Source organism: Paenibacillus sp. cl123 (assembly GCF_900101595.1).
Classification (GTDB): domain Bacteria; phylum Bacillota; class Bacilli; order Paenibacillales; family NBRC-103111; genus Paenibacillus_G.
On record NZ_FMYY01000008.1, the window covers coordinates 117,210 to 174,880 of the forward strand.

General features: G+C 55.6%; 43 protein-coding genes and 1 riboswitch (2 of these 44 cut by a window edge). Of the genes, 36 read left to right on the forward strand and 7 right to left on the reverse strand.

The annotated features are described in order from the left end of the window. From BLR08_RS15435 to BLR08_RS15450, 4 genes are all read left to right on the forward strand, one after another. Positions 1–76: the final stretch of a response regulator gene (locus tag BLR08_RS15435; protein WP_072332235.1), read on the forward strand. Its footprint begins 1,538 nt before the window's first position; 76 of the gene's 1,614 nt are visible here — the last part of the coding sequence; the start codon falls outside the window, past its left edge; the stop codon is at positions 74–76. Between the two features lie 256 nt (positions 77–332). Then, positions 333–1,313: an ABC transporter permease gene (locus tag BLR08_RS15440; protein ID WP_072332232.1), complete on the forward strand. Its 981-nt coding sequence runs from the start codon at positions 333–335 to the stop codon at positions 1,311–1,313. A 20-nt stretch (positions 1,314–1,333) separates the two neighbouring features. Further along, on the forward strand, positions 1,334–2,254 hold the full coding sequence (locus BLR08_RS15445; RefSeq protein WP_072332229.1) for a carbohydrate ABC transporter permease: 921 nt from the start codon (positions 1,334–1,336) through the stop codon (positions 2,252–2,254). Between the two features lie 73 nt (positions 2,255–2,327). Continuing rightward, entirely contained in the window at positions 2,328–3,872 is a 1,545-nt protein-coding gene (locus BLR08_RS15450) for an ABC transporter substrate-binding protein (RefSeq protein ID WP_072332226.1), read from the forward strand. A gap of 734 nt (positions 3,873–4,606) precedes the next feature. On the opposite strand, the gene BLR08_RS15455 is transcribed toward BLR08_RS15450, so the two are convergent. From BLR08_RS15455 to BLR08_RS15465, 3 genes are all read right to left on the reverse strand, one after another. Beyond that, positions 4,607–5,338 (reverse strand): alpha/beta hydrolase, encoded by a 732-nt coding sequence (locus BLR08_RS15455; protein ID WP_256257677.1) that lies wholly within the window; start codon positions 5,336–5,338, stop codon positions 4,607–4,609. A 95-nt stretch (positions 5,339–5,433) separates the two neighbouring features. Beyond that, positions 5,434–5,688, reverse strand: a complete 255-nt coding sequence (locus BLR08_RS15460; protein ID WP_072332223.1) for a DUF1450 domain-containing protein — start codon at positions 5,686–5,688, stop codon at positions 5,434–5,436. A 133-nt stretch (positions 5,689–5,821) separates the two neighbouring features. Continuing rightward, positions 5,822–6,799, reverse strand: a complete 978-nt coding sequence (locus BLR08_RS15465) for a Gfo/Idh/MocA family protein (RefSeq protein WP_072332219.1) — start codon at positions 6,797–6,799, stop codon at positions 5,822–5,824. A gap of 229 nt (positions 6,800–7,028) precedes the next feature. Between BLR08_RS15465 and BLR08_RS15470 the strand changes: the two genes are divergently transcribed. Both BLR08_RS15470 and BLR08_RS31165 read left to right on the forward strand, forming a co-directional pair. Next, positions 7,029–7,682, forward strand: coding sequence for a sensor domain-containing protein (locus tag BLR08_RS15470; RefSeq protein ID WP_072332216.1), 654 nt, complete (start codon positions 7,029–7,031; stop codon positions 7,680–7,682). Positions 7,683–7,734: 52 nt separating this feature from the next. Further along, positions 7,735–7,817: riboswitch (cyclic di-GMP riboswitch) on the forward strand. A gap of 112 nt (positions 7,818–7,929) precedes the next feature. Further along, positions 7,930–8,097, forward strand: a complete 168-nt coding sequence (locus BLR08_RS31165) for a hypothetical protein (RefSeq protein WP_176835530.1) — start codon at positions 7,930–7,932, stop codon at positions 8,095–8,097. A 128-nt stretch (positions 8,098–8,225) separates the two neighbouring features. On the opposite strand, the gene BLR08_RS15475 is transcribed toward BLR08_RS31165, so the two are convergent. Further along, positions 8,226–9,233: an acrylyl-CoA reductase family protein gene (locus tag BLR08_RS15475; protein WP_072332213.1), complete on the reverse strand. Its 1,008-nt coding sequence runs from the start codon at positions 9,231–9,233 to the stop codon at positions 8,226–8,228. A gap of 231 nt (positions 9,234–9,464) precedes the next feature. Between BLR08_RS15475 and BLR08_RS15480 the strand changes: the two genes are divergently transcribed. From BLR08_RS15480 to BLR08_RS15515, 8 genes are all read left to right on the forward strand, one after another. Then, positions 9,465–10,481, forward strand: a complete 1,017-nt coding sequence (locus BLR08_RS15480; RefSeq protein ID WP_072332210.1) for a response regulator transcription factor — start codon at positions 9,465–9,467, stop codon at positions 10,479–10,481. Beyond that, on the forward strand, positions 10,478–12,340 hold the full coding sequence (locus BLR08_RS15485; protein ID WP_072332206.1) for a sensor histidine kinase: 1,863 nt from the start codon (positions 10,478–10,480) through the stop codon (positions 12,338–12,340). The genes BLR08_RS15480 and BLR08_RS15485 overlap by 4 nt, the downstream gene beginning before the upstream one ends. An 89-nt stretch (positions 12,341–12,429) precedes the next feature. Beyond that, positions 12,430–13,971, forward strand: a complete 1,542-nt coding sequence (locus BLR08_RS15490; protein ID WP_072332203.1) for a type 2 periplasmic-binding domain-containing protein — start codon at positions 12,430–12,432, stop codon at positions 13,969–13,971. A gap of 58 nt (positions 13,972–14,029) precedes the next feature. After that, positions 14,030–14,959, forward strand: coding sequence for an ABC transporter permease (locus tag BLR08_RS15495; RefSeq protein ID WP_072332200.1), 930 nt, complete (start codon positions 14,030–14,032; stop codon positions 14,957–14,959). After that, positions 14,956–15,825, forward strand: a complete 870-nt coding sequence (locus tag BLR08_RS15500; protein ID WP_072332197.1) for a carbohydrate ABC transporter permease — start codon at positions 14,956–14,958, stop codon at positions 15,823–15,825. Before BLR08_RS15495 ends, BLR08_RS15500 begins: the two co-directional genes overlap by 4 nt. Positions 15,826–15,845: 20 nt before the next feature. Then, positions 15,846–16,568 carry a glycerophosphodiester phosphodiesterase gene (locus BLR08_RS15505; protein ID WP_072332193.1) on the forward strand — a complete coding sequence of 241 codons (723 nt, stop codon included), beginning with the start codon at positions 15,846–15,848 and terminating at the stop codon, positions 16,566–16,568. A gap of 481 nt (positions 16,569–17,049) precedes the next feature. After that, positions 17,050–17,340, forward strand: coding sequence for a hypothetical protein (locus tag BLR08_RS15510; protein ID WP_072332189.1), 291 nt, complete (start codon positions 17,050–17,052; stop codon positions 17,338–17,340). Further along, positions 17,316–17,663, forward strand: coding sequence for a GGDEF domain-containing protein (locus tag BLR08_RS15515; protein ID WP_256257683.1), 348 nt, complete (start codon positions 17,316–17,318; stop codon positions 17,661–17,663). Before BLR08_RS15510 ends, BLR08_RS15515 begins: the two co-directional genes overlap by 25 nt. 66 nt (positions 17,664–17,729) lie before the next feature. Here the strand turns inward: BLR08_RS15515 and BLR08_RS15520 are convergent, their stop codons facing one another. Continuing rightward, positions 17,730–19,070, reverse strand: a complete 1,341-nt coding sequence (locus BLR08_RS15520) for an MFS transporter (RefSeq protein WP_072332183.1) — start codon at positions 19,068–19,070, stop codon at positions 17,730–17,732. 266 nt (positions 19,071–19,336) lie between these two features. Between BLR08_RS15520 and BLR08_RS15525 the strand changes: the two genes are divergently transcribed. The 5 genes from BLR08_RS15525 to BLR08_RS15545 all read left to right on the forward strand — a co-directional run bounded on the left by BLR08_RS15525 (position 19,337) and on the right by BLR08_RS15545 (position 25,182). Continuing rightward, on the forward strand, positions 19,337–19,699 hold the full coding sequence (locus BLR08_RS15525; protein ID WP_072332180.1) for a response regulator: 363 nt from the start codon (positions 19,337–19,339) through the stop codon (positions 19,697–19,699). 148 nt (positions 19,700–19,847) lie between these two features. Next, a complete protein-coding gene (locus BLR08_RS15530) occupies positions 19,848–20,303 on the forward strand; it encodes a GNAT family N-acetyltransferase (protein WP_072332177.1) in 456 nt (151 codons plus the stop codon). Between the two features lie 146 nt (positions 20,304–20,449). Next, on the forward strand, positions 20,450–21,505 hold the full coding sequence (locus BLR08_RS15535; protein ID WP_083537284.1) for a nitric oxide synthase oxygenase: 1,056 nt from the start codon (positions 20,450–20,452) through the stop codon (positions 21,503–21,505). A 117-nt stretch (positions 21,506–21,622) separates the two neighbouring features. Next, a complete protein-coding gene (locus tag BLR08_RS15540; protein ID WP_072332171.1) occupies positions 21,623–23,389 on the forward strand; it encodes an ABC transporter ATP-binding protein in 1,767 nt (588 codons plus the stop codon). After that, positions 23,386–25,182 carry an ABC transporter ATP-binding protein gene (locus BLR08_RS15545; RefSeq protein WP_072332168.1) on the forward strand — a complete coding sequence of 599 codons (1,797 nt, stop codon included), beginning with the start codon at positions 23,386–23,388 and terminating at the stop codon, positions 25,180–25,182. The genes BLR08_RS15540 and BLR08_RS15545 overlap by 4 nt, the downstream gene beginning before the upstream one ends. Positions 25,183–25,475: 293 nt before the next feature. On the opposite strand, the gene BLR08_RS15550 is transcribed toward BLR08_RS15545, so the two are convergent. Then, on the reverse strand, positions 25,476–27,056 hold the full coding sequence (locus BLR08_RS15550; RefSeq protein WP_072332165.1) for an LTA synthase family protein: 1,581 nt from the start codon (positions 27,054–27,056) through the stop codon (positions 25,476–25,478). 267 nt (positions 27,057–27,323) lie between these two features. Between BLR08_RS15550 and BLR08_RS15555 the strand changes: the two genes are divergently transcribed. The 11 genes from BLR08_RS15555 (at position 27,324) to hepB (ending at position 47,773) form a co-directional block, all read left to right on the forward strand. Further along, a complete protein-coding gene (locus BLR08_RS15555) occupies positions 27,324–28,043 on the forward strand; it encodes an FHA domain-containing protein (RefSeq protein ID WP_256257676.1) in 720 nt (239 codons plus the stop codon). 51 nt (positions 28,044–28,094) lie between these two features. After that, positions 28,095–29,378, forward strand: a complete 1,284-nt coding sequence (murA, locus tag BLR08_RS15560; RefSeq protein WP_072332162.1) for a UDP-N-acetylglucosamine 1-carboxyvinyltransferase — start codon at positions 28,095–28,097, stop codon at positions 29,376–29,378. A gap of 65 nt (positions 29,379–29,443) precedes the next feature. Then, entirely contained in the window at positions 29,444–29,719 is a 276-nt protein-coding gene (locus BLR08_RS15565) for a DUF1294 domain-containing protein (protein WP_090586215.1), read from the forward strand. A gap of 899 nt (positions 29,720–30,618) precedes the next feature. Next, a complete protein-coding gene (locus tag BLR08_RS15570) occupies positions 30,619–32,841 on the forward strand; it encodes a helix-turn-helix domain-containing protein (RefSeq protein ID WP_256257675.1) in 2,223 nt (740 codons plus the stop codon). Between the two features lie 232 nt (positions 32,842–33,073). Continuing rightward, positions 33,074–34,060, forward strand: a complete 987-nt coding sequence (locus BLR08_RS15575; RefSeq protein ID WP_083537280.1) for an ABC transporter permease — start codon at positions 33,074–33,076, stop codon at positions 34,058–34,060. Between the two features lie 11 nt (positions 34,061–34,071). Beyond that, a complete protein-coding gene (locus BLR08_RS15580; RefSeq protein ID WP_072332156.1) occupies positions 34,072–34,971 on the forward strand; it encodes a carbohydrate ABC transporter permease in 900 nt (299 codons plus the stop codon). Between the two features lie 51 nt (positions 34,972–35,022). Further along, positions 35,023–36,717 (forward strand): ABC transporter substrate-binding protein, encoded by a 1,695-nt coding sequence (locus tag BLR08_RS15585; protein ID WP_072332154.1) that lies wholly within the window; start codon positions 35,023–35,025, stop codon positions 36,715–36,717. A gap of 33 nt (positions 36,718–36,750) precedes the next feature. After that, positions 36,751–38,004, forward strand: coding sequence for an alpha-L-fucosidase (locus tag BLR08_RS15590; protein ID WP_072332151.1), 1,254 nt, complete (start codon positions 36,751–36,753; stop codon positions 38,002–38,004). A 90-nt stretch (positions 38,005–38,094) separates the two neighbouring features. After that, positions 38,095–38,433 (forward strand): L,D-transpeptidase, encoded by a 339-nt coding sequence (locus tag BLR08_RS15595; protein ID WP_072332481.1) that lies wholly within the window; start codon positions 38,095–38,097, stop codon positions 38,431–38,433. 227 nt (positions 38,434–38,660) lie between these two features. After that, entirely contained in the window at positions 38,661–39,116 is a 456-nt protein-coding gene (gene ndk / locus BLR08_RS15600) for a nucleoside-diphosphate kinase (RefSeq protein WP_072332148.1), read from the forward strand. A gap of 317 nt (positions 39,117–39,433) precedes the next feature. Next, the gene (hepB, locus tag BLR08_RS15605) at positions 39,434–47,773 is read left to right on the forward strand and encodes a heparin/heparin-sulfate lyase HepB (protein WP_072332145.1); all 8,340 of its coding nucleotides are present in this window, start codon (positions 39,434–39,436) and stop codon (positions 47,771–47,773) included. Positions 47,774–48,124: 351 nt separating this feature from the next. On the opposite strand, the gene BLR08_RS15610 is transcribed toward hepB, so the two are convergent. Continuing rightward, positions 48,125–50,407 carry a helix-turn-helix domain-containing protein gene (locus BLR08_RS15610; RefSeq protein WP_072332142.1) on the reverse strand — a complete coding sequence of 761 codons (2,283 nt, stop codon included), beginning with the start codon at positions 50,405–50,407 and terminating at the stop codon, positions 48,125–48,127. 309 nt (positions 50,408–50,716) lie between these two features. Between BLR08_RS15610 and BLR08_RS15615 the strand changes: the two genes are divergently transcribed. From BLR08_RS15615 to BLR08_RS15640, 6 genes are all read left to right on the forward strand, one after another. Then, a complete protein-coding gene (locus tag BLR08_RS15615) occupies positions 50,717–51,694 on the forward strand; it encodes an ABC transporter permease (RefSeq protein ID WP_083537243.1) in 978 nt (325 codons plus the stop codon). Between the two features lie 19 nt (positions 51,695–51,713). Then, entirely contained in the window at positions 51,714–52,595 is an 882-nt protein-coding gene (locus tag BLR08_RS15620; protein WP_072332139.1) for a carbohydrate ABC transporter permease, read from the forward strand. A gap of 77 nt (positions 52,596–52,672) precedes the next feature. Then, the gene (locus BLR08_RS15625) at positions 52,673–54,265 is read left to right on the forward strand and encodes an extracellular solute-binding protein (protein WP_072332136.1); all 1,593 of its coding nucleotides are present in this window, start codon (positions 52,673–52,675) and stop codon (positions 54,263–54,265) included. Positions 54,266–54,367: 102 nt separating this feature from the next. Continuing rightward, on the forward strand, positions 54,368–55,558 hold the full coding sequence (gene nagA, locus BLR08_RS15630) for an N-acetylglucosamine-6-phosphate deacetylase (RefSeq protein WP_072332133.1): 1,191 nt from the start codon (positions 54,368–54,370) through the stop codon (positions 55,556–55,558). Further along, complete coding sequence (locus tag BLR08_RS15635) at positions 55,555–56,559, forward strand: ROK family protein (RefSeq protein ID WP_072332130.1); 1,005 nt, start codon at positions 55,555–55,557, stop codon at positions 56,557–56,559. The genes nagA and BLR08_RS15635 overlap by 4 nt, the downstream gene beginning before the upstream one ends. A gap of 149 nt (positions 56,560–56,708) precedes the next feature. After that, positions 56,709–57,671, forward strand: partial view of a spore germination protein gene (locus BLR08_RS15640; protein ID WP_083537241.1) — the 5' portion only. The gene runs 534 nt beyond the window's last position; 963 of the gene's 1,497 nt are visible here — the first part of the coding sequence; its start codon is at positions 56,709–56,711; the stop codon falls past the right edge of the window.

Here is a 57,671-nt window from a genome sequence, read left to right on the forward strand (position 1 = left end):
CTTCACCAAGATGTTCAAGAAGGTGACTGGGCATACGCCTCAGGAGTACAGAAAGCATGCCAGAATCGAAGATTGAGCGCGGCGTATCGCGGATGGGTTTAGGGCAGCGCGGCGGTTATCGGCGTCTTCGCGCTTGGAAAGGATAAGCTGTTCGGCCATCCCTCCAAGCGCGCAAGACGTTTTTTGCATGCCACGTTTGCCGGTGGTATTAGTAAAATTCACTCATCGGGCAGGTCACCAAAACGTTAGTCAGGAAGTCACTGACGGTATAGAGAGTTTTTCCAAGTCTTTCTATAATAAGGTCATAAGCGCGAGAGAGGAGAGAAAGCAAGATGGACACCGTAGAGGTACGCGGGCCCGACCGGGCCAGCCGGCCGCTCAAGAAAGCCAGTCATCGCTTCACGGCCTGGACGAACCTGAAGAAGTTCAAGATCCTGTATCTGATGTTTTTGCCGGGCGCGTTGTTTTTGCTGATCAACAATTATTTGCCGATGGCCGGCGTCGTGATGGCTTTCAAGAATGTCAATTTTACCGACGGGCCCTTCCGCAGCCCATGGAGCGGACTTCAGAACTTCAAGTATTTATTCGCTACTGACGCGGCATGGAGCACCACCTATAACACCTTGATGTACAACAGCATTTTTATAGCGCTTAATCTGGTGATAGGCGTCGGCATGGCGGTAATGCTGTATGAGGTCAAAAGCAGGAGATTGTCCAAGCTGTATCAATCGGCGATGTTTTTCCCTTATTTCCTCTCCATGGTCGTCATCAGCTATCTGGTGCTCGCCTTCCTCGGCGTGGAGACCGGCTATATCAATACGTCGGTGCTGAAAGCGCTCGGGCTGGAGCCGATCGACTGGTATATGACGCCCGAATATTGGACCTATATCTTACCGTTTGTCAACGTCTGGAAAAACATCGGTTATTATGTGGTCATCTACTACGCCGCCATTATCGGCATCGACGAGGAATATTTCGAGGCGGCGGTGCTTGACGGAGCGGGTAAATGGAAGCAAATTATGAACATCACGATTCCGTTTTTGTCTCCGCTGATCATCACGATGACGCTGCTGCAGATCGGCCGTATTTTCTACGCGGACTTCGGCTTATTCTTTAACGTTCCGCTTGACGCGGGGCCGCTGTATCCGTCCACTCAGGTCATCGACACGTATGTGTACCGGACCTTTATCCAGAACGGCGATGCGGGCATGGCGTCCGCAGCGGGTTTGTATCAGGCTTTCGTAGGCTTCGTGCTCGTGCTGCTCGCTAATTTCGCCGTCAGGAAATTTGACAAAAACTCAGCGCTTTTCTAAAGCCTTCGGGAGGAATTTGTATGAGCGGGCAGCAAAGCGGCGGCAAGGCGCTTAAAGCCTCAACAGGCTCCGGCCTGGCGATCAACGCGTTTTTTATCCTATGGACACTTCTGTGCATAGTTCCTTTTATTCTGGTCATCGCGGTTTCCTTCTCGGACGAGAACACGATTTTGGCCAACGGGTACAAGTTTATTCCCGATAAGTTCAGCCTGAGCGCTTACGAGTACATCATCAAGGATAAAATGCAGGTGCTGAACGCTTATCGCGTTTCCATCACGGTCACGATCACAGGCACGCTGCTCAGCCTGCTGATCACGGCGCTGTACGCCTATCCGCTGTCCAGAACCGATCTGCCATACCGCGGTTTCTTCTCCTTCTATGTATTTTTCACGCTGCTGTTCAATGGCGGGCTGGTCCCGTTCTACTTCCTGTACGTAATGGTGCTGGGGCTCAAAAACTCCATGCTGGCGCTGATCCTGCCGCTGCTGCTTCAGCCGTTTTTCGTCATCATCATGAGAACGTTTTTTCAAACCTCGATCCCGCCGGCAGTCATCGAAGCGGCCAAGATCGACGGAGCGGGAGAGATAGGCATCTTCTGGCGAATCATCATCCCGTTGTCCATGCCGGTCATCGCCAGCGTAGGCTTGTTCACGACGCTGAACTATTGGAATGACTGGTTTCTCAGCCTGCTGTTCATCGAACCGGGCAATAACAATGTCGGGCTGCAATATTTGCTGCAGCGGGCTGTGCTCAACATTCAATACATCACGCAAAATTCGAATGTTTCGCAGTATTTGTCCGGTCAGGATCTGGCCAATCTTCCGAACCGCACCCTGCAGATGGCGATGGCCGTCGTAGGCATCGGGCCTATCATTTTCGCTTATCCTTTTTTTCAGAAGTATTTTGTCAAAGGTCTTACGGTTGGCGCAGTCAAAGGCTAACTCCGGTCAGCTGCGATGCTGCCCGGTTAGCATATAGAAGGGAATTATTCCAATAGCCTGTGGGAGGGTTTGTATGAAATCGAGCAGAAAGAGAAGCATGCTGATGGTGCTGCCGCTTGCGCTGGCCTTTACATTAAGCGCTTGCAGCGGAGGGAGCGCGCCGGCAGGGGGTGACGCCGGGAAGCCGGCCGAGGAGCCCAAGGGTGCGTCGGAAGCGGCGGGAACGGCGGAGACCGCCCTGTATGAAGTCAGCCTCCAGTACCCGGGGGTGCCGCAGAAGGGTGTTCCCGCCGTGGAGGCGGAGGCCAATAAATATTTGGCTGCCCAGAAGATCGGAGCTACGCTGAAGATCAATGCCATCGACTGGGGGCAATGGGATCAGAAGCTGAATCTGATGATTGCTTCCGGGGAGAAGTCGGACATTATCTTTACGGCGGCTTGGCAAAACTACACCGTTAATGTAGCGAAAGGCGCATTCCTGGATATCGGCGAGCTGCTGAAGTCGGATGGCAAGGATATCGTGGCGAATCTGGACCCGAGGTTCCTGGAGGGCTCGAAGATCGGCGAAAAAAACTACGGCGTACCGACCAACAAGGAGCTGGCGGCGACACGCGGCGTCATTGTGCGCAAGGATCTGGCCGACAAGTACAACATGGATCTGACCGCGGTCAAGACTTGGGAGGATCTGGAGCCTTTATTCAAGATTATCAAGGAAAAAGAGCCGGCGGTTACGCCGTTCTATAACTCCAATGCAAATAACGGCAACGGGCTACTCGACAATTTGGACTGGGATTACCTGGGAGATGCCTCGGTGCCTGGCGTCATCCGCAAGATCGGCAAGGAAACCAAGGTGATGAATGCGCTGGAAACGCCGGAATATATAGAGAAAGCGAAGCTGGCGCGCAAATGGTATTTGGCCGGATATATCAACAAGGATGCGGCAACCTCTACCGTATTCCCCAGAGACCAGGCCAAGGCAGGCAAAGCATTCGCCTTCACGGACGGCCTGAAGCCCGGCAAAGCGGCGGAGGAGCAGGGCTATATCGGCTTCCCGCTCGCCCAGATCGATCTGACTCAGCCGACGATAACGACCGGAGACGCTTCCGGTGCGATGCTGGCGATCTCGAAAACGTCGAAAAATCCGAAGCTGGCGATGCAGGTGATCAATCTGCTGCATAAGGACCCGGTCTTCAACAATCTGATCAATTTCGGCATCGAAGGCAAGCATTATGTGAAGGTTAGCGACAAGATTATCAAGAACGGCCCTGAAGCCGAGCTGTACAACCCGGGCGCCCAATGGCAGCTCGGCAACCAGTTCCTCAACTATCTGAAGGAGAACGAGGACCCGAAGAAATGGGAGCTGTACAAAGCGTTTAACGACAAGGGAGTAGCATCCCCGTCCTTCGGCTTCGCGTTTAACTCCCAGCCGGTGAAGACGGAGATTGCGGCTTATACGACGATCAACGAGCAGTACCACGTCCCGCTGACCACAGGCTCGGTTGATCCGGATAAAATGATTCCGGAGTTTCTGGAGAAGCAGAAAAAAGCAGGCGTCGACAAAATTATCGCCGAGAAGCAGAAGCAGCTGGACGATTTCCTGGCGGCGCAAAAGAAATAAACAAAGGAAGCGCGAAACGCCCCTATGCCGACTGCGGTCAGCGGGGGCGTTTTGCCGTTGGCGCGCTTGCCTGTTGATTCTGCGGATCGGGAGCTTAGCCGGGTGCGGCTATAAATAGGATTATATATCGGCTTGGCTTGCTTCCCATCCGCATCGGAACGCCCTTTGCAGCGGGCAGCCTCGTTTAATGCGGGACAATATTATTGTTATTGTTTAAATTTTTCGCAAGCGGGAGGGGAGGAGTGGGAGCGTTTATACGAAAATCCGCACACCTCCCGCATTTTGGGCCCTGATCGGGTGGGTTTATACGAAAATCCGCACAGTTCCTGCATTTTGGGCGCTGATCGGGTGGGTTTATACGAAATTCCGTACACCTCCAGCATTTTGGGCGCTGATCGGGTGGGTTTATACGAAATTCCGTACACCTCCAGCATTTTGGGCGCTGATCGGGAGCGTTTTATACGAAAATCCGCACACCTCTCGCACTGTAGGCGCTAATCGGAACTGTTTTATACGAAAATCCGCACACCTCCCGCACTGTAGGCGCTAATCGGAACTGTTTTATACGAAAATCCGCACAATTCCCGGCATTTACCGCCCGTCAGTCGCATTTTATAGGAACGGAAGGGCCGTTTGCCCTGGTTTGCGGCGTCCTTCCTCACAGAGGCTGCTCCTTCCATCAAGTGGCTTCTTGTGGAAATAGAACAGCCTGTCCTTTCTACAGATAAGCAGCGTCAGGAGAACAGCCAGCTGATCGCTTCGGGCATATGCTTGGCAAAAAATACGCCGTCATGCGTACCGCCTTCTTCCTCCACAAATATCAGCCGGTCGCTCGGACAGCCTTTGTTTACCAGTGCCTTGTAGGCTTCATGCGTGTAGGGAACCATGTTAGCCTGAATATTTTGCTTATGCACGCCTTCCTTGCTCCCCACGTACATAAACAGCTTCTGATTCGCGGAGGGTGGAGGGCTCTCCCGGACAAATTCCAGGAAGCCTTCGTACCAGAAGGAAGCGGATAAAGCCCCGATCCGACCGAACACATCCGGATGCCGATAGGCGGCATACAGCGAGATCAGACCTCCTAACGAAGCGCCGATCATGGCGGTATGCTCGGCGTCGGGGAGCGTCCTGTAGCTGGCGTCTATCTGCGGCTTCAAAATCCCGGTCACATACCCCAGGTAAGCGTCGCCTTGTCCCCCGAAGTCCGGGTACGTGCTGAGCAGCGCTTTGGCCGGCCAGGGCGTGTATTCGTTGTTGCGGTTGATCGGTTCGATCCCGACCAGGATAACCTCGGGCAGCGCCTTGGTCATAAACAGATGCTGCAGCCAGTTCAGCATATAGTCGATCAGCTCGCTGCCGTCCTGTAGATAAGCAACCGGGTATCTACCTCCGTCCTTGTACGAGGGAGGCAGGAAAACCGTAACCTGATGCTCCCCGATCATTTCTTTTTTGATGCTGTTTCTCACTCAACCATCTCCCGTTCGCGTTTATAGGCATTAAATAGCCCCACCAAAGTGGGGCTTAGCGACGTTATATCACCAACTGCCGTCGGTTCGGCGGCCTAGGCTAAGACTTTTTCTTCTGCCGCAGCCATACCGCTCAGCAGCTGCTTCAACTGCATATACAACAAATCCGGAGATTCGGCGCAGATCACGCCGGACTTGCCTACTTTAGCGACGCATTGCTTGGAGCACTGCTTGCAGCAGCCCAGACAATCCTTTTTCTTATGTTCGATATCCGGAAATTCATCCTTCATCGATTTGAATACGGATTTGGAGCCGTTTTTGAAGTTCTTGCAGCAATATTTGACTTTCATCAAACCGTCTCCTTCAGCAAGCTTGTGCGCAAATGATAATCATTATCGTCAATTATAGGCGTGGGACAAGCTTGCTGTCAATGAAGTTTTAACGGTTTGATTTATAGGTAAAAGCTGTGCTAACCCATGAGGCTTAAACTTCTTCTTCGCGTCCGGAGGCATGCGAGCGGTAGAGAGCTTCGATAACCGCGACGATATGGCGGGAGTCCTCCAAGGTGCATGCGGTCTCGCTGCCTGTCTCGATATGGCTGATCAAATCCAGCAGCTGGAGGATGAACGGCAGCTGCTCCTTCTGCACCTCGATCGGCTCGTAATCGCTGCCCGTGCTAATATCCAGGGAAGTGCTCGTTCTGAGCCTGAGCTTGCCGCCCGTGAACAGCAGCTCGGTTTCATTGCGGGCTGCTCCTTTGAAACCGGACTGCACGATGGTTGTCGCAGTCCCGTTCTCATGATGGAGGAATACGGCGCCGCCGCCCTCGATATCTCCTTTGCCGCCATGCGGGCTGACGATTGCTTTGACGCGGATGACGCGCGAGCCGCTGAGCCAGACGGCCTTGTCGATCGAATGCGACCCCAGATTCGCCAGAATGCCGCCGCCTGCAAGCCTTCTCTCGAAAAACCAGCCGGGACGCTTGTCATGGAAGTAATCGACATGCCGGGCGTCATTGATCATGACCAGACGACCGAGCTCTCCCAGATCGATTCGCCGCTTTGCCTCCAGATTCTCGGCAATATAGCGCTGCGTATGGCCGACCAGGACCCGGATGCCGCTGCGGTTCACGGCCTCCAGAATCTCATCGCATTCCTTCACATCAAGCGCCATCGGCTTCTCCAGCAGCAGATGGGCGCCGGCCTCCGCACACGCGAGCGCCGCTTCCTTGTGCAGAAAATGGGGGAGCGTAACGATCGCAATATCCGGCTTCTCCACTTGCAGCATCTCGCGGTAGTCCTTGTAGCTGTTGACTCCCTCATAGGCTTGCGCCCGCTCTCTGGCTCTGTCTTCCTGTATATCCGCTATGGCGACCGGTGTCGTCCGCTCCAACTGGTGGAGCGCAGCCAGGTGCGGCCCTGCAATGCCCCCCGCGCCGATAACAGCTACCCGATAGTTCATGTCGTTCCCTCCGTGACGGTTGAAATAGATTTACTCGCACTCCGATACATGCCCCATTATAACAGCGCCGTCCCGTGATCGGAAGCCGGTTGGCTGTCTATAATCCAGCGATAAATGCGGACATAACCCGACCTAGGTCCAGTTCTATCCTGTTCGCAGGTTGGTGGGAAGCCAGGGGAGCTCACTTTATAATGGGACTATACAAAACAGGATAAGGCAGGTTATACAAATGATGAATGCAGGAACACAGACACAAGCTCAGGCAGTGGGCTGGAATCAGTCTTTTCTGATCAAAATGCAGTACCTCCTGGTCACGACGCTGCCATTGGGAATAGCGGGCTTCGCATTTGCCGTTACTTTCTTTGTACTGGGAGTGGCTTTGACGCCGATCGGCATAGGGATTCCGATTCTATACTTCGCGCTGGTCGGCAGCAAACGTCTGCAGGAGCTGGATGCCCGGGCCCTCGGGCGCAAGGAACAGCAAAGCGCCGCTTGGGGAGAGGGAGAGTCGGACGGGAGCCTGGCGGAAGGCAAGCGGGGAATGAAAGCCGTGTTGCTGTCGCTGGAGTCCTATTTGCCCATTTTATATTGGATATTGAAGTTTCCGATCAGCCTCGTGCAATTCGTATTGGCCGTTGCTTTTCCGGTCGTCGGCTTTATTTTACTGTTCACCCCACTAATCTATATGGCTGCTGTGCAATGGTATGGCTTTAACATGTTCGCCGACGATATGGTGATGGACATGCTGCTCCCGATGGCGTCTCCGCAGACGCGCTCCTATATCGTCGGAGGTCTGGGCGTTGTCTGGTTCGCTATCGGCATCTATCTGGTCAACCGAATGTTCCGGGCTTCCATCTGGTTCGCGAAAGCCTGGACAAAATAGCTCGATTTGGGACTATATTCGTGTTATACTAGTTCCATCGGGTAATAATCCGACACGATAATAGCAAATCTGACGAAAGTCAGGGACGCAAAGCTACAGGGACTAACGTGTAAACTATGTCAGCCAGCTGCCGAAGGTACGAGGACTTAGGTCACTACGCTTCCCTTTTGGCTGTGCAGGGGAAGCTTTTTTGTATGCTCCCTTGCGCTGCAGTCTTTAAGCAAAAAACTAGTGGAGGTTGGGTGCAATGAACGAGAACAACACAATGGAATTGAATGAGCTGCTGGGCGAGAAAATCGCCGGAATTCTGCTGCAGGACATGCGGCAAGCGTCCAAGGAAGATTTGCTCGCGATGAGGGAGGCCTTCGAGACGCTGCTGAAGTATGAACAATCGATGAAGCTGGCCGTAAGCTGACGGCTGTCTGATCCCATACATGTGAGTCACCGCGTCTACCCGCCAGGAATTGCGCGACTGACCACCGAAAAAAATCCGGCCTGCTCAGGCCGGATTTTTTTCGCATGGCGGCAGGTAGCCGCAGCGGCCTATATATCGTCCCACAGCTTGACGATCACTCGTCCGCGCAGCTGACCCTTTTGGATGCGCTCCAGCGCTTCAGGCAGCGCGGGCAAGCCGATCATGCGCCAGCCCGCATTGAGATAGGAGATGGGCTTCCAGACGGAAGCAAGCTTGCTCCACACCTCTTGCCTGACCGCCATGGGGCAGCCTACGGAATCGATCCCGAGCAGGCTTACTCCGCGCAGAATAAACGGGTATACGGTTGCCGCAAATGCCGCCCCGCCCGTCAGCCCGCTGACAGCAGCTGCGCCGCCGTACCGGATCGTGCCGAGCGTATAGGCGAGCGCCTCGCCGCCTACCGGGTCGATGGCGCCCGCCCACAGCTCCCGGCGAAGCGGCTTGCCGTCCGCAGGCCGCAGCTCGTCGCGTCCGATGATGGAGTCAGCGCCCAGCTGCCGCAAATAATCATGCTCGGACGCCTTGCCCGTACTGGCGGTAACGCGGTATCCGCTCGCGGCCAGCAGCGAGACGGCTACGCTTCCGACCCCGCCCGTCGCGCCGGTAACGAGCACAGGAGCCGTACGGTCGCCGGGCTGCAGGCCGTTTCTCTCGAGCGCCGCCAGGGACAGGGCGGCCGTGAACCCGGCCGTCCCCAGCGCCATGGCCTCAAGCATCGTGAGACCTTCCGGCAGGGGGACCACCCAGCTTGCAGGGACTCTCGCATATTGGCTGAAGCCGCCGTAATGGGTCACTCCGAGCTCATAGCCGGTAACCAGCACCGGGTCTCCGGGGGAGAAGCCGTCCGCTTCCGAATGCTCGACGACGCCTGCCAGATCGATCCCGGGGATAAACGGGTACGACTTCACAATCGGGCTGACCGGCAGCGCGGCAAGTCCGTCCTTGTAGTTGACGCTGGAGTAATGGACCCGGATCGTGACTTCGCCTTGGGGCAGCCGGTCCATACTTAATTCCTTGACGGCGCCGCTTGCCGCATCTCCGGCTTTCTCCAGCAGATAAGCTTTAAAAGTATCCATTTGCCGCTTCTCCTCCTATTAGAAAAAGACTATTTTTTTACTCGCCCAATTTTCCTAAGTCCAACTTTAACAGAAATGGCTTCCGAAATTCCAGCTTGCATGAGCCGGGCGTTCGCCGGGATCGTGGCGGGCGGTTCCGTCCTTACAAATATTTTTATCCCGTCATCAATCCCGTTCAAGTAAAATAGATGCATATTCGTTCCAAATACAGATCTGGAAGGCGGGCGTTCGATGTATACCGTGTTAGTTGCCGAGAACGAGCCATGGGTGTTAAAAGGCATTGTCAAAATGGTGGAAGAAGCCGGAGAGGAGTTCGAGGTCGTCGGAGCATGCAGCAACGGGGAAGAGGCGTGGAGCATGATTCAGGAAGTATGGCCCATGCTGCTCATTACCGATATTATGATGCCGGATCTGGACGGTCTGTCGCTGTGCAAAAGAATAAAGGAACATCAGCTCTCTCTCGTCTCCATTATCGTCAGCGGGTACGACAACTTTCAGTATGCCCAGAAAGCGATGACCTACGGTGTCTCCGAATATTTATTGAAACCGCTGGAATTCGAGCTGCTGGCGGAAACGTTGAACCGGTCGAAGGAGAAGCTCGAGTCGTTGAAACACTTGAACAGCTATATCGTAAAGTTTCAGACTTTATTGGACAACCGGCAAGGACTGCAGCCCAAGCTGGCACTGAACAAGCAGATCGAGCTCTTTCAAGCTGTGTTGCGCATGGGCTACATCCAGCAAAACGTGCGCGTCAGCCTGCTCAATATTTTCGAACATAAACTGAAGATGCTGCTGGAGGAATGCGACGTCAGCTTCAAGGATGCGCCTCCGTACGATGCCAGCGATGATGAAAGCATTATTCGCTACTACACCGTTATGCTGGAGAAATGGTACTTATCGCAAAACAAAGCAGGAGAATCAAGCATGCCGAAAGTCATCGAGCAGTCATGCCGGTACATCAAGGAAAACTTCAAGGAAGAGATTACTTTGACCGAAATGGCGGCGTTAACCAATTTCAGCGTCTCTCATTTCAGCACGTTGTTCAAAAAGCATACGGGAAGCTCTCTGGTCAATTATGTAAACGGGATCAAAATCGAGGAGGCCAAAAAGCTGCTGCTTTCAACCTCGTATTCCGTCTCCGAGATCACCGAAATCGTCGGATTTTCCACAACGCCTTATTTTTCAAGAGTATTCAAAACGACGGTGGGACTTTCGCCTCTCGAATACAGGAAGAGGATGGGGACATGAGGTGGCAGCATTGGCATTACCGCTTTTCTTTTAAAACGAAAATTTTGGCGCTGGTGTTATCCGTAAGTTTTGTATCGATTGTGCTGATGGCTGCGTTCACTTCTTATTATTACACCGTATCGGCGAAAAAGGACTTCTATATGATTGCCGAGGATTCGACCGCGAGAATTAACCATCAGCTTGACCGGTACTTCAATCAAATGGCTCAATCGACGTATGCCTCCATAGCTGGTCCACTGCCGACCAACCCGCTGCTCGGAAGCAATCCGGAAAGCGGTCTTCTGCAAAAATGGCTCAACTCCGGAGAGCAGTTCAGCCAGACTCAGATATCGCTTGTCGAGGGGATTTTGACCAAGTATATTGCCTTGAACGATTCCAATATATTGGGGATTGTGCTGCGCGCTTTGGACGATCGCCTCGCTTATTCCCAGGACAGCAATCTTCCCCAGAGTAAGGAGGCGCCGTGGATCGATACTCCGGTGTTGGAGCGGCTGCGGGTCGTTCCCTATTATTATAATCGCAGCAGCACGACAGCTACGGCTTATCCGTTTATTACGTTGATCATTCCCGTGTTTAATCCGAGCACGGTGAAAATCGTCGGCAATCTGAATGTTGCCTTGTCCATATCGGAAATCTCCAATATTCTCGGACAAGCGCGCTTGGGTAAAACCGGGTATTTTTTCATTGTCGATTCCGCAGGGAAAATCATTTACCATCCGGACGTTCAATGGGTAGGGGAGTATTTGGAAAATACCGCGTTGCATGAAATCCGTCTGTCCGAGAAATATGATGAGGTCAGGCAGGACGGGAAAAAGATCCTGGTGTCCAACAATCATTCGGAATTGACCGGGTGGAATATCGTGGCTTATGTGCCGATGAATGAAATGGCCAACGGGCTTAACGTCGCCCGCAATTCTACTTTAATGATCATGACGGGCATTATTATCATCTCCTTGCTGCTCACTCCCCGGGTCGTCGGTCTCGTTGTTCACCCGATACGCCGCTTGAGTCTGTTGATGAAGCGCGTTGAGAACGGAGATTTATCTGTCAGCGCGGAAGTCATTCCGGGGAAAGATGAAATTCAGCAGCTGAACAGCAGCTTCAATCGCATGAAGGAAAGGCTTAGCGAATTGATCCACAATATTCATGATCTGGAGATGAAGGAGGCTTACCTGCAGCTGCGGCAAAGAGATGCGTTAATTCAGGCGCTTCAGAATCAAATCAACCCGCATTTGCTCTACAACACATTGGAAATTATTAAAAGTATCGCCTATTTGGAAAAAGTGCCCATGATCGAGAAGATGGCGACCAATCTGGCGAGCGTGTACCGCTATACGTCCAAGATGCCCGGTCTGGAGGTGCCGTTGCGGGATGAACTGCGAAATCTTCAGCATTATTTGGAAATTGTCTATATCCGGTTCGGTCCAAAATTTCAGAGCCGGATCATCGTGGATGAAAAATATATGGATTGCCAAATTGTTAAGCTTTCGATTCAGCCTATTGCAGAGAACAGCGTGAAATATGCGGTCGAGCCGAAAAACGGCAACGCTGTCATTCAGATTCATGTATTTGAGGAACAAGACGATCTTATGATTGAACTATCCGATAACGGAAACGGCTTCAGTGAGGAAGTTTTGCAGCGGATCAGAATGAGCATTCAGGCTATGGAGGGGCAGTCCGGTCAGGCGGCTGCGGAAGAATCGGTCGGAATCATCAATGTACACGCAAGGATGGTATTGAATTATGGCGCTCCATACGGTGTAACCATACGCTCGACTCAAGGAACAGGCAGCGTCGTGACGCTTCGATTCCCAAAAAGGATAAAAACAGAACCGTCAAATCGGATAAAAAGTCCGTAATATCCGGAAAAAATGACGCAACCCCGGGGGATATAATGAAATGGCAAGAGGAGCATGACATAAATTGTACTGGGGGAGGCCTTCCAAGCATGAAGAAAGCAGTAATCGTGATGAGTGCTTTAAGCTTGACACTCGTTCTGGCATCCGGCTGTCAGCCGAAGACGGAGTCTGCGGACAGCAAACCAAATGCAACATCCTCCGCACCGGACAGCACGTCGGAGAAAATTAAAATCGAAATGATGGCGGCATCGTGGACAGGGGGAGGGTGGCCGGATAACAATCATCCGATCATCCAGTATATCAACAAAAAGTTTAATGTCGATCTGCAAATTCAATGGGTTCCGAATGCCAACTTTGCCGAAAAGCTGAACGTCGTCTCCGCCTCCGGTAAAATGCCTGATGCGATCCGGGTCGATTCCGGCATGTTTTTAAAATGGGTGGATGAAGGCGTATTCCTCGATTTGCAGCCATATTTGTCCAAATACCCGGTCTTGCAAAGCATCGCAAAGCCGGAGGAATGGGCGATCCTGAATCCGAAGGACAAAATATACGGCATTCCGATCTATGAAACTGCCCAAAACTCGCTTTATGTCCGCGCGGATTGGATGGAAAATCTGGGGCTGCCGCTGCCTGATGCCACAGCGTTCACCATTGACAAGTTTTATGAAATCGCCAAAGCGTTTACGACGCAAGATCCGGATAAAAACGGCAAGCACGATACCTTCGGGTTCTCTGCATTGGGGAACTCGCTCCAGCTGGGCGACCCGCAGCTGCTCGCCGCCTTCGGCATCGCCAACGGTTGGAAGGAAGTCAATGGCGAGCTCGTTCCCATGCAAGCGCAAGCCAAGGAATGGACCGAATTTTTGACTTTTATGAAGAAGGCTTATGAGGAAGGCGTGCTTGACAAAGATTTTATTACGAATACGAATTTCAATGACAAGTATGCGCAAGGTAAGGTAGGATTCGCTATCGATATGCACTACCAATTCAGTCAGCAAACGAACCAGCAGCTTCAGAAGATTGCCCCTAATGCCAAATTCGTCGAATTGTCGCCTCCTATCGGAGCCAGCGGCAGCAGAGGAACGAAAACGCCTTCGAGCGGCATGCTGAAGCTGGTTTTGAGCAAGGACATGGATGAAAACAAGCGCCAGCGCATGCTCGAAATTCTGAATTGGTGGGTATCTCCGGAAGGCGAAGACATTATAAAGAACGGGATTGAAGGCACTCATTATCAGAAAAAGCCCGACGGCTCCTACGAAATGACTGATGCGTTAAAGGCAGAGGGCGAAGGACGGCAAAGCCTCTTATGGAACTGGATGCTGCGAGGCAATTCAAATACGTACAATATTTACAAGTGGAGCGATCCGATATGGGCCAGCGAAATGGAAAAGTCCATTAAAAACGCCAAACAGTATCCTTATAAAAATGCCTCCGACGGGTTCTTGAGCGCCTCCGAAACGTTCACGAAGCAAGGCAAAACGCTGGATGACAAATTCCTTCAAGTCGTGCTGGAAATTATCGCGGGCCGGAAGCCGGTCGAAAGCATCAACGATGCGGTCGGCGATTGGAAGAAAAATGGCGGAGATAAAATTATCGAAGAAGTGAATACGGCGTTCAAAGCGAAAAAATAATTCGGAACAACCGGGAACAGTCTTGCGAGGCTTCGGCCTTTGGAGGTTGTTCCTCTTCATGACAGGCAGCTTAGCGAGGAGGCATACCGTGCTCAATGGTTATTGGCGAAGAGCCTTTCCGATCTATGTGATGATTTTTCCCGGATTTTTATTTTTTATGGTGTTCAAGTATGTTCCGATGTTCGGTATTTTGATTGCATTTATGGATTACAGCCCGTTTAAAGGGATCGGGGGCAGCGAGTGGGTCGGACTGGACCATTTTCGCAGATTGTTCTCCGAAGGGGATTTCTGGATGCTGCTGCAAAATACGCTGATGCTGAACGTGCTCGACGTCTTGTTCTTTTTTCCTGCGCCTATTCTGGTTGCCCTGCTTTTGAATGAAATGAGAGTCAAATGGTTCAAGGGTACGGTTCAAACGATTTTGTACGCTCCTAATTTTATATCCTGGGTCGTCATCGTAGGGATTACGCTCCAGCTGTTCGCTACGGGCTCGGGGGCGATCAACGAGCTGCTGGAAGGCTGGGGGTTCGATCGGATCGAGCTGATGACGGACCCGAAATACTTCCGGTGGGTGTGGCTGTTCCAAAACATTTGGCAGGGAGCGGGCTGGGGGGCCATTATTTTTCTGGCGGCTTTGTCCGCTGTCGACCCTACGCTTTATGAGGCGGCCGAGATGGATGGCGCCAGCCGCTGGCGCCAGCTCTGGCATATTACGCTGCCTGCTCTGCGCGGGGCGATCGTGATTTTGTTTATCCTACGCTTGGGGCATATCATGGATCTCGGCTTTGAGCATGTGTTCCTGCTGCAGAACCCGATGAACAGGGATGTCTCCGAAGTGTTCGAGACGTTTATTTATAAGGTTGGTCTTAATGAAGGAGATTACAGCTACTCGACTGCCGTCGGCTTGTTCAAATCGGCAATCGGCCTGGCGATGGTGCTGACTGCCAATGCATTGGCCAAACGGACGGGACAGGAGGGAGTCTTTTGAAGACACGGACAACGGGCGCGGATCGCATACTGGACGGCATCGTATATGTTTTGCTCCTTCTCGGTGCGGTGGCCGCTCTCTTTCCCTTGTTCTATGTGTTTGCGATTTCTTTCTCCACGGAGCGGGAATATTTGACGCGCGGCTTTTACATCATTCCCGAACAATTCACGCTGGACGGCTATTTTTATTTAATGACGCATTCCGGCTTCAAAAAAGCGCTCATCAATGCCGTCCTGATCAGCGCAATCGGGACCTTGATCAATATGGCGCTGACAACCTTGATGGCTTATGGCCTCTCCAAGCCGTGGCTGAAGGGAAGAGGGTTTCTGAACTTTATCGTCGTGTTTACGATGCTGTTTTCAGGAGGGATGATCCCGACTTATTTGGTCGTCAATTCGCTTGGTCTGATTAACAGCTTCTGGGCACTTTGGCTAAGCTCGGCTGTCATCGCGTTTAATCTGGTCGTGATGAGAAGCTTCTTCCGCACGTTTCCTGCTGAGCTGGAGGAGTCCGCTCGCATCGACGGCAGCGGGGAATGGAGGCTGCTGGCGACGCTTGTTATTCCTTTGTCCATGCCGGCCATCGCCACCTTTACGTTATTTTATTTGGTCAACAACTGGAATACTTATTTCTCGGCGATTCTATATTTGAATGATAACAACTTGATGCCGCTGCAGGTGTTTCTCAGACAGATGCTGATCGAAGATGATCCGTCCATCTCGAACGCCTCGAGCGTCCAGTACCGGTACACGCCGGCCGCCAAGATGGCTGCGATCATCATCACGGCGATGCCGCTTTTGATCGCGTATCCTTTTTTCCAAAAGCATTTTAATAAAGGCGTTCTGCTCGGTTCGGTCAAGGGCTGAATGCGATAGGAGACAAATCGATGCACAAACCGAAATATATCGCCCATCGGGGTCTTAGCATGCACGCGCCCGAAAACACGACTGCAGCCTTCGAATTGGCCGGACATTCGGGGTTCTGGGGGATTGAATGCGATACGTATTGCACAACTGACGGCCATTGGATCGTTCATCACGACCGGACGGTGGACCGGATGACGGATGGGACGGGGAAAGCGAAGGACTTTGCGTTCGAAGCGATCCGCAGCTTGAACATCATTGCCGGGATCGGAATCGAAGCGTATGCCGGGTTGCGGATTCCAGCTTTGGGAGAAGTGCTGGACATCTGCAAACGTTATAAGATGCACGCCTTTATCGAAATCGAGGAATATCATCACGACGCCGATCTGGAGAACCTGGTCGAACTGGTCGATCGGCACGACATGCTGGATAACTGCAGCTTCATTTGCTTTAACGCCGATGATCTGAAGAAAGTACGGGCGATAAACGGTCGCGTCCCGCTTGGGTATTTGTCGGTCAAGCCGCATGCGGCCGCCGATCTGGACTTGATCGAGCAGCTAAAGCCAGCATTTCTGGACTACGACTACCGGTCGGTCACGCCTGAGGATGTCCGCATGCTGGCGGCCAAGGGGATTGACGTGTCCGTGTGGACGGTTAATTCGCGAAGCGATGCCCAGCCCTTTATCGAGGCGGGAGTTGCTTATATGACAACCGACACGATTTTGACGGATGAGGCTAAGAAGTAAGGGGAACCCCATACGATCAGGCCAACAAACTGCCGCGTAACCTCGGGGCAGTTTTTGATTTGAGCTTTTTTCGAAATCTCGGAAGGATGAGCTCCGGTGATTGTTCGTTTGGCATCTTCCTCGAAAAGGCTCCGTGCAGGAGCTTTTCTTAAGCAGAGGGGATGCAGCAGCAGAGCGGAGTTGTAACGGAACTGAACGACCCTAGGCGCATGAATTCGACCGAAATCCATTTGTTACGGACTGAGTGCCTCTTAGCGAGCCAAACGGTCCATGTTTCACTCCATTTGCCCATCTAAGGTTCGCTGAGTTCCGTTTACTGTTCTGGGCGCGCGCCATCCACCTCTCGTCCATACTATGATCAGGGGATTCATGGATACAACTGCCGGACTTCGAGAGGGATCGAAGAAAGCGCGAAATAGAAGAAAGGAAAGGCCGGCTAATTTCTCAATGGAGGAACAAGCGAGAAGGGGAGCTGGGAAAAATGTCGATGGATTATGTTTATTTGACCATTTGCTCGATCATTTATAGCGCCATGATCTTCGCCAGCCCTAACCTGAACTTGATGAAGATCGGTTATGTAGTTCCTATCGGACTATCGATCATGTTTTTCGATAAGCGGAAGCTTTTGTTTACGATGCAGCTCAGCCTCCTTTCTATCGGAGTTAACTATGGCAGCATGTTTACCAAAACGGTCTGGGGGGCGTTCCTGTTCATCTGGCGCTGCTGGACATCGATAACTTTAAATCGATCAACGATACATATGGGCATTTGACAGGCGATGCGGTGCTGAAGCAGGTGGCGGGACAGACGATGCTTCTGGCCGCCGGCAAAGGGTTTGCCGCCCGGTACGGGGGAGAGGAATTTGCCATTTTGTACATGGGACTGGAGGAGGACGAAGTATACCGCAATGTGGAGGAAATCCGGGAAGCCGTCGCTGCAGCTTCCTACGCGGAGCTTGAAGGGAGAGGCGTCACGATCAGCGTAGGGCTGCACCGACTGCATACGAGCGAAACGAAGGACATGCTGTTCAAAAAAACTGATGAAGCTTTGTATGCCGCCAAGCATTCGGGGAAAAACCGGACGGTATTCATCTGACATACGGATTCCGAAAGCAGAAGCTCAGATCCTGACCGATCTGAGCTTTCTCGCCGTCTGTCGGAGCTATCGCGGATTGCGGTAAGGGACGCGGCTGTGAACGGCAAGCCCGATCAGTATCAGCACGATCAGAGACCCGAGCGCTGCCCGGCTGGCCAGGTTGCCATGCTCGGCGAGCACGAGCGTGATGGTGCCGTACAGCAGAGGGCCGACGATGGAGGACACCTTGCCGGAGAAAGCGAACAAGCCGAAAAATTGTCCTCGCTTCTCTTCTGGCGTAAGCTCTACGATCATCGTCCGCGAGGTGACCCACATTGCTCCCATGGAGATGCCGTACAGACTGCCGGCAACCCAGAACAGCTCTTGGCTCGCGGTCAGCGAAGCCAGAGCGATGGAGGCGATCATGACGACCGCTACCGCGCCGACGGCCCGCTTGGAGCCGGCATACCGGGTGATATAGCCGAAGCCGAAGGAGCCTGCGATGCTGGACACCGTCGAGACGAGATACAGCAAGATAAACTGTCCCGTCGAGAATCCGATGACCGTCTTGGCGTAGACACCCATAACGGCGATCGCTGTGGCTACCGCGTCATTGAAGAAGAAGTAGGCGATCATAAACAGGAAAACGGACCGGTAGGAGCGGGCTTCCTTGAAGGTTTGCCACACCTCGCGATAGCCGGAGAAAAAGGAGGGCTTCGGCCCTCCGGCAGCGGCAGCCGCTGCCGCGCGTCCGGGACTTTCCTTGTACCCCAGGAAAAGGGGGAGCGAGAACAGCAGGAACAGCAACGCGCTCGGAATAAAAGAGCGGTGGAAGCCGGCATCGCCGATAAACGGATAGACGGACAATCCGACCAGGGTGCCGAAATAGCCGACGGCAACCCCATAACCGGAGATGAGCGGCATCTCCTTCTCGTTGCCGAGATCGGAGATCATCGCGTCGTAGAACACAAGGCTGGAGTTATAGAAAAACTTGGCAAACATGAAGAAGATAAGCACCAGCGCCAGCGATAAGGGGATTCCCGCCACCGTAAGCCCGGTCTGCCAATAAGAGGCCGCCCCCATCAGCAGCGTGCTTCCGATGCACAGCAGGGTAAGCGGGACAAGAAACGGCTTCTTGCGCCCGGTCCGGTCGATCAGCACGCCGTACAGCGGAGTGAGCAGCACCAAGAAAAAGCTGGCCAGCGCGTTCGTATAGGTGATGAAGGTGCTGGCGATCTGATTCATCGTCTCGCTGCCGCCGAGCGTTTCCTGCAAATAGAAGGGAAAAAAGATAGTGACGATGTTGGATGTAAAGATGGTGTTGGCAAAATCGTAAAGCGCCCAAACCAGCACCGGCAGGGCAAAGTAAAGCTTCCAGCCGCTTCGGGGCAGCTCCGGGCGTTCCGACATACGGGGTGTCAAGGACATTGGTTGCACCATCCTTCTTGGCAAGTTGTGAGCCATGCTCTCTATTCACATGTATTCGTGCCGTCCGTGCAAATTCCTTGCTTTCATACAAAATTTACATCGTGCACGGCCGTTTAGCTCCGCAAGAACAGCCGAGGAAGCTGTATGGGCTCACCGCTGCTGCCGGACTTGTATTTTTTGGATGTGGTGCTATAATACATGTTACAAATTGTATATTCCAATCGAAATACCTTGATTCGAAACTAAGCGAAGGAGGAGGTTTCGACATGAGCAAAATTTTGATCGTGGACGATTCGCTTTTCATGCGCGTGCTGCTGCGAAATGTCATTCACGAGCTCGGCTATGAGACGGTAGTTGAAGCCGCCAATGGGGTGGAAGCGTTGTCAAAATATGCCGACGAACAGCCCGACGTTGTGACGCTCGATATAACGATGCCCGAAATGGACGGTATCACGGCTTTGGAGAAGATCATACATATGAATCCTGCCGCCAAAGTGATCATGGTGTCTGCGATGGGACAGCAGGCGTTACTGATTCGGGCGGTCAGCATGGGGGCCAGCGATTTTATCGTAAAGCCGTTCAGCAAGGAACGGGTGCGGGAAGCCTTGAAGAAAGCGTTCGCCGGATAAGCGCAGGGCGGATTTTAGCAATAACGGGTTTATTTTGATACAATATGGACGATCGATCGCCTTGGCGATGCCGGGAAGCGTCTGGATACAAGGAGTTGCGACGACGCCTGGCCATGATACAACTGAGAGTAAGGGAGCATAAGCGGACGTGGATATTAAAGGGATAGTCGTCAGCTCGGACGAGCAGCTGAAGCAAGGTCTGGAAGTGCGGATGGAAGTGTTCGTTAAAGAGCAGCAGGTGCCGGAGGAGCTGGAGATCGACGAGTTCGACTCGTCATGGGAGGCATGCAGGCATTTTCTGCTGCTGGACGGGAGCAGACCGGTCGCGGCGGCACGCTATCGGAAGTACGACGAGAGCACGGCCAAGCTGCAGCGGATCGCTGTGCTGGCCGAATACCGGGGGCTCGGTCTCGGCAAGAGAATCATCGAGATGATGGAGGACGATATCCGAAGTCGCGGCATCGCCTCAGCCATTATATTGGACGGACAAACGCAGGCGGAAGCGTTCTATCACAAGCTTGGCTACAGCACGGTATCGGAAGAGCCGTTCCTTGACGCCGGTATTTGGCATGTCCGCATGATCAAGACGCTGTTTGAAGAATAGGCGGCCGGGAGGCGGCTAAGCGGGCGTAGAGCAGGCATCACTCCATGCCTGTCACAGGTTGTTCGGTTGGATTGGGGAGCATTATGATATACACTGGGGAAAACAATCAGCGAGGAGTTTGACCCAAGTTGGAACGAGAAGAGCTTATGCGGCAAGCGGAGGAATTTATCCGGGTCTGTTATGCGGAGCTTCATAAATCGGAGGACGAAATAACCGCCAGACTCGCACATATAACAGCGGAAATCGCCGATATGAGAACGTACGCCCATACGCGGGAGGAGCTGACCCACGGCGCCCGGATGGCCTGGCGCAACAGCAACCGCTGTATCGGCCGGCTGTTCTGGGAGACGCTGGAGGTTGCAGACGCGCGGGAGGTGGACACGGACGACGGGATGGCGGCCGCGCTGTTCCGTCATCTGGAACGAGCGACTAACGGCGGCAAGGTACGCCCCGTCATCACGGTATTCCGCGCAGCTTCCGCCGCGAGGAAGGACGCCCGCATCTGGAACCGCCAACTGATCCGGTATGCGGGATATGAGGATCTGGCCGGGATCGTAGGCGATCCGATCTCTGCGCCGTTCACGGCGTTCTGCCGCTCCCTCGGCTGGCAGGGGGCGGGCACGCCGTTTGACGTGCTGCCGCTCGTCCTCAGTGTAGAGGGAGATGTCCCGCGCGTGTACGAGATTCCGCCGCCGCTCGTGCTGGAGGTGCCGATCGTACACCCGGACTATCCGCAGCTTGCGGAGCGGCAGCTCAAGTGGTACGCAGTTCCTTTCGTCTCCGACATGCGTCTGGAGATCGGCGGAATTACTTACCCGGCAGCACCGTTTAACGGCTGGTATATGGGAACGGAGATCGGCGCGCGCAATCTGGCGGATGCGAATCGTTACAATCTGCTGCCGGTGATGGCCGGCATCATGGGGCTGGACACGGCGAGGGATTCCTCGCTATGGAAGGACCGGGCTCTCGTGGAGCTGAATGCGGCGGTGCTGCACTCTTACCGGGAGCGCGGGGTTGCCATCGTCGATCACCACACGGCAGCCCAACAGTTCCGGCGCTTCGAGGAAAATGAGCGCAAGACGGAGCGGCCCGTTACCGGCGACTGGACATGGCTGATTCCGCCCGTTTCTCCGGCGGCGACCCATATTTTTCACCAATCGTATGACAACAGGACTGTCACGCCGAATTTTTTCCATCGCTGACTGCGTGGGGCGTTGGTCCGTTTCCACCGTCCGGATGACTCCGGACGGTTATTTTGTTTGGCAGCAGTCGGCAGACTCATGATAGAATAGCGGTACGTTAAGGAAGAGGGGACATTTATGTTTAGAAAACAAGCACTGCCGCGGATTCCGATCGGTGAATACTTGTCGCTGTTCCGCAGCTACCTGAAGCCGCAGCGCAAGCGCATGACCCTGCTGGCGGCGCTGCTGATCGGCGGCATCGGCTTGCAGCTCGTGAATCCGCAGATCATCCGCTACTTCATCGACACGGCCGGCTCGCAGCAAAGCGGGGAGCCGCTCGTCTGGGCCGCCGTATTGTTTATCGGCGTGTCCTTGATCCAGCAGCTGATCAACGTCAGCGCGTCCTATATGGGCGCCAATGTCGGCTGGATGGCGACGAATCAGCTGCGAGTCGACGTGGCGGCCCATTGCTTGAAGCTGGATATGGCGTTTCACAAGCAGCAGACGGCGGGCTCCATCATCGAACGGGTCGATGGCGACATCAATAATCTATCGAACTTTTTCTCCCAGTTCGCCATCATGCTGGTCAGCAATGTGCTGCTTGTCGCGGGCATGTTGGTGCTGCTGTTCCGCGAAGGCTGGCTGATCGGCAGCGGGATGCTGCTGTTCGTCGTCTTTGCGCTGATGGCCATCCGTTATGTGCGCCGGTTCGCTGTGCCTCACTGGACCAAGGTTCGGGAGGTCAGCGCCAAGTTTTACGGCTTTCTGGGCGAGCATCTGGAGGGGACGGAGGATACCAGAGCCAGCGGAGCTACCGGATATGTCATGCACCGCTTCTTCACCTTGATGAGAGAGTGGCTGCCGCTGCGGGTACGGGCTTTCTTCGGCTGGGCATCGATGTGGATCACGACGATCATTGTGTTCACCATCGGCAACGCTGTCGCTTTCACGGTCAGTTATTATTTGTGGCAGAAGGGCTCGATTACGCTGGGAACCGTTTACATGGTTTTTTATTATACCGAGCTGATGGCCAAGCCGATCGAGCAGATCCGCACTCAAATGGAGGATTTGCAGAAGGCGGACGCCAGCATCGGGCGGGTGCGCGAACTGCTGCAAACCTCCTCGTCCATCCAGGACGGACCGGGCGGTGCCATACCCGGGGGGCCGCTGGGCGTCGCTTTCAACCGCGTGCATTTCTCCTACGAAGGGGATCGCTCCACGCTTGCGGATGTCGACTTCCGGCTCGAGCCGGGCCAGGTGCTTGGTTTGCTGGGACGCACGGGCAGCGGCAAGACGACGCTGGCGCGGCTGCTGCTGCGCTTTTATGATCCGGGTGAGGGCAGCATCACCGTCGGCGGGGTCGATATTCGCCGGGCGAAGCTGCAGGAGCTGCGCAGCCGGGTGGGGATGGTCACTCAAACTATCGAGCTGTTCCAGGGGACGATTCGTGATAATCTGACCTTTTTCGACGAGCGGGTGGCGGATGAGCGTATTGTTCAGGTGCTGGAAGAGCTGGGCATGGGGCAGTGGCTGCTGTCGCTGCCTCAAGGGCTGGATACGCGACTGGAGTCGGGCGGCGGAGGTTTATCCGCAGGCGAAGCGCAGCTGCTGTCCTTCGCCCGCGTGTTTCTCACCGATCCTGGCCTCGTCATTTTGGATGAAGCTTCCTCCCGGCTGGACCCGGGGACCGAGCAGCGAATCGAGCAGGCGATGAACCGGCTGCTGGAGGGGAGGACCTGTATCATCATCGCGCACCGGCTGGCTACGATTGAGCGGGCCGACCGGATTCTGATCTTAGAGGAAGGCCGCATGCTGGAGCAGGGCGACCGGGTCAAGCTGGCTGCTAATCCGGATTCCCGTTACAGCCGGATGCTGCGGGTCGGAATGGAGGAGATGCTGGCATGACGACATTCACTTTTCTGCGGAAGCTGGTCAGCTATCGCAAAGGGCTTTATTTGCTGAATGCGCTGGCCTGGTCGCTCGTCTATCTCGCTCCGATCGTTCCCGGTCTGCTGACGAAGCAGTTTTTCGACGAGCTGTCCGGCCATGCCGCCTATTCGCTGGGGCTGGGCTCCCTGCTCGTGCTGCTGCTGATGGCGGCGCTGGCGCGGATCAGCTTCATCCTGTTCGGCTTCACGACAGACGTGCAATTCAGATTCCGCATCGGCGCTCTGCTGCGCCGCAACGTGCTGCGGCATATTCTCAAGGAGCCTGGCGCGCGAGCTATCCCGTTTTCCCCGGGCGAAGCGATCAGCTCCTTCCGCGATGATGTCGATCAGGTGGAGGAGAGCGTCAGCTGGTCGGTCGATGTGCTGGGACTTACCGTGTTTGCGGCCGTCTCCTGCATCATCCTGATCCGGATTCATCCGCAGATGACCTTATGGGTATTCCTGCCCTTGATCGTCGTCGTTACGGCCGCCCAGCTGTCCACGGCGCTGCTGCAGAAATACCGGGCCGCGAGCCGGGAGGCGACGAGCCAGGTCACCGGAGCGATCAGCGAAATGTTCGGCACGGTGCAGTCCATTCAGGTAGCTGGCGCGGAGGAGCGTATGATCCGCCGCTTCCGGCGGCTGAGCGACGAGCGCCGGCAGGCGATGCTGAAGGATACGCTTCTGACGACCTCGCTCGACTCCGTGTTTTCGGGCGTCGTTCATTTTGGCACGGGGCTGATCTTGCTGCTGGCCGCCGAGTCGATGAGGACGGGACAATTTACGGTGGGAGACTTTGCCTTATTCGTCTATTACCTGGGCTTCGTTACGCATTTCATTCAAAATTTCGGCAAGTTTATTACGTACTACAAAGTAAGCGCCGTGGCGAAAAATCGGCTGCAGGCGCTGCTGCAGGGAGCCGATCCGCAGAAGCTGACCGAGCATCATCCGCTGTATCTGCGCGGTACGCTTCCCGGGCCGCAGGAGCATATGGGAGCGGCCGGCGGCGCTGATTCCTACGAGCCTTTGCACAGTCTGGCGCTTGCCGGATTAAGCTATAGGTACCCGGACACAGGGCGCGGGATTGAGAACATCGATCTCCGGCTGGAGCGGGGGTCCTTCACCGTCATTACTGGCCGGGTCGGTTCGGGGAAAACGACATTGGTGCGGACGCTGCTGGGGCTGCTTCCCAAGCAGACCGGCGACATCTTCTGGAACGAGCGCAAGGTCGAGGACCCGGGCGAATATTTCATCCCGCCTCGAAGCGCCTATACGCCGCAAATCCCCCGTCTGTACAGCGACACGCTGCGCAACAATATATTGCTTGGTCTGGAGGCGGATGAGGAGCGGATAACCCGCGCGATCCATGCGGCTGTTCTGGAGGACGACGTGACGCGGCTGCCTGCCGGGCTTGGCACGATGATCGGGCCGCGGGGCGTCAAGCTGTCCGGCGGGCAAGCCCAGCGATCCGCCGCCGCCCGGATGTTTGTCCGCGAGGCGGAGCTGCTCGTCTTCGACGATCTGTCGAGCGCGCTGGACGTGGATACGGAGAGCAAGCTGTGGGAGCGGCTGGCCGGGCTGCGCGAGGAAACCACCTGCCTGGTCGTATCTCACCGGAAGGCGGCGCTGGCCCGCGCCGACCGGATCATCGTGATGAACAACGGCCGGATCGAGGCAGAAGGCAGTCTGGATGAGCTGCTGGCGGACAATGAAGAGCTGCGCCGTATCTGGTACGGCCCGGAGGAGAGGCAGGGCGATTCCGGCGAATAGCCGGCGCATTTCCCGGGAAAGCGCAGGAGTCGACATCGTTCCGTCCGGCGCCTCGGCAGTTGTCGAATAAGAGCCGAAAATGGCTTGTTTGCGGCTTTGGATGGGAAGCATAGGCGCAGCAAAGACGCCCCCGTGCCGCTTGGCAGCGGCTCAGGGCGTCTTAATTATGGACTGGCTAATGCTCAAAGCTGTGCGGGTCGCCAATTAGCTGCAGCGGGCTTCGGAGGAGTAATACCGGCCGGCGGGACCCCTGGCGCAGCTTCGCTCACTGTCCCCCGGCAAGCGGCGCAGGCTTACTTGCCCTCCGGAGACAGCGCCGAGCTGGCGCGCGGCATGACGGTTACCTGTGCCGGCTCGGATATGGCGAGCACATTTTCCTTGGAATCCAACACCTTGATCTCGAGCCGGATAGTGCCGGGCTTGGCATAATATTCTTTGGGCAGATTGACGCTCACCGACGATTCGCTGCTCCAATTGGTCGTGAGCTTTTTGCCGCCCGCATATACTGTCGCCCCCTGACTGAATCTGCCGCCTTCCAGCGTCAGCAGCACCGGTCCGTTCCCGTCGCCGCCTGCGGTGAGGAATTCCGGGGAAATATGACGGATCTCTGGCTTGCCATAGCCGAGCGTGAAGGGCGGCTGAGCGGCCAGCGCTTCGGCGGCATGGTTCTGCTCGTTCAGGAACCGCTCCTCCTGCCGGGCCCGCCAGCTCTCGGCCAACGTCCGGTCGATGCCGAACCGTTCATAATCTCCCTCGGGCGGCAGGATCGGCATACGCTCGTACAAGCCGCTCAAATAATCCGAATAGGCGCCGCCTTGCAGTCCCGCCATACGCAGCACATAAGGCCCGAGAAACGAAGGGCTGAGCTCCAGCTGCTCCCGGGGGGCATCCTGCAAGTAATTGTTCCAGATCAGCACCGGCACCTCATGCATTTTGCGCAGGAAGTCGGGATCGTCTTCTCCCGTAATATAACCGGTCTCCGTATAGACGGTATATTTCTCGAGCGAAGGAAGATGGTCCCCGAAGAAGACGAGGATCGTCGGCTCCTTCAGCAGGCTGAAATGGAGGATCAGCTCCTGCAGCATGCGATCCGCTCCCTGGGAGCCTTGCGCATAGGTTTCGGCAATGCCGATCGCTTCCGCGGACGGATTCCCCCGGCTTTTGATCGTGATCGTATTGTTTTTGAATTTGCCCGGCCAGTAGTGGTAATGGTTCTCCATCGTATTGGCGAAGATCAGGTCGGCGCCCGGGCTCCGTTCGCTTTCCTCGATGATTCGCTTCGCTACGGCATGGTCGCCGATATACGGCCCGACATATTCGTCGGGATTGAAGTATTCCAGCGGGATGAACCGGGAGAAGCCCATATGCCGGTAAACTTCCGCGCTGTTGAAAAACCATTGGTGAAAAGGACTGATCGCCGTCGTGGCGTAGCCTTGCCGGCCGAGCTGACTGGCCAGCGATTCCGTCGGCTGCTTGATATATTGCTCGTATACGATAGATCCCTCGGGGAAAAAGCGGTACGAGTAACCGGTCAGCACCTCAAGCTCCACATTGGCCGTCCCGCCTCCAAACATCGGAGACAGCATCGTGCCGGATGTGTAGCGGCGTGCAAGCTCATGATACATCGGGATCGGATCGCGGCTGAATTCCAGCCCGGGCAGCTTCGTCATATCCCAGAAAGATTCGCTGAGCACGATAATGATATTGGGCGGCTTATTGAGCTCCTCAGGGGTCCAGTCCGTCACCTGCTCGATGACGGGAAGCGGGGGGATGATTTCGGATTCCTTCGGGAGCCCCAGCCTTTCCGAAGTCGGGATCAGGATGAGGGCAAGCGATATGATCGCCGCAGAAAGAGTTCGGACGGAAGGACGCATAGGCGGTCTCCTAGCTGTAGTCAATTTCTATCGTTTCAGCAGGCTCTCGTTGTATGGGCCGGACAGAGCCAGGCTTGTTGCATGGTTTATTATAGCATGCTCTGTCAAGAGATGGCAGGTGATTAAAGCGTTTCCGGAATCCGGAAGTAACCGATCCGTTAGTCTGCCGTCAGCGAGCTGACATTTCCCTTCCAAAGAAAAATACGCTATGATGAAATAGCGGCAAACCGCGTTTATTTACGAAAGGAATACGATTTAATTCGCCTTGTGGAGGGGAACGTTCTGGATACTTACGCTTGTCTGTATGTAATCCGCGGAGAGCCGTTTCGCTCGGGCACGTGTCTGGACCTGACAGCTGATGAGACGGTAATCGGACGGGCTACGAATAAGGACGCTCCGGATTTTGCATTTTCCAATGCCTTTATTTCCAGGAAGCATGTGGTCATTCGCCGCGAAGGCGAGCAGGCTGTGCTGTACGATCTCGGCTCCCGCCACGGCACGGAGCTGAACGGATCGATGGTGAAGCCTCATGTAGGCTATCCTCTGAAGTCCTTCGATATCGTGAAGCTGGCCAAGGGCATGACTGTCCTGCATTTTTCTTATATATTTGCCGACCAGACGCTGGAGTTCGAACCGCTCAGCCTGACGCAGCATCTGAACCTGCAGGGGAAGGAGCTGGAGAGAGCCGGAACTGTAGCTCTGTATTGGGAGAAACGGGAATGCGTCGTCGGCGGCAAACGGATCGCTATGTCCGAGAAGGAGTATTTGCTGCTCCACCTGCTGCATGAGGAGGCTGACCGGCTGGTGCCGGTCGAGGAGATCAAGCGAGCCGTCTGGCCGGAGAGGTCGGCGGGCAAGGACGGCATCCCCGATGTGACGATGGACGAGCTCAACGCCCTTGTTTACCGGATACGGAAGAAATACGGCAAGGATACGTTCGCCATCAGCGCCGTTCGGGGCAGCGGATACATATTGGAGCTGGAGTAGCGGCAAGACCAAGCAGCCGCATGATCTGCGGCAGAGGAAGGAAGATAGCCCATGCGTTATATGGAAGTTGAACCATCCGGTCCGCTGCAAGGCAGCGTGCGCATCCCCGGATCGAAAAACAGCTCGCTGGCGCTGCTCGCCGCCGCTTGTCTGGCTGATGATATAGTCAAACTTGAGGGGATACCGCCCATAGACGACGTTAAAGTAATCGCCCGGATCGCTCAGGAAATCGGCTTGTCCTGGGAGCGCAAGCCTTCCGGCGAGCTGTGGCTGGACCCTCGCTATATTCACAGCGCGGTCATCGACCCGGGCAAAGCCGGCTCGTATCGCGCATCCTATTACTTCGCCGGAGCGCTCTTGGCCAAGTTCGGCCGGGTGACGCTCGGCTTCCCGGGCGGCGATGATTTCTCCCAGCGGCCGATCGACCAGCATATCAAGGCGTTTCAGGCGCTGGGCGCCAAGGTGCTGTTCGCCGAAGATCATTACATCGTCGAAGCGGCCGAGCTGCGCGGAGCGGATATTTACTTCGACACGATCACCTCGGGAGCGACGATCAATGCAATGCTGGCGGCCGTGCGCGCCAAGGGCAGAACCCATCTGTACCATGCCGCCCTCGATCCGGAGGTTGTCGATACGGCAGCTTTCCTGAGCTCGCTCGGCGCTCGCATCTATGGAGCGGGCACCGACCGCATCCGCATCGAAGGCGTCCCTTACCTAAACGGAGGTTTTCACACCGTCATCCCGGACCGGCTGATCGCCGGAGCGTTCCTGATGGCGGCCGGGATAACGGGCGGCACTGTCACGGTCCAAGATGTCATCCCGGAGCATATGGGCTCCTGCCTGGCCAAGCTGGAGGAATGCGGAGTAGGGGTGGAAGTCCGGGAAAGCAGCGTCACGGCCTACGGAGGCTCGGCTATCCGGGCGTCGCGCATCCGCACGTCCATGTACCCCGGCTTCGCCACCGATCTGCAGCAGCCGATGACGGCGCTGCTGACTCAGGCACAGGGCAAAAGCCTTATTACGGAGCGGGTATATCCGAACCGGTTCAATCATGTGCCGCAGCTGCGGCGGATGGGCGCGGACATCGAGGTGCGCCAGGAGACCGCCTTTATCCGCGGCGGCCGGCCGCTGACGGGCGGCTGGGTGCATGCGACCGACGTTCGGGCCGGCACATGTCTGGTATTGGCCGGACTCGTGGCGGAGGGCCCAACCTTCCTCACGGGCGTGGAGCATCTGGAGCGCGGGTATGGCGATGTTACGGGAAGCTTCGCAGCGCTGGGCGCCGCCCTCCGCTTTGCGGAAGCGGACCGGGAGCAGGTGCAGGCCGCGTACTGAATGCCGCGTGCCTGGGCGATGGACCGGTACGCGCTTAAGCGTCTAAGTGCCGAAGGAGGAGTATTGTGGGCTTTGGGTTGATATATATCGTGCTGATCAATCTGATCGGCCTGATCCTGATGGGGGTCGACAAGCGCAAAGCGAGAAGCAAAGCTTGGCGGATTCCCGAGAAGCGGCTGTTTTTGGTCGCGCTGGCAGGAGGGGCGGCCGGGATGTGGATGGGGATGCGCTGGTGGCGGCACAAAACGAAGCATAATTCGTTTGCCATCGGCATCCCGGTTATTTTCTTCCTGCATATCATGGTAGCGCTGGCCTTGTGGGGGCAGCAGCTGCCAAAGTAGCCGCATGCCGCGGCGACTGAAAAAGGCCGGCGCGGGCTTCGCGCCGGCCTTTTGCTTGCGAGCAGCTTCACCCGAGCGATAAAGTGCGGTCGAACTTTCTGCTCGCAGGAAATGCTGCCGCTAAAACACGAAGCTCCGGTGGTTGTTCGATTTTTGGGGTTACGCACGGCTTCTAAAAAATGCCGGGAAACCGACCGGGCTCCGTCTGTAATCGGAACCGGGAGCTCCTTAGAACGCCAAGTAGTCCAAACATTTTTCGCTCCATTTGCCCATCTAAGAATCGCTGAGCTCCCAATGTCCCTTCGATCGTCTGTCTGCTCCTATCCAGCAACCGGACCCCTTTGTACGATTTTCCGTATAATCCTTCTCCTCTTAACTGCCAGCCGAGCATGTTTATACGAGTTTCCGCACAATTCCTATATTCTCGCCCGCCATCAGACCATATTTATACGTTTTTTCGTATAACGCCTGCACTCGGGCGGTCAGTTGGACGCATTTTATACGAATTTTCGGCTACGGCCGGAGGCGCCCCTTTTGAGGGATATCCGGAAGTCCGATGAATAACTCGCGGTCTGCGGCCGGCCGGCCGGTCGGTCGGTGTTTCCGCTCGCCGTTTCAACTCCCTACGCCTTGCATACCCCCGATTACGTTGTTTCTTTATTAATTTGACCGCTAAGCAGGCCATTCTCTCTGCCTTTTACCCGCAGCTCAGCCATTCCACGCCGAAGCGCTGCCAGAAATCTAATATTGCGCGCCGAATGCTTCAGCAAACCGTTTTCAACAGCTTATCATTTTTCGCACATCAGCCTTGGCGGGGAAGTAGAGGTGGACGATCGCGGATGCAAACGTGTAAACTTGGAGCAGGCGTAGGGGCGGGAAGGGAGGCTTGCTTAATCTTTATGAAGAAAACCTTGTTTAATCGGCTCCTGTTTTCCTACATGCCGATTTTTATTATCGTGGTGACGTTTACGTTTTTTGTATTTTTCCAGCTATTGAGCGAGCAAAGCCGCAAGGAGGCGCTGAACGCCAACAAAATGCTGTCGCTGCAAGCTATGCGTCTGATCGATACTTCCCTGAAGGCGATCGACAACATGGTGATGAAGGAGATGATCAACAACGAGCAGCTGAACGACTTTTTCAGCACGGAGAACAACGATAACATCTACATCAACATCAGCGCGGTTAAAAAAATGCAGGATATGATTTCCTCCTATCCCTTGATCGACTCGATCTACCTGGTGCGTTACGCGGATGATTTTGTACTAAGCAATGCGACCAGCGATCAGCTGCAGAACTATAAGGATGAACCGTTTATCAAGCGTTCCATGAATCCGCTGGCGTCCAAGCAATGGTCGGGCGTGCGAAGCTTCGAGCAGTTTTCCGTCAAAGGCAGCAAGCCTGTGGTCAGCCTCGTGCGGGGCGCGCCATTTATTACCGGGGAGAAAGGGATGATCGTCGTCAATGTGGCGACCGATTCCTTGCGGAGCAGCATTGCCGACCTGTACGATTCGAAATCAAGCTTTATCGGCATACGGGATGCTGCCGGAAGCGCTTTGTTTAGCGGGATGAGCTCAGCCGAGCAAAGGGTTTCTTCCAATTATGTATCGAGCTATACCGGATGGTCGTACCAAAGCGGGCTTGTCAACGGCAAAGTATTTCTTGTCATGTCTTCGCTGTACAACGTCTGGTTTATTATCGGGATTGCGATGATCGTGCTTGGCTTTGTGTGGCTGATTTATGTGACGAGGCGCAATTCCAAGCCGCTGGAGCAGATCGTGGCGCGCATTCGCGGCTACCGTCTTCCGTTGTCCAAGGAAGGGGGAGACGAGTTTTCGTTCATCGAGTCCGCCTTGTCCAATATCATCGAGCAATCGAATCAGTTTCAGCAAAAGCATGAGGAAGACCGGCATCTCCGGATCAGATATTTGTTTCATCAGCTGATCGAAGGCGATTCAGACTTCACGCATGAAGAATGGCTGGAGGAAACGAGCAGCTTGCAGCTTCCGTTCGCTTCCGGCAGTCAAGCGGCGCTTGTCATTGAAATGGACAAATACAATGATTTTTGCAATCATTACTCGCGCAATGATCAGAACCTGCTGAAGTTCGCACTGCGCAGCGTCATTCAGGAGCTTGCCTCCAAACACGGGCTTACGCTCTGGGAGGAGTGGACCTCGGCATACCGGCTGAGTGTCATTATGTTCGGCGAGCCAGAGGAGGGGGAAGCCGGCACTTCCGCGATTGTGGAGCTTTTCGAGCATGTCCGCTTGTGGGTGCAGGACAACCTGAAGTTTACGATTACAGTAGGCATCGGCGAGCAGGTTTCCCGGCTTTCCGATGTGGCCGGCTCCCACCAGGAGGCGCTCAGGGCGCTTAAGCATAAAATCGTGCTGGGGGAAAATCGGCTGATTACAAGCGAGCATCTCGCCAATCACGATCAGGCCGAGGTGTTCTCGCATCTGAACGCCATCCGAGCGATCACGCAATCGTTCCGGCTGATCGAGGACGAATGGAAGACGAAGTACGACGAGCTGTTCAGCTTAATGAAGCAGGGTTTGCTGACGAAGGATGAAATTACGAACCTCATGAATTATTTCACCTACTTCCTGGGCAGAGAAATGGCCGGCATGACGAAGGAGTATCAAGAGTTATGGATGCGGGACGGCTTGCCGCAGCTCAGCAAAATTATTGAGCAATGCCATTCGCTTGAGCAAATGAGGGAAGAGACTCTGGATGTGCTGAATGCTTTGTACGCTTGTCTGCAGGAAGCACAGGACCGGCGTTTGCATGCGGCTACGATTCGCGATATGCGCAAATTCATCGAAGAGGAATATGCCAACCCGAATATGTCGCTCGACTATCTCAGCACAACCTTCAATATCAGCAGCAAGTATGTCAGCAAGCTGTTTAAGGAAGAGACAGGCCAGAAATTCGTCGATTTCCTGATCGATCTCCGCATGCTGGTGGCGCAGCGTTTGCTTGTGGAAACGCAAGCATCCGTCCAAGAGGTCGCCGAGCAGGTCGGTTATACGAGCGCGATTTCCTTTAGTCGTGTGTTTAAGAAAGTAACGGGCAGTTCCCCGAGCGAATTCCGGGAGGGAGCGGCACGCAGGCAGTCCGGGTGAAAACGGTTAAGCGGTTGAAAATGGTTTGCCGGTATGTATCCACCGTGTGTTCCCAATACGTTTCAAACGCAGCTCCGGACATTTACCGGAGCTGAGCTTTTTTCCGCCGTTTGCGAAAACGGTTAAGGCCGCGATTCTTGTTTCTTGCAGCCCATCGCTTTCGCGAACTATGATGGCCATGTAACCAGCAATCCATCATAACGGGCGAAAGGAGGAAGCGCATATGACAAGCATGCCGAAGGAAGCAGGGACATCCGCTCCTGCAGCATACGACAAGCCGTATAACCCCGCAGGACAGGGAAACAAATCCTCATTAACTGTAATCAGGAAAAAGCTGAAGCGTCACTGGCAGCTGTATCTGGTCGTTTTTCCGCCGCTGCTGTATCTGCTCATTTTCAAGTATATTCCTATGGCGGGCGTCGTCATTGCGTTCAAAGACTACAACGTCATCCAGGGGATTTGGGGGAGTCCCTGGGTCGGTCTGCAATATTTCAAGGAATTTTTTGAATCTCCCAATTTTTGGATGTATTTGCAAAATACGCTTGGCATCAGCTTATACGGCTTGATCGTCGGCTTCCCGGCGCCGATTTTGCTGGCGCTTGCTTTGAATGAAATACGAAACGGCTTTTTCAAAAGCAGCGTGCAAATGATTACTTACGCGCCTTATTTTATTTCCACGGTCATCATGGTTTCGATCATTGTCGTCACCTTGTCGCCTAATGTTGGTATTATCAGCAAGTTCATGAGCTTGCTGGGCGTGGAAAATACAAACTTTATGGGCATTCCCGGTTTGTTCAAATCGATTTATGTGTGGTCGGACGTATGGCAGCATACGGGCTACGGCGCTATTATTTACATCGCGGCCTTGGCGGGAGTGAATCCTGAGCTGTACGAATCGGCCAAGGTGGATGGGGCGTCCAGGCTGCAAAAAATAGTGAATATCGATTTGCCAAGCCTTATCCCGGTTTCGGTGATCCTGCTTATTCTGAACTTGGGGAACATCATGAAGCTTGGCTTTGAAAAAATATATTTGATGCAAAATCCGCTTAACCTGAGCGCGTCGGAGGTCATTTCCACCTATGTGTACAAGGTGGGACTGCTCAGCTCCAGCTTCAGCTTCTCGGCGGCGATCGGCTTCTTCAACTCGTTCGTCAATCTGATCCTTCTAGTGTCCGTCAACTATATAGCCAGAAGGCTATCGAACTCCAGTCTGTGGTAAGGAGGCCGCCAATGCCTAAAACGTCAGGAATTAAAGAGCCGCAGGGCGATCGCTTGTTTTTGCTGGGCATTTATCTGTTCTTGACCGTTGTAATGATCGCGGTGCTGTTTCCGCTTATCTTCATCATCTCCTCCTCCTTCAGCTCGCCGCAGGCGGTCGTAGCCGGCAAGGTATGGCTATTTCCGGTTGACGTGACGCTGGAAGGCTATAAAGCGGTATTCCGCAATCCGCAGATAGCGTCGGGATACTTGAATTCGGTCTTTTATGCGGCTGTCGGCACGACAATCAACGTTGCCTTGACCGTCATGCTGGCTTATCCGCTTGCCAGGAAAACGTTTTATGGCCGCGGCTTCATTATGGTGCTTCTGGTCATTACGATGATGTTTGATGGCGGGCTTATCCCGTATTATCTTGTCGTGAAAAATTTGCATTTGCTCGATACGCGCTGGGCAATGATCTTGCCTGGTGCCTTGGCGGTGTTCCAAGTGATTGTAGCCCGGACTTTTTTCCAAACGACCATTCCGGACGAAATTGCCGAAGCGGCCGAGCTTGACGGGTGCAGCGATTTGCGGTTTATTACGAGCGTCGTGCTCCCGCTCTCCAAGCCGATCCTGGCTGTGCTGACGCTGATGTACGCGGTTGGTCACTGGAACGCCTATTTCGATGCGCTGATTTTTCTGAAATCGCCCGAGCTGTTTCCTCTGCAGATCGTGCTGCGCAACATCCTTATCTTAAGCACGATCGATCCGACCATGGTGACCAATGTCGATCAGATGCTGGCCCAGCAAGGCTTGAAGGATCTGCTTAAATATTCGCTTATTGTCGTGGCAAGCGCCCCCGTGCTGATCATTTACCCATTTGTACAGAAGCATTTCGTGAAAGGCGTTATGATCGGTTCGTTGAAAGGATAACGATTGTCTGAATGTCATCCTAGGATTCAAATAATGGGAGGGTTCGTCGATATGAAACAATGGCATGATTCGTCCAAGCTAACATGGGGATTTGTATTGAGCGTTGCACTTGTGTTAAGCGGATGCAGCACGGATTCGGCCAAGCAGCCGGATACCGCGCCGGCTGGCCAGGCGCCGGAGGCAAGCGACATCTTTACCCCTGTCGGACAATACCCGATTGTCACTAAGCCTATGACGATCAAAATGTTTGCGCCGCAGCTGGCCCGTCTTGAAAACATGGAGACCAATCTGTTCACGAAATACCTTCAGGATAAAACGAATATTCAAATCAAATGGGATCTCGTCCCTGAAAAAGCGCTGAATGACCGCAAACAGCTGATGCTGGCAAGCGGGGACTATCCCGAAGTCATATTGCATGGGGCTTTGACTAAAGAAGAACAGATGAAATACGGCAAGCAGGGCGTGTTTATTCCGCTGAACGACCTGATCGATAAATACGCGCCTAACTTCAAGAAAGCGATGGCGGACCTGCCTTACCTGAAAAGCTCCATTACTTCGCCGGACGGCAATATTTATGCGCTGCCGCAAATTAATGAATGCTACCACTGCAACTACGCCCAGAAGCTCTGGATTAACCAGTCCTGGCTGGATAAGCTCGGGCTGAAAATGCCGACCACGACAGAAGAGTTTTACAAGGTGCTGCTGGCGTTTAAGGAGAACGATCCGAATGGGAACGGCAAAAAAGACGAAATCCCGCTGACAGGCTCCGATGATATGTGGGCGGGGAATGTCACGGCCTTCTTGATGAACGCGTTCATCATCGACGATCAGGTAGATAAAGACAGCGGGACTTTTCTTCAGCTGAAGGATGGCAAGGTCGATTTTGTCGCCAACAAGGCGGAATGGAAAGAGGGCTTGCTTTACCTGAACAAGCTCTTCAAGGAAGGGCTTATCGACCCGGCATCCTTTACGCAAAACTCAGATGCCATTCAGCAGCTTGGCAACCGCCAGGACGCCAATGTGATTGGAGCGATTACGACCGCGCTGATCAGCTATGCGCATTCTCCCGACGATAAGCATCCGCGCCACAAAGAATATGTGGCCATGCCTCCGCTCAAAGGCCCGAACGGCGTACAGCAAGCCGGGTATTTCGCAGGAGTGGGCAATTCGCAGATGGCCATCACGAACAAAGCGACCAAGGAGCAGCAAATAGCCGCGATCCGGCTGGCCGACTACTTGTATACGGAAGAAGCTATCGTGCTGGAGGAACGCGGCCTGGAAGGTCAAGGATGGCGCAAGGCGAAGGAAGGCGAGCTGGATATGAACGGCAAGCCGGCGAAATACGCCATTATTCCGGACGATCAGAACAGAACCACCTACAATGACCGCTGGGAGCAGATCGGACCGTCGCTCCGCACCTACCAGTATCGCGACTCCTGGGCGGCGATTCAGGACCCGTTGGCCGAGGGGGCTTATGAAGTGCGTTTGAAGCGTGAGTCTGCGAAATATGAGCCGTTCCAATCGAAGCAAAATTATCCGTCCAGCGTGTTCATCGCCCTGGAAGACGCCCAAAGCGCGGCCCAGCTGAAAACGTCTATCCGCGATTACGTCAAGTCCAATATGGCGCAGTTTATTACGGGCAGCAAAGACATCGAGAAGGAATGGGACAGCTATGTCAAAGGCTTCGAGGGTCTGCGGCTTAGCAAATATGTGGAGATTTACCAAAAGGCTGTTGCCAAAAAGTAAGGGGTCAGCTATAAAACGGAGAGGTCGGATACGATGAATCATATGCCAACATTAATCCCTACAGCCAGACAGCTTGACTATCAAAGCTGGGAGTTTGGTTTGTTTCTTCATTTTGGACTGCGCACTTTCTATGAAGGCTACGTCGATTTCGACGAAAGGCCGATGAATCCGGCCGAGTTTAACCCGGTGAACCTGGATTGCAAGCAATGGATTCGAACGGCCAAGGAGGCGGGGATGAAGTATGCCGTACTAACGGCGAAGCATCATGACGGGTTCTCCAACTGGCCTTCCAAGTACAGCTCGTTCAGCGTGGCGGCTTCCTCGTGGAAGGATGGAAAGGGGGATGTCATCCGGGAATTTGTAGACGCTTGCCGGAAATATGATGTGAAGCCCGGGTTATATTATTCCCCGTATGATGGATCGGCGGATTTCTACAATCAGGATGCTAAGGCGTACGACGACTATTTCGTCAATCAGATTACCGAGCTGCTCACCGCCTATGGCGAGATCGACATCCTGTGGTTCGACGGCTGCGGCTCTGAAGGGCATACGTATGATTGGGCGCGGATTATCGGTGAGATTCGCCGTCTTCAGCCCAATATCTTAATTTTTAATATGGGCGATCCCGATTTCCGTTGGGTGGGCAATGAAGACGGCATTGCGCCTGTTCCTTGCTGGAATGTAGTGGATTCCACGGAGTTTTCTATTTTGACAGAGGATAAGGAGAAGCTGGGCGACCGCTTGTGGCTGCCTGCCGAATGCGATGTTCAGCTGCGGTCCAACTGGTTTTACAGCGATAGCGACGAGCATACCTTGAAAAGCCTGGAAGAGCTTATGGGCCTATATTACCACTCCGTGGGCAGAGGGGCGAACCTGCTGCTCAATATCGGTCCGGATCGAAACGGTCTGCTCCCGGAGCAGGATGCGGACAGGCTTCAGGAATTCGGCTCGGACATTCGCAGACGTTTCGACCGTCCATTCGCCAGCATGGAGCATTTTACGAAAACGGGCCATACGTGGAGCTATGAATGCAAGGAGCCGCAGCTGCTGGACCACGTTATTCTCCAGGAGGATCTGGTCGCCGGAGAGCAGGTGAGAAGCTTTAAAATTCATATCATTACGCAGAAAACAAGAAGAGCGGTCACTATTTATGAAGGACAGCATATCGGGCATAAAGCGATTATTCGCGTGCCGGCGATTAAAATCCGGGGGCTGCTCGTGGAAATAACGGAAAGCGATCGGGAGCCTGCGCTTCGGGCATTATCCCTTCACCATGTCGGTGGCTGACGCCTCGCGGTATGATATGGGCCGGAACGGTGGGCCGGATAGCTGCATAGAATGGAGGAAACGGAAGGCTGGAAGGGAGACGGCAAATTTATGCCGACATACCGGATAATCGTCGATCTGTCCGACAGAAAGCTTCATCTGCTGGACGGCAACCGCGTGGTGCAATCTTATCCGATCGGGGTCGGTACGATGCTGACGCAAACTCCTGTTGGCGAATATACCATTATAAACAAGGCGCCGAATCCCGGCGGGCCGTTTGGCGTTCTATGGATGGGACTGTCCCGGCCGCACTACGGCATTCACGGAACGAACCAGCCTTCCAGCATCGGCACGATGGCTTCCCATGGCTGCATTCGGATGTATAATCGGGATGTGCTCGCATTGTCCCGATTCGTTCCGATCGGCACAAGAGTGACGATCCGGCAGTAGAGCTGGCAGAGGTCACCGACAAGCGGGAGCAGAGCAAGATGATTCGGCGTAAGCCGGTCCGGCATACATGTGAGAACAGTCACAGGCACCCGGCTGTTTTTACATTATACTACCAATATGGTATGGTTGTGGTAAGCCTCACTCGCACGTATAGATGCTTCTATACCGGGAATACTGATGGACACGCAACCGAGCTGGAATATTTTGCGATAATGGAGGGTGCGAATATGGAATATTCATTTCTGATGGTAAAGCCGGACGGGGTAAGACGCCAATTGATCGGCAATATTGTGAGACGCTTCGAGAACAGAGGGTTTGTCCTCGTCGGGGCCAAGATGATGACGATTTCCAGAGAGCAGGCCGAACGCCATTATGGTCAGCATAGGGAGAAGCCGTTTTTTGGCGAGCTGGTGGACTTCATTACGTCCGGTCCAGTATTTGCGATGATCTGGAAGGGAGATAACCTGATCGAGGTTTCCCGGATCATGATGGGCAAGACAAACCCGCTGGAAGCCGCTCCAGGAACGATCCGCGGCGATTTCGCGACTTATGTCGGAGAAAATGTAATTCACGGCTCCGATTCGCCGGAGAGCGCGAAGCGGGAGCTCGATAATTTCTTCACCCCGGACGAGCTGGTGGCAGCCGGTGTGCTGTCGTCGCCTTCCGAGAGGCTGGTCGGATAACGACCGGCTGAGGCAAGAAAGACAAGCAAATCAGACCAACCGGATGAACCAGATAATCCGGATAAACCAGACAAGTCAAGTCTATTCCGTGCTGCGGAACGGCTTGGCTTGTTTGCGTTGCTTGCACCGCGAATCCCAATCCCTTGACGCCCCATTAGGGATCGCTGATACGGTTTTCTGGTCGGTTTTTCCGATTCTTCACTCTTTTCCTTGTTGTCCGGGAAATGATGACAAAGTGGTAATCCTGCCGATAGAAGCGTTCCGGCTCCTCTCTCTACAATAGGAAGGGAATCGAACACAAGGAGGGATTGCTGTTCATGTGGAGTAGTTTAAAAAGCTGGACGTCCAAAGGCTTGGTCGCTTCTATGCTTTGCGGCCTGATGCCGGCCCCTTACGCGGCGGCATTGGTTGCGGGCGAGACAGCCGCCGATCAGGCGGCAGCCTCATCGGGCAAGGAGGCGGCTGCGCAAGCAGCCGGGCTTGCCGATATCAGCGGGCATTGGGCGGAGCCTGCTATTCGTTCCTGGCTGTCTCAGGGGAGGATCGCCGGTTATCCGGACGGGACGTTCCGCCCGGATCGGACAATTACCCGGGCGGAGTTCGCCAGCCTTGCGGCTGCGCTGTTTCCGGCGGTTGCGGAGCCGGGTCTTCGTTTCCAGGATGTGCAGCAAGGCGCCTGGCAGGAAACGGCTGTGGCCGAAGCTGTCGGCTCCGGCTTGATGGACGGGTATGCGGAAGGCGTCTTTCGGCCTGATGCGCCGATCAGCCGCCAGGAGGCGGCTGCCGCCTTGGGCCGTGTACTCGGGCTGCAGGAGCGAGCGCAGAGCGTCGGGTTCAGCGATGAGACGGATTGGCCGGCCTGGAGCCGGGCGTATATTGTCGCCGCGCATAAAGCGGGCATCATGGAGGGGTACGAGGACGGAGCGTTCCGTCCGGAAGGCCGCCTGACGCGCGGCGAAGCGCTGATGCTGTTGACCCGCGCGGAGCGCAAGCAGGCGGAGCCGCTGACGCTTGCTCAAGCGGGAGAGTACGGACCAGGCGAAGGCGCTTGGATCGTGCATCGCGACGTAGCTGTCGCCGCTCCCGGCGTGACCTTGCGGCATATGACGATAGCGGGCAAGCTTGATTTAACCGAAGGGATCGGCGAAGGAGAAGCCCTCCTGCAAGGGGTCCATGCGCTTGGGGCGGCGTCGGTGGCAGGCGGGGGCATTCACAGCATTTATTGGCAAAACTCCTCGGCTGGTTCTCTGATCGTAGGGAAGAAGGCCGGGCCGGTTCGCATCGTGGCACAAGGAGAGAGCCGGATCGGCGAGGTCGTGCTGAATTCGCCCGCCATCCTGGAGCATGAGGAATCGGAAGAAGCCGGGAGCGGAGTTACCGCCGCGGAAGCAGGAGCCGGCAACCGGAACAGCAGCTCGTCAGGGAAGCCGATGGGCGTTCCAAGCGGAACCGGATACGGATTTCACACCGTCCTTCTGTCAGCGAAGCTTCCACCCGGCGCGGACATTCAACTGAAGGGCCGGTTTGCATCCGTCAGCGTGCTGTCCAAAGAAAGCGTTTTATCGATACAATCGGGCACCATCGGTACGCTGATCATCGATAAAGCGGCAGAGAAGCCCGTTGTGCGGCTGGGCAAAGCTGCTGTCCTCGAGATGCTTCGGGCCGATGGAGCTTTGGAGATAACCGGCGAAGGGAAGATCGTTAGCGCCGAGCTGAATGCGAGCGGGACGAGCTTGTCGGTGAAGCCGGAGAAGCTGGAGCTGGCGAGCGGCGTTACGGCGCGGATCGAAGGGATTTTGACGGGAGAAAGCGCGGCCGGCGGCGGCTCTTCGCAGTCCAGTGAAGAGGAAGACGACAAGCCGGAGCCTCCTCCCGCGGAGAACAAGCCGCCGACTCCGCCGTCCAGCCATCCGAGGCTGTTTGTCAGCTCCCGTCAGGATATTGACAAGCTGCGGGCCAAGACCCAGACACAACTGATGTCGCCGGCTTGGAAGGCAGTGCTGGAGGCGAGCGGACGGACAACCGGCAAGGAGGATGTCATCAAAGCGAAAGCGCTGCGCTACTTGCTTGGCGACGGTGAATCGTATGGAGAAGAAGCCGCGGACCTGTTCGACGCCTATGTAAAGGGCTTCAGCGATACGAGCGCCCGGGGCATCGGCTCGATGCTGTTGACGGGAGCGATCGTATATGATTGGTGCTACCCGCTGCTTACGGCGGAGCGGAAGGCGGACTGGAACGCGCGGTTCGAACAGCATGCCGCGAAGATGGAGATAGGCTATCCGCCAAACGCCCAAGGAGCGATCAGCGGCCATGGCGCGGAGGATCAAGTGCTGCGCGACCAGCTTTCCTGGGCGGTAGCCGTGTATGATGAGCGTCCGGAGATTTACGATACGGTGGCGGGCACGATTTTCGACAGGTACGTGCCGGTGCGCAACTGGTTTTACCGCTCGGGGATGCATCACCGGGGCGAATCGTACGGTCCGTATACGTTTGCGGCCGATGTGGCGTCTTCGCTTATTTTCAAAGCGCTCGGACGGGATCGGGTGTATGACATCTCCCAGCAGGATGTGCTGTACCATTACTTGTACGCGCGGCGGCCGGACGGCTCGCTGCTGCGCAACGGGGATTCGTATGAGGACGATCAGCATCCTTACGGCGAATATTGGCGCAACTCCTGGTCGTGGATCGGAGCCGCTTCGTACTTTCAGGACCCGTATTTGCAGCGGGAGTTTTTGCGGAACTACGCCGGTTATGACGGCACGAAGGCCAATGAAGCGGGCAAGCTGGACCCGGTGCTCGAGCTGATCTACGCCGATCCGGAGCTGGAAGCGAAATCGGTCGCCGATCTGCCGCTGACGCGTTACTTCGGCTCGCCGCACGGGGCGATGATCGCACGCACCGGCTGGACGGAAGGGGTTCATCCGACGGCTGCGGATGTCGTGGCCGACTTCCGGGTGAACGAATACTATTTCGGCGGGCATCAACATCTGGACGCCGGGGCGTTCCAGATCTATTACCGCGGGGCGCTCGCTATCGACTCGGGCAACTATGCGCTGTACGAGTCGCCGCATCATATGAATTACAGCCGCCGTACGATTGCGCACAACAGCATGCTCGTGTACGATCCGAACGAGAAGTGGCAGTGGCATGAGGTGGAGCCCGGCAAATATAAGGACCCGTTCGACGGCGGCAAATTGAAGCCGATCGGCAATGACGGCGGTCAGCGCTGGCCGAATGAAGCCTATGAGCCTTACGATCTGGAAGAGATTACTGATCCGGCCAAAGGCTACAAGCGGGGAGAGGTGCTGGGCCAGCAGTTTGGTCCCGATCCGGTGCGTCCGAACTACAGCTATGTCAAGGGCGACTTGACCGGGCATTACTCCTCCAAAGTATCGGATTATCAGCGCTCGTTCATGTTCCTGAACCTGAAGGGGCAAGAACATCCGGCGGCGGTGCTGGTGTACGACCGCGTGACAGCGGCGGACCCGACGTTTCGAAAAACATGGCTGCTGCACAGCATCCAAGAACCTGTCGTGAACGGCAGCCAGACGACGATCGTTCGCGATACGGACGGCTATGACGGCAAGCTGATCAATACGACGCTGCTGCCGCATAACGCCAAGATCGTGCCGGTCGGAGGTCAGGGACAAGAGTTTGCCGATCTGGACGGCGTAAACTGGCCGGAGACGAGGAATACGACGTCCTCCAGCGAAACGGGAGCATGGCGCGTGGAGATATCGCCGGAAGCGCCTGCGGCAACGGATACTTTTCTAAACGTCATGCAGGTGATGGATGGCGGGACCGAGCCGCTTGCGGTTGAACGCATAGAGGCGGGGAGCATGGAGGGAGCGAAGCTTGCGGACCGGGTCGTCCTGTTCAGCAAAAGCGGAGAGCGGCTGAGCGGCAAGCTTGAGCTCGATGCGCCAGGAGCCGGCACGCTCCAGTATGTGATTGCCGATCTGAAAGAAGGGCTGTGGCGTATCGAAGGCGGCGCGGCCGCGTCGGACGGAGTCGTTACGAAAGAGGGCGGAGTGCTGGCCTTCAGCGGTCATGCGGGGAAGTACACGCTAACCTATGCGGGAGAGCAGCCTGTTCCGGGCAAGGACATCACGGAGTTCCATGTCGAGGGGCAATCAGCCGAGCCGGTCATCGACACGCAGGCTGCGACTGTACGCTTCCGGATGCCTTACGGCTCTGACATGACGAAGCTGAGGCCGGTTATCCGCGTATCGGAAGGAGCGAGCCTGCTGCCTGTCTCCGAAACTGCGTGCGATTTCACTCAACCGGCGGCCTACACGGTTCAGGATAGCCGCGGCGGCCTACGCGTTTGGACGCTGACGGGGATCGTCGATCCGCCGAGTGCGGCGAAGGCCATTACAGCCTTCACGATTGCGGGACAGACGGCGCCTGCGGTCATCGACTCGGCGTCGCGCACGGTGAAGATACGCATGCCGTACGGCGCGGATATCACCGCATTGACTCCGGTTATCTCGGTGTCGCCGTACGCTTCGGTATCGCCGGTTTCCGGCGCGGTGCAAAGCTTTGCCGCCGGTCCGGTCGACTATACGGTAACGGCCCAGGACGGGTCAGACGCCGTCTGGATGGTCACCGTCAGCTTGGATGCGGCCGGCGACGGGAAGGACATTACGGCGTTTTCGATTCCGGGACAGAGCGGCGCGGCCAGCATTGATGCAGCGGCTGCATCGATAACCGTTCCGATGCAGGAAGGCGTAGATATAACGGCGCTGCGACCGGTGATTACGGTATCGGCTGGAGCGACGGTGTCGCCGCTTTCCGGGGAGCCTCGTGATTTTACGGCCCCTGTGACGTATACGGTTACCGCGCAGAATAACAGCGTGAAAACATGGACAGTGAGCGTGAAGCAGGTCAAGTCCTGGTTTTCGACGATCGATTGGGTCGCCCAGAGCCTGGGCAGCAACAATACGGGCACCGTCGTAGCGGAATTTGACTTGACGCCGCTTAAGCCGCTCAGCGCTTCGGGGGTCAACTCGCTGCTGGCGTACGGAGATTCGTCGACAGTTCTGGATAATTATCCGCAGGTGCCGGTATCGATTTATTTTAATCCGGACAACGGCATATTTATGGCCAGAGACGGCGGAGCATGGGCGGCGGAGAAGCCGGAGGTGCCGATTGTCGTCGGCAGGAAGTACCACTTCAAGCTTCAAGTCGATTTGCCTGTCCGCATCTACAGCGTTTGGGTGACGCCGGAAGGCCAAGCCGAGCAGCTGATTGGCCGTAATCTGGCCTTCCGTACCGGCGCGACGGCGATGGACGATTTGGGCAAGGTGTACTTGAAGAGCCTCGTGGAGGACAATTCCTTCAAAGTAGAAAATCACATGATTTCCCGAGCGTCCGATTTTCCAGGCGCGCTGCCGACGAATCCGGTATTTGCCGACGAGGATGCGGATATGGGCGAGGTCTCGGGCACGCTGAGCTGGACGCCGGCGTCGCCGGAGACGGGAATTACGCACTATACGGTTTATTTCCTGAACGGAGCGGGCGGCCGGGTCGGAGCAAGCCTTGGCGAAGTGCCTGCCGGTAGCGGGAAGCTGATGATTCCCGCCGATACGCCGCTTCCGGCTGGAGCCGTGCAGCTTGGCATCTATTCCAAGAATGAACGGGGTGAAAGTATGGACGCGGCCCGAATCGCGATCAATGATGACAGCACGATCGATAACCGGCTTAAAATCGCCACGGCGATGGACGGCTTGCGGGTTATGAGCCGCATTGCGCTGCTTGCGGATCACCGCATCGAGCTTGGCTTTAACGCCAAGGTGGCGGCTGCGCCTGCATCCGCCTTCAAGCTGCAGCGGTACAATGGGACCTCGTGGAGCGACGTATCGTCATTTAGCGCCTCGGCGATTTCGGACGACGGGACGAAAGTCGTTCTGACGGCGGCTTCGGCCTTGCCGACAACGGACGCAGGCAGCTACCGGATCGTGTTCCTCAAGCCGGAAGAGGTAACAAACGAGAAAGGCAAGCCGCTTGACAAGAACGCAGGGGACAATGACAGCATCTGGTTCGATCAGGCGCCTCCAAAGGTGGTCGAAGCGCGGGCAAAGACGGCAGGCGCAGGCGGCCAGGCGGCGGCGAATACGCTGGAAGTGGTGTTCTCGGAGCCTATCCAGGCCTTCGATGCATCCGATCTCGTCGTCAAGGACGCAAGCGGAGCCGTATGGGATCGATCGCACTGGATCGTGGAGCGGTCGCAGCCAAACATGCTGGAGCTGCTGATGAAGCCGGAGGCAAGCGGCAGCGAACGGTTCGCCGTCAGCTTCCCGAATCCGGTTCATACGGCGGACGGATTCGGCGTGAAGCTGCAGCCGACGGGCGAGCTGCCGGAGGTGACAATTGCGCTTGAGGCGGCTCCGGCCGATGCCCCGGCTATCAAGGCCGTATGGGCGGCGAACGAAAGCGAGCGCATCAAGCGCGACGATACGTCCAATCCGAACCGGGCAGGCAACTCGGCTTGGGACGGAGCGGGGATTAAGCTGTTCGGCGGAAGAAATGAGGTGCTTGCTTTTCAGCTGATCGTGGAGAGCGGAGCCAAAGGCATCGATGGCTTGTCGGTCTCGCTGCCTTCGCTGCAGCAGCAGGGTGGAAGCGGCGTGATCGCTTATAAAGCGCCGAGTCCGGACCCGACCGAATACGCGGGCCGTCCGATCCAACTGTTCTCCCAGCATTATATGAACGTGACGAAGATGACCAATGCCACCTGGATTTTGCCGGGCACCGGTGTCGGCAAGCTGCAGCAGCCTACAGGCTGGTTCCCTGATCAGCTTGTGCCGGAGAATGCGAAGCCGGGCAAGGGCGGGTTCCCGCTGACGGTGCGGCCGAACAGCAATCAGGGCATCTGGATTGAAATTTATACGGACAAAGCGCTCCCGGCAGGAATATACACCGGCAGCGTTCATGTCGTCGCGGACGGAGAAACGCGCGCAATTCCGGTGGAGCTGGAGCTGATGGATTTTACGCTGCCGGATGAGAACAGTATGGATGCGATGCTGTATTTCGAAAGCGTGCAGACGGAGCAATATGAAGGAGCGGCGAAGGACGAAGCGTATCACCGGCTTGCTCACCGCAACCGGGTGGAGTTTGTGCAGGCGTATGACCCGGCTCAGGTTGAGGCGAATATCGGACGCTTTGACGGGCAGGCATTTACCGGGGCTTCCGGTTATGAAGGACCGGGCGAAGGCGTAGGCAACCGCGTCATCCCCCGAACGTTCTACTCGCCGGGCACGCTGTTCGACGAGCGGGACTCCGCCTGGAGCGCCTCGGACGAGTGGATGACTTATCTGGACGGCACCTTTGGCGAAGGAACCAAGCGCACATTCGTCTATATGCCGGATGAGCCGGAGGAATCGCAGCATCCCTATATCAAGCAGGTGGCCGCCAACATCAAGTCGAATCCCGGACCGGGCGGCAAGCTGCCTACCCTGATCACGAAAGCCTATACGCCCGATCTGGATGCTGCGATCGATTATTGGACCGTCGGCACCCAGCTATACGACCATGACCGGGCGCTGATTGAGCGCCAGCAGGGCGACGACATGTTCGTGTATAACGGCAACCGGCCTTATGCGGGCTCGCTCGTCTACGAGGCGCCTGCCTCCGACCCGCGCGCGAACGCCTGGGGCGCTTTTGAGAAAGACATTCCGCTGTATTTCTACTGGCATATTAACCATTGGAAGCATAACTCTTCCGTCTGGCGCGGCATCAGCCGAGAGCAGAACGTTTGGCTGGAGCCGCTGACCTTCAACAATCGCGGCGGCATGTTCGGCAACGGAGACGGCGTGCTCGTGTACCCGGGACGGGATATCTTGCATCCTTCCGAAGACCGCGGTATTGACGGTCCGATCTCCAGCATGAGGCTGGTGAATTTGCGCCGGGGACTGCAGGATCACTTGTACATGACGATGCTGACAAAGCGCGGTAAAACCGCTGAGGTACGCCGAATCGTGAGCGGGGTGGTCCCGAACATGTACCCGGGCAAGCGCCTTGGACAGACGCTTGGCTTTGCCGAGTCGGGCAGCGCGTATGAAGCGGCCCGCTACGAGCTGGCGCAGATGCTGGAGGGCACGCCGGACACTACATTGCCGACGATTACGGTAACAGGGCTCGTCTACGGAATGACCGTGGCTGCGCCGGTGCTTGTCTTTCAGGCTTACGCGCAGGATGCGCAGGAAGCTGCGCTGACGCCGGTCGTGCGGCTGGACGGTGATGTGGTCGCCTCCGTCTATGGGGATCACCGCTACGAGGTGACGTTGACCGAAGGCGTCCACACGATCACGGTTGACGCCGAGGATGCGCAGAAGCGCAAAGCGCACACGCAGGTCTTCAAGGTGACGTATTCGTCCGGACCGGCGGAAGATGAGGAGGATCAGGTATCGGCCGTCCTTGACGGCGCAGGCTTGATCCGGGCGGCGATCGTCCAGGCCGGCAGCGCCGACTTCCCAAGCGCCGCATGGTTCCGCGTATTTGACGGCTCGACAGCCCTGTCCGCCTTTACGCCGCTGGGCGAAGCGGCCGAATTGTCGGCTTCCAAAGCGGCCGGCGATCAGGTTGTGATCCGGATTTACGACGGCAACGAGGTCGAGCTGGGCATGAGGATCGTGACGCTGAGCGCAGCGGATTAAGGGCGAGCCGGAGTTGTCTCTGAAGTAATTTTACTGCTGCAAGGGAGGCGGATGGCTCCCTGTATGATGAAAAAAAGGCCGAGTCAGGGGCTGTATATGCCTCCGGGCTCGACCTTTTTGGCGTATGGCTGCTTGCCTGGACCAGCACGGCAAGCACCAAACAGAGCGGAGTTATAACGGAACTGGGAGCTCATAAACAGCCGCATGGTCCCGTTGTTCGCTCCTTTTGCTTGCTAAGGGCCGCCGGGTTCCGTTAGAATTCTGCGCCATTCGCCTCGCCTCTCATCCGTTTGTGCGCAACCCCGCCGCCGGGCTTAAACAGGAGCAAACGCGGATGCAAGCCCGTCGGAGCTACACCTGCCGCTTGGAGCGGCGGTATTCGCTCGGCGTCACGCCGGTAAATTTCTTGAACATCCGGTTGAACGAGTTCATGTTCTGATAGCCCGCCCGCAGCGCGATATCCTGGATGCGCAGCTCGGTGTCCTCCAGCATCGCTATCACTTTCTTCACCCGCGCATCGTTCACGTAGTCGAGGAAGTTGATGCCGGTCTTTTCCTTGAAGTAAGAGGACAAATAGCCCCCTGTAATCCCCAGCCGCTCGGCGATCAGATCCAGCGTAATGTCCTTGTCGTAGTTCGCCTCGACATAGTCCATCACGAAGCTGACGATGGAGTCGCGCTCTTCTTTTTTGCTGCGCACGATTGCGCACGCCTCTTCGATCCAAAGCCGGAAAAATTCCTCCAGTTGCTCGGCGGTATGCACATGTTCGCTCAGCTGCCGTATGCGCTCATCGATCTGCAGGCTGCCTGCCTGCAGGTTGCACGCTACCAGAAGCCGTACCGTTTTTTGCATGTAATATTCCGCGAACCGGTACATCTGCGAACCCGAGGCTGCTTTTTTCATGAGAAAGGCGATCATTTTCCGGATGGCCTGCATGGTTTCCTCAACGTTGCCGGCGGGCAGGTTCACCTCGAATTCCTGCTCCAGCGCTGGAGGGATGCTGTCCCGGGTCACCTTCGACCCGGCTTCCGTCACAATGCGCGTCTGGTCGTCGAAAGGCCGTCCGTCCGCCAGCTCCAGCACCTCCTCGTACGCTATCGTAAAATCGGCGGCATTGCGGTGTACGGAAGAAACCGCCATCGTCATGAAGCAATAATCGCTGTCCATATCCAGTACCCGCCGCGTCTGCTCCAGCGTCTCCAGCAGCCGTTCCCGCTCTTCGCTGAACACCAGCGACAAAATATGCCGGGCATCCGTCTGAAACGTTTGCGATTCCGGAAATGCCGAAGCGACCGATTGGGTGACGTATTCCCGCAAGAAATAGGTGGCCCGTTCCTCGGTAAACGCCCGTTCCTCATGAAATTCCGGCTTGAACGTTACCTCGAGCAGCACGAACATATATGGCCCTTCGATCGGAACGGAGGAGCCGATATCCGGGCTGTCGCTCAAGCCGAACTGGATTTTTTTCAGCTTATTCAAATACATGTAGGAGCGAAGCAGCGAATTTTTGCGCTGCAAGTCTTCGTGCGCCGTCTCGTTATCCAGCCGCATGCGGTCCAGGTTCGAGCGGATGAATTCGAACTCGTTGTAGCTTTGCTCGGCCTCGGGCCCGCGCGGCCCGTCGGCTGCTTTGCCGCGGTTCAAGTCGCGAATGGACTCGACGATGCCTCTCACCGGATTGTTGAACAGCTTGCTGAGCAGAAACGACATGGCGACGCCGATGACGACGGACAGCAGCATGATAGCCAGCAGCGTGAGATTCAGCTTGGCGATTTTGGAAGAAATGGCCGCATCCGGCACGATATTTACGTACGTAAGCCCGGTCACAGGCCCTTGACGGTAGAAATAAAAGCTGCTGCCCTTGCGCACAAACTCCTCGCCATCCGAGGGGACGGGCAGCCCGGCGGCCTCCGATACGGATTCCACCGATGAAAATACGTTATGGCCCTCACGGTCCAGAATTACAAAGTTATTGTTGATGGAATGATGGAACGCCTGGAACATTTTCTGCACGTCGAGCATGGCGATCAGTTTGAACTCCGGGTACAGATCGCTCTTCACGATCATCGGAAATACGAGATCGGTCTGCCGGCTCGTCACCCCGTATGCGATATCAACGAACGAGGCTGCGGGGTAGATGCGGAAGCTGAAGTCCTGCTTGAACTGCTCTCTCCAAAATTCATAAGGGTAAGCTTCATTATAAAAATGCTGGGAGAAAAAAGTTCTGGCCTGCGAGCCGCTTGTTTTTTCCAGCACAAAATCTGTCTTGTCATCAAACAGCAGCAGATTATCGAGATGCAGCTGCGAGTTGCTCACAATCGCTACCAGCTCGCGGATGACCTGATTCGCGCTCACATAATCGATCTGCTGACCGGCGGCGAACCGAACTTTGTCGTTCAAGTAGACGCCGAGCGCGAGCGTACTGACGAGCTGAAAATGCTTCTCGAAGCTGTCAGCCGTATTTCGCATGTTCTGGGTGTTGTAGCGGATAATTTCTTCGCGGATGCTGTCCCGATAGATGGTTAATGAGAATAAATGGAAAGAAACGAGCAGGACGATGACAGATAAGAAACCGACGAACAGCTTGAAGAACAGAGAACGCGCTTTTAGCTTAAGCAATAAAACCGTTTTCAAAACCGTACACCCCCATGCCCGGAAAGTTGTAGTATGTCTGTTTTGCGGATACTTCACTCTTTTGCGAAAATGCCTTAAAAACGGTAAAAAACCGCAATTGCTGCGATTTTTTCGGCTGCTCCTCAGGGTATATATTAGCTTTATCAAAAATTGCAGCCCTTGGCAAGTACCTGCAAAAACGCAAGTCGACTTTCTGGAATGTTCATCGTTTTGCGGATTTCGTCAATTCAGGTACATTTTCGAAGGATTGGTCGTAGAACAGAAACTGCCCGTCCCCTTATAGTTGGGGCAGAGAGGAGCTTGAAGCCCATGCAAACCGACACGATACAGACGGATTCATTAGCTGCCCGGGCAGGCGGCGCGCAACGGGCGAAGCCCAGGAAAGCGCCGCTCGCCGTCAGGCTGTGGAAGGAACGGTATTTGCTGCTGCTGCTGTTGCCCGGTCTTATTTATTTCATCGTTTACAAATACGTGCCGATGCTCGGCTCGGTCATCGCCTTCCAGGACTACAGCGCGTTTACCGGCTTCCTGCACAGCGATTGGGTAGGTCTCAAGCATTTCCGTAAAATTTTTGAGGACGCAGAGGTGCTGCGCGTTTTGTGGAACACGCTTTACTTGTCGTTCCTGCAAGTTGTCTTCGCCTTTCCCGTATCGATCCTGCTCTCGTTGATGCTGAATGAGCTGAGGAACGAAACGTACAAACGCGTCATTCAGTCCATCGTTTATTTGCCGCATTTCCTGTCTTGGGTCGTCGTGATCGGGATCGTTACGATCCTGCTCAAGTCCGAGGGCATCGTGAACCAGACGCTGACCGCGGTGTTCGGGATCAAACCGGTTCAGTTTCTGCAGGAGCCGTCATGGTTCATGCCGCTGATTATGCTGGAGACGATCTGGAAGGAATCTGGCTGGGGCACGATCATATTTCTGGCGGCGCTGTCCGGCGTCAATCCGAGCTTGTACGAAGCGGCCGTCATGGACGGCGCCGGCCGCTGGCGGCAGATCTGGCATATTACGCTCCCGGCGATCCGGAGCACGATTGTCATTCTGCTTATACTTCGGCTCGGCAGCGTGCTGGATGTCGGCTTTGAGCAAATATTCCTCATGCTGAACCCGTTCAACAAGGAAGTAGGCGAGGTGCTGGACACGTACGTATACTTCAAAGGGGTGCAGCAGGCGGACTTCAGCTTCGCTACGGCCGTCGGTCTGTTCAAAGGACTCGTCGGACTTGTCCTGATCGTCCTGGCCAACAAGCTGGCCAAACGGTTCGGCGAAGAAGGCGTGTATTAAGAGAAGGAGGCTCTATCCCATGCACAGCAAAACGCTCGTCGACCGCATCGTCGACAACATCAACATCATTGTTCTTGCCTTCGTCGCCTTGCTCATGCTGTTCCCGTTCTATTACATGCTCGCCGTGTCGTTCACCTCGTACACCGAATTTGTCCAGACGGAATTGCTGCTCTGGCCGAAGCAATGGGTGGCGGACGCATACCGGTTTATCTTCAGCTCGGACGCTTTCATCCGGTCGGTCGGCGTGACCGTATTCGTAACGGTAACAGGGACGCTGTTCAACCTGCTGTTGACGTCGACGATGGCGTATGCCCTGTCCAGGGAAATTACGGGAAAACGCGTCTATCTGATGATGGTGCTGTTTACGTTTATTTTCAGCGCGGGCATTATTCCGATGTATTTGGTCGTCAAAGCGACGGGGCTTCTAAACAGCTACTGGGCGCTTATCATCCCTGGAGCGATCAGTCCGTTTAATCTGATCGTCATCCGCCAGTTTTTCATGAACATTCCGGGGGAATTGCAGGAAGCGGCTCTGATCGACGGCGCGAACGATCTGCAAATTTTCTCGCGCATCGTTCTGCCGCTGTCCAAGCCTGCGCTGGCCGCCTTCGGCCTGTTCTATGCCGTCGGACATTGGAACTCGTATTTCGGAGCGATTCTGTACATCAGCGATCCGGCCAAATGGACCGTTCAAGTCATCCTGCGCCAAATCGTGATCGTGGAGGAAGCGATGAACACTCTCAGCGCCGGGCGCGACATGATGATGGGGGCGAACCCGCCGCCGCCGGAGACGATCGGGATGGCTGCCATCCTGCTGGCAACGCTTCCGATTCTGATCGTTTATCCGTTCCTGCAGAAGCATTTTGCCAAAGGGGTGATGCTCGGTTCGGTGAAGGGGTGAAGGCTGGCGGGACAGCTGCGGTTGCATGTACGGACTTGACTGTGAAATGATAATGATAACTTATGGGAGGGTTATGCATGACAAAGAGAAGCAATCTGAAGGCATTTATCGCGCTAAGCGCGGCACTGAGCTTAACCGGGACTGTTGTCGGCTGCTCCTCGGGATCGGGCGAGCAACCGGCTGGAGAAACGCCGAAGCCCACCGGTCAGCAGACAGGATCGGATAAAAAGCTCGCGATCTCCTATCTGGACGGCACCTATGCAAGCCCGATTCCTCCGGCCGACGGTCCGGGCGTGAAGATGATCAACGAAAAGTTCAACATCGACTTCAAGACCGAGTTCGTGCCGTTCTCGGAATACTCCCAAAAGCTGCCCGTGCGCATGGCTTCGGGCGACATTCCCGATATCGTGGGCATGGAGGGGGCGGATTCGAACTACTTCAAATGGGCCAAGCAAGGAGCGTTCCTGCCGCTGGATGACTATATCGACAAGTACCCGACGCTCAAGATGGTCCCTCAATTTGTCTGGGACGCGATGAAGGTCGACGGCAAGGTGTATGGCATACCGCGTTATTTCCCGGTCAAGTACGGCAAACAGGCGATGATCCGCAAGGACTGGCTTGACAAGCTCGGCCTCAAGATGCCGACCAATTTCGAAGAGCTCAAGCAGGTAGCGATCGCCTTTGCCAAAAACGATCCGGATGGCAACGGCAAAGATGATACGTACGGGCTGATGCTCGGCAAGGGCATCCAGTACGATTTCGATTTCGGCGCGTACTGGCATCCGCAAGCATGGTATCACGAGAAAGACGGTCAGCTCATCCCGGGCATCGTCGCCGACGCAAGCAAGGAGCGCATCCAGATGCTCGCGGACTTGTACCAGGCGGGCGCGATTCCGAAGGACTGGGCCGTTTCGAAAATTTCCGATGTGAAAAAGGCGTTCTACGCCGGCAAGTTCGGTATTTTCTACGAGCAGGCTTACGATAAATGGCCGACGGACTTCAAGACGCTGGCCGAAATCAATCCGGGCGCAGAGCTGGTGCCGATTCCGCCATTCAAGGCGCCGGACGGCAGCCAAGGCTTTATGGGGCTTTCGGGCTATTATCAGATTTTTACGCTGTCCGCGAAAATGAAAGGCGACAACGATAAAATTATGCGTATTCTCGATATGAACGAATACTTCCGCAAGTTCGTGCCGGTGAGCGAGCGCACGGCCAGCAATGCCGATTTCGATTGGCTGTACGGCAAGGAAGGCGTCGGCTACAAGCTGAACAACGGCGTCGTCGAGAACGCCGATTTCGGCACCGGCTCGCAGCCGCGTTTCTACTTCGAGACACGCTACTGGGCGCCGAACGACGAGGCGAACGAAATTTCGAAGGTGGCGATTCATCCGCTCCAGAAATCGTTCTTCCAGGCGAGCGAGGAGATGCTCAAGCAAACGAAATCGTATATCAATCCGATCAATCGCGTGAAGTCGGCGAAATTTATGGAAAAGTGGAGCGAGCTGGAGCTTATGGTGCGCGACGAGCAGACGAAGATGATCGTTGGCCAGACGAAAATCGCCGATTGGGACAAAATGGTGCAGCAGTTCATGAGCAAAGGCGGCAAGGACGTCATTGACGAAGTGAACAAACTGATGAAGGATAGCAATATTAAGGGAGAATGGCATTAAACCAACGCCGCGATCTGTATAAAGTCCAGGCCCGGAGCCGCAGCAGCGGCCCTGGTTCCGGACTTTTTTCATATTATATAGGGGAAAAGGAGCGCGAAGAGGATGGCAACTGGAAAAGCGTTATACCGCAATGCCCGCGTTTACACACCGGGTGGTCCGATAAAAGACGGATATGTGCTTGTCGGCACGGACGGGGTTATTGAAGCTGTAGGCCAGATGCCGGGCGGGGAGGAGGAAGAAAAGGACACCATCCTGAAGCTGGCGGGAGAGGTCGATTGCGGAGGCATGCTGCTTGTTCCCGGGTTTATCGATATCCATGTGCATGGCGGAGGCGGCTTTGACGTGCTGAGCGGCCTTCCGGAAGAGCTTGATGGCATGAGCCGCTTTCATGCGGAGCATGGTACGACGGCATTTCTCGCAACGACGGCGACGGTGGAGCATAAGCGGCTGCTCCATGCCCTGAGCCAGGCGGGGGCGAGCGTTGGGCAGACATCGGGAGCCGAGCTGTGCGGCATTCATCTCGAGGGGCCGTTTATATGCAAAGCCCGCCGGGGAGCGCAGAGCCTGGAAGCGATCCGGCTGCCGGACCCGGAGATTATGGAAACGTATCTCGAGGCGGCGAGCGGGAATATCCGGCTTGTCACCCTTGCGCCGGAGGTCGAAGGGGGGCTAGAGGCGGTTCGTTATTTGATCTCCCAAGGCATCACGGTATCGGCCGGGCATACGGATGCGACGTATGAGCAGATGCGCCGGGCGGTGGAGGCGGGTGTCAGCCAAACGACCCATCACTTCAACGGTATGCGTCCGATGCATCACCGGGAGCCAGGCGCGGCGGGGGCAGGTCTTCTGCTGGATGAGCTGACGACGGAGCTGATTTGCGACGGCGTACACGTGCATCCGGCGGCGGTCAAGCTGCTTTTTGATGTGAAACGCCCCGAGCGCGTATGCCTGATCACGGATGCATTGTTTTGCGCCGGGCTGCCCGATGGCAGCTATGGGGATATCGTCGTTCGCGGCGGCGAAAACATGCTGGCGGACGGATCAAGCCTGGCGGGCAGCTCGTTAACCATGCTCCAGGCGCTGCGCAACGCGCTGAAGTATACCGGCCGGACGCTGGAGGAGCTGCTGCCGTCGCTGACAAGCGTGCCGGCCAGGCAGGCCGGGCTGCAGCGGCATAAGGGAGAGCTTAAGGCCGGCAAGCACGCGGATTTCTTGCTGCTGGACGCAGAGCTGCAGCTCCAAGCGACATTCGTCCGCGGCCAGCTCGTGTATCGGAGGAGGACGGCGGGATGAGCGGCGGGGAACGTTATGCAGCCGTAGATATCGGAGGGACCAATACGGTAATCGGCGTGTTTGACCAAGAGAACCGGCTGCTAGTGGTGCGCCGCTTCCGTACGATCAAGCCGCGCGCCCCTCTGCAGACGAGCGAGCCCATAGCATACTTCGACCTGCTGGAGCGGGAAATCGGCGAGGCGCTTGAGGCCTGCGGCGGGAAGGGGAAACTTGCCGCAGCGGGCATGGGCGTACCGGGTAAGGTGGACCCGCTGGCCGGCATGGCGCTCGGGGCAGTTAATCTCGGCTGGGCCGACGTGCCTTTTGCGGAAAGGATGTCGCAGCGGCTGGGCGTGCCGGTATTTATCGATAACGACGTGCGCCTCTACACGCTGGGTGAGGCATGCTCCGGAGCGGCTCGGGGGTTCGCCAACGTTCTGTGCGTGACGCTTGGCACCGGCTTTGCCGCCGGCATCATCGCTGACGGGCGGATCGTTCGCGGAGGCGGGCTGTTCGCCGGCGAGCTCGGGCATGACCGGGTTGACGGCGAAGACGCCCCGTGCGCCTGCGGCCGCCGAGGCTGCCTGGAGACGGTCGCCTCGGCGACAGGCATCGTCCGGCTGGCGGAAGCTCAGGTGCGGGCCGGTTGCTCGGAGGGACTGGCTCGCATCGCTCGTGAGCGCAGGTTGACTGCGCATGATGTGTTTCTGGCATGTGAGGCGGGCGACGCAGCGGCGCGGGAGGTGTTCGGTCACGTCGGCACCGTGCTTGGGCGCAAGCTCGCGTCCGCGGTCTTTCTGCTGAACCCGGACGTGATCGTGATCGGAGGCGGAGCAGCCCGGGCCGGACGCTATGTGCTTGAGCCGATGCGAGCCGTGCTCGAGGAGCATTACGCGCCTCTCCAGCCGCTGCCCGAGCTGCGGCTCGCAGCACTGGACGACTGTGCCGGACTGTACGGCGCGCTCCACTTCGCCCGGTACTATGCCCGCTGGGGAGGGGAAGCGACGCATAGAGGTCTATAAGTTGCTCTGTACCATCAGTTTGGCTGCAGGCACTCCTTCTTCGGCTTCATTATTCAAATCGCGAACCTCTGGTCCAAAGGCGAATAATAATCTTTCCTTCCATGGTAAATCATACACAATATGACCCCCGTGGAAAGGAAGTGAGAATTATGATTTCGCCTGAGCTGGACGATAATCTGAAACGGCTGGAAGCTGTTTTTGCGGATTGCGACGATCTGACGCTGCTGCCTTGGAGCTATGGGACCGATCTGAACCAAAGGGCGCTTGCTGTATATTTCACATCCATGGTGAAAGAAAAAAATTTCAGCTATACGAAAGAAATTCTGGAGGGCGTCGTCCTGCAGGAAGCAGTGGACGGAGCGTCTATCGAGCCGGAGCATATCATTCGCTTTTTTGAAGGGCAAGGGGTGTCGGAACAAAAAGGGAAGGTGCTTCATGATTTTGATCAGACGATCAGTCAGATTTTGGAGGGCTGCCTGGTTCTGTTTTTCGACCAATGGCAAGGGGCTGTTGCTTATAAAACGTTTGGCCTGCAGCACAGGCAAGTCACTGAACCGATCAATGAGCCGTCGGTCATCGGTCCCCGGGAGGGCACCATCGAGAACCTGGAAACGAATATGGGACTGCTGCGCAGCCGGCTGCGCAACCCTTTATTCAAGCTGAAGCTTGTACCAACAGGGAAAAACTGCGGCAACGAGCTGTTCTACGGCTATTTGGACGGAGCAGTGAATCCGGAGACGCTGGCCGAATTTGAGCGCCGCCTGGCGCGCGCCGCGGAATACGATATTTTGGAGCCGTCCTATCTCGAAGAGCTTATCGAGGATTCGACCTACAGTCCTTTCCCCCAGTACAGGTACTCGGAGCGGCCCGACGTGGCCATCGCGGCTTTGCTTGACGGGAAAATCATCGTGATGACGCAGGGCTCGCCCTCTATTATGATCGGACCTTCGCTGTTTGTAGAGTTTTTCAGCACGCCTGAGGATTTTTATCAGCGAACCGTACATGCGACCTTGATTCGTTTGCTTCGCATCGGAGCTTTTATATTTGCGTTGACGCTTCCCAGCATTTATATCGCGTTCTCCACCTTTCATCCCGAGCTGCTCCCTACGGTT

Excerpts from the sequence above, each read along its gene's own strand:
- BLR08_RS15440 (WP_072332232.1), top strand. The coding sequence starts at position 333 with ATGGACACCGTAGAGGTACGCGGGCCCGACCGGGCCAGCCGGCCGCTC.
- BLR08_RS15445 (WP_072332229.1), top strand. The coding sequence starts at position 1,334 with ATGAGCGGGCAGCAAAGCGGCGGCAAGGCGCTTAAAGCCTCAACAGGC.
- BLR08_RS15450 (WP_072332226.1), top strand. The coding sequence starts at position 2,328 with ATGAAATCGAGCAGAAAGAGAAGCATGCTGATGGTGCTGCCGCTTGCG.
- BLR08_RS15460 (WP_072332223.1), bottom strand. The coding sequence starts at position 5,688 with ATGAAAGTCAAATATTGCTGCAAGAACTTCAAAAACGGCTCCAAATCC.
- BLR08_RS15465 (WP_072332219.1), bottom strand. The coding sequence starts at position 6,799 with ATGAACTATCGGGTAGCTGTTATCGGCGCGGGGGGCATTGCAGGGCCG.
- BLR08_RS15470 (WP_072332216.1), top strand. The coding sequence starts at position 7,029 with ATGATGAATGCAGGAACACAGACACAAGCTCAGGCAGTGGGCTGGAAT.
- BLR08_RS31165 (WP_176835530.1), top strand. The coding sequence starts at position 7,930 with ATGAACGAGAACAACACAATGGAATTGAATGAGCTGCTGGGCGAGAAA.
- BLR08_RS15475 (WP_072332213.1), bottom strand. The coding sequence starts at position 9,233 with ATGGATACTTTTAAAGCTTATCTGCTGGAGAAAGCCGGAGATGCGGCA.
- BLR08_RS15480 (WP_072332210.1), top strand. The coding sequence starts at position 9,465 with ATGTATACCGTGTTAGTTGCCGAGAACGAGCCATGGGTGTTAAAAGGC.
- BLR08_RS15485 (WP_072332206.1), top strand. The coding sequence starts at position 10,478 with ATGAGGTGGCAGCATTGGCATTACCGCTTTTCTTTTAAAACGAAAATT.
- BLR08_RS15490 (WP_072332203.1), top strand. The coding sequence starts at position 12,430 with ATGAAGAAAGCAGTAATCGTGATGAGTGCTTTAAGCTTGACACTCGTT.
- BLR08_RS15495 (WP_072332200.1), top strand. The coding sequence starts at position 14,030 with ATGACAGGCAGCTTAGCGAGGAGGCATACCGTGCTCAATGGTTATTGG.
- BLR08_RS15505 (WP_072332193.1), top strand. The coding sequence starts at position 15,846 with ATGCACAAACCGAAATATATCGCCCATCGGGGTCTTAGCATGCACGCG.
- BLR08_RS15510 (WP_072332189.1), top strand. The coding sequence starts at position 17,050 with ATGTCGATGGATTATGTTTATTTGACCATTTGCTCGATCATTTATAGC.
- BLR08_RS15520 (WP_072332183.1), bottom strand. The coding sequence starts at position 19,070 with ATGTCCTTGACACCCCGTATGTCGGAACGCCCGGAGCTGCCCCGAAGC.
- BLR08_RS15525 (WP_072332180.1), top strand. The coding sequence starts at position 19,337 with ATGAGCAAAATTTTGATCGTGGACGATTCGCTTTTCATGCGCGTGCTG.
- BLR08_RS15535 (WP_083537284.1), top strand. The coding sequence starts at position 20,450 with ATGCGGCAAGCGGAGGAATTTATCCGGGTCTGTTATGCGGAGCTTCAT.
- BLR08_RS15540 (WP_072332171.1), top strand. The coding sequence starts at position 21,623 with ATGTTTAGAAAACAAGCACTGCCGCGGATTCCGATCGGTGAATACTTG.
- BLR08_RS15545 (WP_072332168.1), top strand. The coding sequence starts at position 23,386 with ATGACGACATTCACTTTTCTGCGGAAGCTGGTCAGCTATCGCAAAGGG.
- BLR08_RS15550 (WP_072332165.1), bottom strand. The coding sequence starts at position 27,056 with ATGCGTCCTTCCGTCCGAACTCTTTCTGCGGCGATCATATCGCTTGCC.
- murA (WP_072332162.1), top strand. The coding sequence starts at position 28,095 with ATGCGTTATATGGAAGTTGAACCATCCGGTCCGCTGCAAGGCAGCGTG.
- BLR08_RS15570 (WP_256257675.1), top strand. The coding sequence starts at position 30,619 with ATGAAGAAAACCTTGTTTAATCGGCTCCTGTTTTCCTACATGCCGATT.
- BLR08_RS15575 (WP_083537280.1), top strand. The coding sequence starts at position 33,074 with ATGCCGAAGGAAGCAGGGACATCCGCTCCTGCAGCATACGACAAGCCG.
- BLR08_RS15580 (WP_072332156.1), top strand. The coding sequence starts at position 34,072 with ATGCCTAAAACGTCAGGAATTAAAGAGCCGCAGGGCGATCGCTTGTTT.
- BLR08_RS15585 (WP_072332154.1), top strand. The coding sequence starts at position 35,023 with ATGAAACAATGGCATGATTCGTCCAAGCTAACATGGGGATTTGTATTG.
- BLR08_RS15590 (WP_072332151.1), top strand. The coding sequence starts at position 36,751 with ATGAATCATATGCCAACATTAATCCCTACAGCCAGACAGCTTGACTAT.
- BLR08_RS15595 (WP_072332481.1), top strand. The coding sequence starts at position 38,095 with ATGCCGACATACCGGATAATCGTCGATCTGTCCGACAGAAAGCTTCAT.
- ndk (WP_072332148.1), top strand. The coding sequence starts at position 38,661 with ATGGAATATTCATTTCTGATGGTAAAGCCGGACGGGGTAAGACGCCAA.
- hepB (WP_072332145.1), top strand. The coding sequence starts at position 39,434 with ATGTGGAGTAGTTTAAAAAGCTGGACGTCCAAAGGCTTGGTCGCTTCT.
- BLR08_RS15615 (WP_083537243.1), top strand. The coding sequence starts at position 50,717 with ATGCAAACCGACACGATACAGACGGATTCATTAGCTGCCCGGGCAGGC.
- BLR08_RS15620 (WP_072332139.1), top strand. The coding sequence starts at position 51,714 with ATGCACAGCAAAACGCTCGTCGACCGCATCGTCGACAACATCAACATC.
- BLR08_RS15625 (WP_072332136.1), top strand. The coding sequence starts at position 52,673 with ATGACAAAGAGAAGCAATCTGAAGGCATTTATCGCGCTAAGCGCGGCA.
- nagA (WP_072332133.1), top strand. The coding sequence starts at position 54,368 with ATGGCAACTGGAAAAGCGTTATACCGCAATGCCCGCGTTTACACACCG.
- BLR08_RS15635 (WP_072332130.1), top strand. The coding sequence starts at position 55,555 with ATGAGCGGCGGGGAACGTTATGCAGCCGTAGATATCGGAGGGACCAAT.